The sequence below is a fragment of the Nocardia wallacei genome, from assembly GCF_029869545.1.
Classification (GTDB): domain Bacteria; phylum Actinomycetota; class Actinomycetes; order Mycobacteriales; family Mycobacteriaceae; genus Nocardia; species Nocardia wallacei_A.
Genome location: NZ_JARWQD010000073.1, coordinates 1 through 56,848, shown reverse-complemented (window position 1 = coordinate 56,848; position 56,848 = coordinate 1). Strand labels below are relative to the sequence as shown.

Annotated in this window: 51 protein-coding genes and 1 riboswitch (1 of these 52 cut by a window edge); of the genes, 28 read left to right on the top strand and 23 right to left on the bottom strand. The window is 69.7% G+C overall.

Annotation, left to right across the window (positions count from 1 at the left end):
* Positions 1–1,245: the 5' portion of a sensor histidine kinase gene (locus QH290_RS04745; RefSeq protein WP_280382064.1), read on the bottom strand. Its footprint begins 132 nt before the window's first position; only the first 1,245 of its 1,377 coding nucleotides appear in the window; it begins with the start codon at positions 1,243–1,245; its stop codon lies beyond the left edge, outside the window.
* Positions 1,246–1,429: 184 nt separating this feature from the next.
* Between QH290_RS04745 and QH290_RS04740 the strand changes: the two genes are divergently transcribed.
* Positions 1,430–1,747 (top strand): DUF4190 domain-containing protein, encoded by a 318-nt coding sequence (locus tag QH290_RS04740; protein ID WP_425301639.1) that lies wholly within the window; start codon positions 1,430–1,432, stop codon positions 1,745–1,747.
* Between the two features lie 250 nt (positions 1,748–1,997).
* The gene (locus tag QH290_RS04735) at positions 1,998–2,609 is read left to right on the top strand and encodes a TrmH family RNA methyltransferase (RefSeq protein WP_280382077.1); all 612 of its coding nucleotides are present in this window, start codon (positions 1,998–2,000) and stop codon (positions 2,607–2,609) included.
* Between the two features lie 3 nt (positions 2,610–2,612).
* Here QH290_RS04735 and QH290_RS04730 read toward each other — a convergent pair whose 3' ends face one another.
* Positions 2,613–3,638 (bottom strand): hypothetical protein, encoded by a 1,026-nt coding sequence (locus tag QH290_RS04730; protein ID WP_280382063.1) that lies wholly within the window; start codon positions 3,636–3,638, stop codon positions 2,613–2,615.
* Between the two features lie 290 nt (positions 3,639–3,928).
* On the opposite strand from QH290_RS04730, the gene QH290_RS04725 reads away from it, so the two are divergent.
* From QH290_RS04725 to QH290_RS04710, 4 genes are read left to right on the top strand one after another with little or no spacing between them, the layout of a single operon-like run.
* Positions 3,929–4,345 (top strand): helix-turn-helix domain-containing protein, encoded by a 417-nt coding sequence (locus tag QH290_RS04725; RefSeq protein WP_280265158.1) that lies wholly within the window; start codon positions 3,929–3,931, stop codon positions 4,343–4,345.
* The gene (locus QH290_RS04720; RefSeq protein ID WP_425303549.1) at positions 4,345–4,842 is read left to right on the top strand and encodes a hypothetical protein; all 498 of its coding nucleotides are present in this window, start codon (positions 4,345–4,347) and stop codon (positions 4,840–4,842) included. The genes QH290_RS04725 and QH290_RS04720 overlap by 1 nt, the downstream gene beginning before the upstream one ends.
* On the top strand, positions 4,839–6,056 hold the full coding sequence (locus QH290_RS04715; protein ID WP_280382062.1) for an MAB_1171c family putative transporter: 1,218 nt from the start codon (positions 4,839–4,841) through the stop codon (positions 6,054–6,056). Before QH290_RS04720 ends, QH290_RS04715 begins: the two co-directional genes overlap by 4 nt.
* A 14-nt stretch (positions 6,057–6,070) precedes the next feature.
* Complete coding sequence (locus QH290_RS04710) at positions 6,071–7,477, top strand: cytochrome P450 (RefSeq protein WP_280382061.1); 1,407 nt, start codon at positions 6,071–6,073, stop codon at positions 7,475–7,477.
* Between the two features lie 5 nt (positions 7,478–7,482).
* Here the strand turns inward: QH290_RS04710 and QH290_RS04705 are convergent, their stop codons facing one another.
* Positions 7,483–9,720 (bottom strand): ATP-binding cassette domain-containing protein, encoded by a 2,238-nt coding sequence (locus tag QH290_RS04705; RefSeq protein WP_280382060.1) that lies wholly within the window; start codon positions 9,718–9,720, stop codon positions 7,483–7,485.
* A 62-nt stretch (positions 9,721–9,782) separates the two neighbouring features.
* Here QH290_RS04705 and QH290_RS04700 point away from each other — a divergent pair, with 62 nt between their 5' ends.
* The 3 genes from QH290_RS04700 (at position 9,783) to QH290_RS04690 (ending at position 12,834) form a co-directional block, all read left to right on the top strand.
* Positions 9,783–10,772 carry a helix-turn-helix transcriptional regulator gene (locus tag QH290_RS04700; RefSeq protein WP_280382059.1) on the top strand — a complete coding sequence of 330 codons (990 nt, stop codon included), beginning with the start codon at positions 9,783–9,785 and terminating at the stop codon, positions 10,770–10,772.
* Positions 10,773–10,827: 55 nt separating this feature from the next.
* Entirely contained in the window at positions 10,828–11,505 is a 678-nt protein-coding gene (locus QH290_RS04695) for a TetR/AcrR family transcriptional regulator (RefSeq protein ID WP_280382058.1), read from the top strand.
* A 279-nt stretch (positions 11,506–11,784) separates the two neighbouring features.
* Complete coding sequence (locus QH290_RS04690; RefSeq protein ID WP_280382075.1) at positions 11,785–12,834, top strand: glycoside hydrolase family 76 protein; 1,050 nt, start codon at positions 11,785–11,787, stop codon at positions 12,832–12,834.
* Positions 12,835–12,890: 56 nt separating this feature from the next.
* Here QH290_RS04690 and QH290_RS04685 read toward each other — a convergent pair whose 3' ends face one another.
* Together QH290_RS04685 and QH290_RS04680 are read right to left on the bottom strand one after the other, a co-directional pair.
* Entirely contained in the window at positions 12,891–13,622 is a 732-nt protein-coding gene (locus QH290_RS04685) for a DedA family protein (protein ID WP_280265148.1), read from the bottom strand.
* A 3-nt stretch (positions 13,623–13,625) separates the two neighbouring features.
* Positions 13,626–14,285, bottom strand: a complete 660-nt coding sequence (locus QH290_RS04680; protein WP_280382074.1) for a VTT domain-containing protein — start codon at positions 14,283–14,285, stop codon at positions 13,626–13,628.
* Between the two features lie 186 nt (positions 14,286–14,471).
* On the opposite strand from QH290_RS04680, the gene fbaA reads away from it, so the two are divergent.
* Positions 14,472–15,506, top strand: a complete 1,035-nt coding sequence (gene fbaA / locus QH290_RS04675) for a class II fructose-bisphosphate aldolase (protein WP_280382057.1) — start codon at positions 14,472–14,474, stop codon at positions 15,504–15,506.
* 184 nt (positions 15,507–15,690) lie between these two features.
* Positions 15,691–16,809 carry a BTAD domain-containing putative transcriptional regulator gene (locus QH290_RS04670; RefSeq protein ID WP_280382056.1) on the top strand — a complete coding sequence of 373 codons (1,119 nt, stop codon included), beginning with the start codon at positions 15,691–15,693 and terminating at the stop codon, positions 16,807–16,809.
* Between the two features lie 26 nt (positions 16,810–16,835).
* Here the strand turns inward: QH290_RS04670 and QH290_RS04665 are convergent, their stop codons facing one another.
* Positions 16,836–17,222 (bottom strand): excalibur calcium-binding domain-containing protein, encoded by a 387-nt coding sequence (locus tag QH290_RS04665; RefSeq protein WP_280382055.1) that lies wholly within the window; start codon positions 17,220–17,222, stop codon positions 16,836–16,838.
* 229 nt (positions 17,223–17,451) lie between these two features.
* On the opposite strand from QH290_RS04665, the gene QH290_RS04660 reads away from it, so the two are divergent.
* Positions 17,452–18,930 (top strand): DUF4185 domain-containing protein, encoded by a 1,479-nt coding sequence (locus QH290_RS04660; protein WP_280382054.1) that lies wholly within the window; start codon positions 17,452–17,454, stop codon positions 18,928–18,930.
* Positions 18,931–18,941: 11 nt separating this feature from the next.
* On the opposite strand, the gene QH290_RS04655 is transcribed toward QH290_RS04660, so the two are convergent.
* Positions 18,942–19,985 (bottom strand): fused (3R)-hydroxyacyl-ACP dehydratase subunits HadA/HadB, encoded by a 1,044-nt coding sequence (locus QH290_RS04655; protein WP_280265153.1) that lies wholly within the window; start codon positions 19,983–19,985, stop codon positions 18,942–18,944.
* 189 nt (positions 19,986–20,174) lie between these two features.
* The gene (locus QH290_RS04650) at positions 20,175–22,331 is read right to left on the bottom strand and encodes an Rv0361 family membrane protein (protein WP_280382053.1); all 2,157 of its coding nucleotides are present in this window, start codon (positions 22,329–22,331) and stop codon (positions 20,175–20,177) included.
* Between the two features lie 125 nt (positions 22,332–22,456).
* Here QH290_RS04650 and QH290_RS04645 point away from each other — a divergent pair, with 125 nt between their 5' ends.
* Both QH290_RS04645 and QH290_RS04640 read left to right on the top strand, forming a co-directional pair.
* On the top strand, positions 22,457–22,918 hold the full coding sequence (locus QH290_RS04645) for a DUF3151 domain-containing protein (protein WP_280382052.1): 462 nt from the start codon (positions 22,457–22,459) through the stop codon (positions 22,916–22,918).
* Positions 22,919–22,935: 17 nt separating this feature from the next.
* Positions 22,936–24,087 (top strand): FUSC family protein, encoded by a 1,152-nt coding sequence (locus QH290_RS04640; protein WP_425303548.1) that lies wholly within the window; start codon positions 22,936–22,938, stop codon positions 24,085–24,087.
* Between the two features lie 391 nt (positions 24,088–24,478).
* Here QH290_RS04640 and QH290_RS04635 read toward each other — a convergent pair whose 3' ends face one another.
* Together QH290_RS04635 and QH290_RS04630 are read right to left on the bottom strand one after the other, a co-directional pair.
* The gene (locus QH290_RS04635) at positions 24,479–25,264 is read right to left on the bottom strand and encodes a site-2 protease family protein (RefSeq protein WP_280262636.1); all 786 of its coding nucleotides are present in this window, start codon (positions 25,262–25,264) and stop codon (positions 24,479–24,481) included.
* Positions 25,261–25,920 carry a hypothetical protein gene (locus tag QH290_RS04630; protein ID WP_280262638.1) on the bottom strand — a complete coding sequence of 220 codons (660 nt, stop codon included), beginning with the start codon at positions 25,918–25,920 and terminating at the stop codon, positions 25,261–25,263. Before QH290_RS04630 ends, QH290_RS04635 begins: the two co-directional genes overlap by 4 nt.
* 343 nt (positions 25,921–26,263) lie before the next feature.
* Here QH290_RS04630 and QH290_RS04625 point away from each other — a divergent pair, with 343 nt between their 5' ends.
* Positions 26,264–27,553 (top strand): adenylosuccinate synthase, encoded by a 1,290-nt coding sequence (locus QH290_RS04625; RefSeq protein WP_280262640.1) that lies wholly within the window; start codon positions 26,264–26,266, stop codon positions 27,551–27,553.
* 17 nt (positions 27,554–27,570) lie between these two features.
* Here QH290_RS04625 and yczR read toward each other — a convergent pair whose 3' ends face one another.
* A complete protein-coding gene (gene yczR, locus QH290_RS04620; protein WP_280262642.1) occupies positions 27,571–29,070 on the bottom strand; it encodes a MocR-like transcription factor YczR in 1,500 nt (499 codons plus the stop codon).
* Positions 29,071–29,132: 62 nt separating this feature from the next.
* Between yczR and QH290_RS04615 the strand changes: the two genes are divergently transcribed.
* From QH290_RS04615 to QH290_RS04605, 3 genes are read left to right on the top strand one after another with little or no spacing between them, the layout of a single operon-like run.
* On the top strand, positions 29,133–29,408 hold the full coding sequence (locus QH290_RS04615; RefSeq protein WP_280382051.1) for a hypothetical protein: 276 nt from the start codon (positions 29,133–29,135) through the stop codon (positions 29,406–29,408).
* A gap of 30 nt (positions 29,409–29,438) precedes the next feature.
* On the top strand, positions 29,439–29,681 hold the full coding sequence (locus QH290_RS04610; protein ID WP_280262645.1) for a hypothetical protein: 243 nt from the start codon (positions 29,439–29,441) through the stop codon (positions 29,679–29,681).
* 49 nt (positions 29,682–29,730) lie between these two features.
* Positions 29,731–30,282 carry a methylated-DNA--[protein]-cysteine S-methyltransferase gene (locus QH290_RS04605; RefSeq protein ID WP_280262646.1) on the top strand — a complete coding sequence of 184 codons (552 nt, stop codon included), beginning with the start codon at positions 29,731–29,733 and terminating at the stop codon, positions 30,280–30,282.
* An 18-nt stretch (positions 30,283–30,300) separates the two neighbouring features.
* On the opposite strand, the gene QH290_RS04600 is transcribed toward QH290_RS04605, so the two are convergent.
* The 3 genes from QH290_RS04600 to QH290_RS04590 all read right to left on the bottom strand — a co-directional run bounded on the left by QH290_RS04600 (position 30,301) and on the right by QH290_RS04590 (position 34,776).
* On the bottom strand, positions 30,301–30,804 hold the full coding sequence (locus QH290_RS04600) for a hypothetical protein (protein WP_280382050.1): 504 nt from the start codon (positions 30,802–30,804) through the stop codon (positions 30,301–30,303).
* Positions 30,805–30,859: 55 nt separating this feature from the next.
* Positions 30,860–33,475, bottom strand: a complete 2,616-nt coding sequence (locus tag QH290_RS04595; protein WP_280262648.1) for a helix-turn-helix transcriptional regulator — start codon at positions 33,473–33,475, stop codon at positions 30,860–30,862.
* 203 nt (positions 33,476–33,678) lie between these two features.
* Positions 33,679–34,776: a CaiB/BaiF CoA transferase family protein gene (locus QH290_RS04590; RefSeq protein ID WP_280262650.1), complete on the bottom strand. Its 1,098-nt coding sequence runs from the start codon at positions 34,774–34,776 to the stop codon at positions 33,679–33,681.
* A gap of 220 nt (positions 34,777–34,996) precedes the next feature.
* On the opposite strand from QH290_RS04590, the gene QH290_RS04585 reads away from it, so the two are divergent.
* On the top strand, positions 34,997–35,968 hold the full coding sequence (locus tag QH290_RS04585; protein WP_280382049.1) for a purine-nucleoside phosphorylase: 972 nt from the start codon (positions 34,997–34,999) through the stop codon (positions 35,966–35,968).
* A gap of 116 nt (positions 35,969–36,084) precedes the next feature.
* On the opposite strand, the gene QH290_RS04580 is transcribed toward QH290_RS04585, so the two are convergent.
* Positions 36,085–36,957 carry an amidohydrolase family protein gene (locus tag QH290_RS04580; protein ID WP_280262654.1) on the bottom strand — a complete coding sequence of 291 codons (873 nt, stop codon included), beginning with the start codon at positions 36,955–36,957 and terminating at the stop codon, positions 36,085–36,087.
* 76 nt (positions 36,958–37,033) lie between these two features.
* On the bottom strand, positions 37,034–38,419 hold the full coding sequence (locus QH290_RS04575) for an FAD-dependent oxidoreductase (RefSeq protein ID WP_280262656.1): 1,386 nt from the start codon (positions 38,417–38,419) through the stop codon (positions 37,034–37,036).
* A 286-nt stretch (positions 38,420–38,705) separates the two neighbouring features.
* Here QH290_RS04575 and QH290_RS04570 point away from each other — a divergent pair, with 286 nt between their 5' ends.
* From QH290_RS04570 to QH290_RS04555, 4 genes are all read left to right on the top strand, one after another.
* Positions 38,706–39,143 (top strand): Rv0361 family membrane protein, encoded by a 438-nt coding sequence (locus tag QH290_RS04570; RefSeq protein WP_280262657.1) that lies wholly within the window; start codon positions 38,706–38,708, stop codon positions 39,141–39,143.
* A gap of 73 nt (positions 39,144–39,216) precedes the next feature.
* A riboswitch (SAM riboswitch) is annotated at positions 39,217–39,336 on the top strand.
* Between the two features lie 14 nt (positions 39,337–39,350).
* Complete coding sequence (locus tag QH290_RS04565; protein ID WP_280262659.1) at positions 39,351–39,773, top strand: rhodanese-like domain-containing protein; 423 nt, start codon at positions 39,351–39,353, stop codon at positions 39,771–39,773.
* Between the two features lie 64 nt (positions 39,774–39,837).
* Positions 39,838–41,058 carry an O-succinylhomoserine sulfhydrylase gene (locus QH290_RS04560; protein ID WP_280262661.1) on the top strand — a complete coding sequence of 407 codons (1,221 nt, stop codon included), beginning with the start codon at positions 39,838–39,840 and terminating at the stop codon, positions 41,056–41,058.
* A gap of 62 nt (positions 41,059–41,120) precedes the next feature.
* Complete coding sequence (locus QH290_RS04555) at positions 41,121–42,431, top strand: glycoside hydrolase family 183 protein (RefSeq protein ID WP_280262663.1); 1,311 nt, start codon at positions 41,121–41,123, stop codon at positions 42,429–42,431.
* Between the two features lie 7 nt (positions 42,432–42,438).
* On the opposite strand, the gene QH290_RS04550 is transcribed toward QH290_RS04555, so the two are convergent.
* Together QH290_RS04550 and QH290_RS04545 are read right to left on the bottom strand one after the other, a co-directional pair.
* Positions 42,439–42,885 carry a MarR family winged helix-turn-helix transcriptional regulator gene (locus QH290_RS04550; protein WP_280382048.1) on the bottom strand — a complete coding sequence of 149 codons (447 nt, stop codon included), beginning with the start codon at positions 42,883–42,885 and terminating at the stop codon, positions 42,439–42,441.
* A gap of 28 nt (positions 42,886–42,913) precedes the next feature.
* Positions 42,914–43,555, bottom strand: a complete 642-nt coding sequence (locus tag QH290_RS04545) for a type 1 glutamine amidotransferase family protein (protein WP_280382072.1) — start codon at positions 43,553–43,555, stop codon at positions 42,914–42,916.
* A 204-nt stretch (positions 43,556–43,759) separates the two neighbouring features.
* Between QH290_RS04545 and nrdF the strand changes: the two genes are divergently transcribed.
* Positions 43,760–44,725 carry a class 1b ribonucleoside-diphosphate reductase subunit beta gene (nrdF, locus tag QH290_RS04540; protein WP_280262667.1) on the top strand — a complete coding sequence of 322 codons (966 nt, stop codon included), beginning with the start codon at positions 43,760–43,762 and terminating at the stop codon, positions 44,723–44,725.
* Positions 44,726–44,760: 35 nt separating this feature from the next.
* Here nrdF and QH290_RS04535 read toward each other — a convergent pair whose 3' ends face one another.
* Positions 44,761–45,519 carry an HAD-IIA family hydrolase gene (locus QH290_RS04535; RefSeq protein WP_425303550.1) on the bottom strand — a complete coding sequence of 253 codons (759 nt, stop codon included), beginning with the start codon at positions 45,517–45,519 and terminating at the stop codon, positions 44,761–44,763.
* A 266-nt stretch (positions 45,520–45,785) separates the two neighbouring features.
* On the opposite strand from QH290_RS04535, the gene fgd reads away from it, so the two are divergent.
* Positions 45,786–46,793, top strand: coding sequence for a glucose-6-phosphate dehydrogenase (coenzyme-F420) (gene fgd / locus QH290_RS04530; RefSeq protein ID WP_280262669.1), 1,008 nt, complete (start codon positions 45,786–45,788; stop codon positions 46,791–46,793).
* Between the two features lie 24 nt (positions 46,794–46,817).
* On the opposite strand, the gene QH290_RS04525 is transcribed toward fgd, so the two are convergent.
* Positions 46,818–47,327, bottom strand: coding sequence for a nitroreductase/quinone reductase family protein (locus QH290_RS04525; RefSeq protein WP_280382046.1), 510 nt, complete (start codon positions 47,325–47,327; stop codon positions 46,818–46,820).
* Positions 47,328–47,432: 105 nt separating this feature from the next.
* On the opposite strand from QH290_RS04525, the gene pta reads away from it, so the two are divergent.
* Both pta and QH290_RS04515 read left to right on the top strand, forming a co-directional pair.
* Positions 47,433–49,508: a phosphate acetyltransferase gene (pta, locus tag QH290_RS04520; protein ID WP_280262674.1), complete on the top strand. Its 2,076-nt coding sequence runs from the start codon at positions 47,433–47,435 to the stop codon at positions 49,506–49,508.
* A 64-nt stretch (positions 49,509–49,572) separates the two neighbouring features.
* Positions 49,573–50,769 (top strand): acetate kinase, encoded by a 1,197-nt coding sequence (locus tag QH290_RS04515; RefSeq protein ID WP_280382045.1) that lies wholly within the window; start codon positions 49,573–49,575, stop codon positions 50,767–50,769.
* A 9-nt stretch (positions 50,770–50,778) separates the two neighbouring features.
* On the opposite strand, the gene QH290_RS04510 is transcribed toward QH290_RS04515, so the two are convergent.
* The 3 genes from QH290_RS04510 to QH290_RS04500 all read right to left on the bottom strand — a co-directional run bounded on the left by QH290_RS04510 (position 50,779) and on the right by QH290_RS04500 (position 55,675).
* Positions 50,779–53,136, bottom strand: coding sequence for a serine/threonine-protein kinase (locus tag QH290_RS04510; protein WP_280382071.1), 2,358 nt, complete (start codon positions 53,134–53,136; stop codon positions 50,779–50,781).
* Positions 53,137–53,348: 212 nt separating this feature from the next.
* Positions 53,349–54,335 carry a transporter substrate-binding domain-containing protein gene (locus QH290_RS04505; protein ID WP_280382044.1) on the bottom strand — a complete coding sequence of 329 codons (987 nt, stop codon included), beginning with the start codon at positions 54,333–54,335 and terminating at the stop codon, positions 53,349–53,351.
* Entirely contained in the window at positions 54,332–55,675 is a 1,344-nt protein-coding gene (locus QH290_RS04500) for a hypothetical protein (protein ID WP_280382043.1), read from the bottom strand. The genes QH290_RS04505 and QH290_RS04500 overlap by 4 nt, the downstream gene beginning before the upstream one ends.
* A gap of 138 nt (positions 55,676–55,813) precedes the next feature.
* On the opposite strand from QH290_RS04500, the gene QH290_RS04495 reads away from it, so the two are divergent.
* The gene (locus QH290_RS04495) at positions 55,814–56,467 is read left to right on the top strand and encodes an NUDIX hydrolase (protein WP_280382042.1); all 654 of its coding nucleotides are present in this window, start codon (positions 55,814–55,816) and stop codon (positions 56,465–56,467) included.
* Positions 56,468–56,848 lie beyond the last annotated feature (381 nt).

The window sequence follows — 56,848 nt, the reverse complement described above, 5'->3', positions numbered from 1 at the left end:
TTCCCCGGTCGGCACGGCCGGCTGCCGGGCGCCGCCGTGTCCGTTGTCGCGCACGCTCACGGCGATGCTGTGCCCGCCGGAGGGCAGCACCGACACCCAGGCGGCGGTCGCGCCGGAATGCTTCACCACATTGGTGAGCAGTTCGGCGACCGAGAAGTACGCGATCGCCTCGATGGCCGGATTGGGCCGCTGCGGCAGGTGCACCCGCAGCTCCACCGGCACGGCGCAGCGGGCGGCCAGCGTCTCCAGCGCCGGCTCCAGGCCCAGTTCCAGGGCGGGCGGATGTATGCCGCGCACCAGTTCCCGCAGCTCGGCGAGGGCCTCCTTGGAGCTGGCGTGCGCGTCGGCGATCAGATCCCGGGCGTCGCCCCCGGCGGCGATGCGCTCCTCGGCGCGGCCGAGCGCCATGGCGATGGTGACCAGCCGGGCCTGGGTGCCGTCGTGCAGGTCCCGTTCCATGCGGCGCAGCGTGGCGGCCGAATCCTCCACGGCGACCTTGCGGCTCTCCTGCAGCTCCACCATCCGGCGATCGCGGGCGGTCGGCGTCAGCAGGGCCAGCGACAGCAGCCGGTGTAGCCAGGTCACGCCGCGCACCAGCCAGGGCAGCGCGAAGCAGAGCACGATACCGATCGCGGCCATGCCGAGCGCGCGCGGCCAGGTGTCGACGTAGAAGTCGCCGAATTGGAACAGCGAATGGTGTTCGCGCCCTTGGTCGTCGACGTTGATCGGATGGAAGATCGCCCACGGGATGGGCGAGATCGCGGTGAACACGGTCATCGCGATGACCACCAGCACGACGTATCCGGCGAACAGCCCCAGTGCGACCTCCGCGATCAGGAATGCCAGCGCCCGCCACGAGGTCCGGTCGGTGAAGGCGCTGCGCAGCCAGCCGAAGAAGCCGGGGCGCGGGTCGAAATCCGGCGGCGCGGGCATCGGCGTATCGAGCAGCGCCGCGCCGAGGGGCCGGTAGAGGCGTCCCCAGATCCGCCCGCCCAGCAGCACCAGTGCCAGCAGCGGAATGCCGATCAGGGCGATGGACAGGTACAGGGCGGCGCCGTAGGCGAAGAACAGGTACATGATCGCGACGCCGCCGAGCACGAAGGCCACGATCAGATAGGCCAGTTCCTTCCAGGTCCGGGCCTCGATCGGCGCGCGCAGAACGGCGCGGGCCACCCGGCCGGCGGTCAGCGGCGGCCGGTCGGGGCGCTCGAGCACGAGGGTCGGTTCGGCGAAGGTCTCGGTCATAGCTCCATGCTGGTCGCGGGCCCGGCCGGATTCGAGGGAGCGACCCACCGAATCGGTGGTGTGGCCAGCTACACCGGGCTGTCGCCATCGATCATCGCGCGGCGCGGTGATCGGGCGCCACGGGGGCGCTGCCCGGGATATCGATGGCGTCCGCCGACCCGGGCGCACGGTTACGATGACCCGGGTGAATTACCCGCCGCCGCAGTACGGCTACGGCTATGGGCCGTATCCGCCGCCGGAGCATCCCCAGGCCACCACCATCCTCATACTCGGGATCGTCAGCCTGCTGTGCGGTCTGGTGGGGCCGTTCGCCTGGGTGATGGGCCGCCGCGTACTCACCGAGATCGACAACTCCGGCGGTATGTACGGCGGGCGCTCCAACGCGCAGGTCGGCTACGTCCTCGGCATCATCACAACGGTCCTGACGCTGCTCGGCCTGCTCATGCTGGTCGGCTACGTCGTCTTCATCGCGGTTCTCATCGGAACCTCGACGACGACCTGACCACCACGAGGGCGGGCAGTGTGGTGAGCGCGTGATCGTGCGCCGCGACGGCGGGACTGTGCGCGGTGACGACGGGACCGTGCGGCACGATGACGGTGTGCAGTGGCGCGAAGATGGTGTCTCGGGGCGCGTAGGCGTCGGCCGAGGGCGTACGGACCGCGAGGACGAGGCGGGGCGGGAGAACGGGTCGGCCGATCCGGATGATCCGGTCCCCGCCGGTCCCACCGAATGGGGAGACCATCCACACGGCGTGGGCCCGTGGGCCGAGGAGTTCGGCACGCCACCGCCGGATGATCCGCGCCTGGATCCGGAACTGGTCGCGCACGGCGATCGCCGCAATGTCGTCGACGCGTACCGGTATTGGACGCGGGAGGCGATCGTCGCCGATATCGACCGGCGCCGGCACCCTTTTCATGTCGCCATCGAGAATTTCGGGCACGACGCCAATATCGGCACCGTGGTGCGCACCGCCAATGCCTTCGCCGCCGCGGCGGTGCACATCGTGGGCCGCCGTCGCTGGAATCGCCGCGGCGCCATGGTCACCGACCGCTATCAGCACATCGTCCACCACCCGGACGTCGCGACCCTGCTGGAATTCGCCGACCAGGAGGAATTGGCGGTCGTGGCCGTCGACAACGTTCCCGGCTCGATCCCCCTGGAGACCGCCCGCCTGCCCCGCAACTGCCTGCTGCTGTTCGGCCAGGAGGGGCCGGGCGTCACCGACCAGGCCAAACAGGCCGCGATCATGACCGTCTCCATCGCCCAGTTCGGCTCCACCCGCAGCATCAACGCGGGTGTCGCCGCGGGCATCGCCATGCACTCCTGGATCCGGCAGCACGCCGACCTCACCCGGGCCTGGTAGGCCTCACCGCGGGCACGTGTCGTAGGTGTCGCGCAGGTGCCGCTGCAGCGCGACGGCCTCGGCGGTGTAGTAATTCTCGGGCTCGCGCTCCCCGGCGGAACGGGCGCTGTACGAGCAGCCGCCGACGTGGACGCTGCCTTTGAACTTCAGCTCGCCGGAATTCGACGGGCGGGGCTGCTCCCATTCGACCAGCAGCGGATGGCCGGGAGCCGGTGCGACGAGGTCGATCAGCGCGGCCAGTGCGGTGCGGGCCTCGGCGGGGTCCGGGGTCGCGACCGTCATCCGCGCCAGGTGGCCCGCCGTGACGTCCACGCTGCGGACGGGCAGCGGCGACCGCGCGAGGATCGCGCGCACGCGGGCCTCGTCCTCGGCGCCGAACGGGAAATCGACCTTCCAGGCGATATCGGTGCGCATCGCGGGGAAGACCCGTACCGGCACCGGTTGCTCGCCGATGACGGATCGGACGACGCCCAGCGCCGAGTCGCCCGCGGTCTCGCGCAGCGTCAGTTCGGTTCCGAGATCGGTTCGCGCCCAATCGATCCGGCGCTCGGCGGCCGGGGGCGGCAGCGCGGATCCGAGCTGCCGCACCGCCCGCGCGTCCGCGGCGACCAGTGCCGGAGAGACGAAGGTGTGGCGGTCCGGCCGGTCGGTGCGATGCTCGACCGTGCCGCCGCCGACGTAGAAACTCGCCGACCGCTTGTACTCGTCGAAGTCCTGCCGGTGGCTGTCGGCGACCCGCGCCGCGACGGCTTCGATCTGGTCGATGGTGGCGTCGTGCATGTCCGCGGAGACGGAGGTGGCGACGCCCTGGGTGATGTCGTTGCTGTAGTTCACATAGGCGCTGGTCACCCCGGGCATCGCCCGCACGGCCGTTTCCAGCTCCCGCGCCTCGGCCTCCCGATTCGGCGCGCCGGTGCACGCGCCGAGCACCGCGGCCCCCACCGCGAGGGCGGCGGCGATCGCGAGTCGCAGCGGCGCCGCGATCGGGCGCTGCCGGGTGCCCGGGTCCGCATTCTGTCGATTCCGCATGCGTCGAGCATGCCGCGCCGATGCGCGAGGCGGATCGGGGGAATTACTCGAGCCGGTGCGCACTGACTCCCCCTTCGCGCCAGTGCACACCGGACGAGGCCTACGTGTACTTACGTAGACACAGACCGTCCCATGTACGTTGGTATATGTCAATGGGGCTGTGATGTACTGTGGTCGAAGCTGCCGCTACTCGGGACGGAGGGGCCGTGGAAGACGAGCAGGCACTCGCCGGCAGCCCCGCGGGGGCGCCGACCGAGCTGGCCGACAAGATCAATCGGCTGTTCGAGGTGATGCACAGGCCGTCGGAGCCGCCGTTGTCGAATGCCGCTGCGGCAGAGGCGATCACGAGCGCGACCGGGACATCGATCAGCCCGGCGTACCTGTGGCAGCTGCGCTCGGGATTGAAGACCAACCCCACCGTCGCGCACCTGCGGGCGATCGCCCGGTTCTTCGGCGTCCCCGCGTCCTACCTGCTCGACACCGCCACGGACGAGGCGCTCGACTCGCAGTTGAGCCTGCTTCAGGCTATGAAGGATGCGGGCGTGCGGAATCTGGCACTGCGCGCGTCGGGTCTGACCCCGCGCACGCTGTCCAGTATTGCCTCGATCGTCGACCGGGCCCGGGAGCTGGAGAACCTGCCCCCGGTCGACGCGCAGGGCCTCCGGCGCCGACCGGCAGACGAGGGACAGGCGCGGAACGGACCGTAATGGGAACATCGGCCAGGCGAATCAGGAAGGCGCTCGAGCAGTTGCCGATTCCGGATCCCTGGGACCGCGACCGGTTCGTCGAGCACGTTGCCGCGCTGCGCGGCCGCCCGATCACCCTGGTTCCGATCGATGTGCTCGGCGTGGTCGAGAGTCCCTGCGGCCTGTGGTTGCTGCGCGAACACGACGACATCATCGTCTACGAGGGCGGGACCTCGGAGTATCACATCGACCAGATCGTGTGCCACGAGGTGGGCCACATGGTGCTCGGTCACGACCGCGCCTATCCCGCCGCCGCGGACGGCCCACCCGGCGACGCGGCGCTGCGCAGCCTGCTGCCCGATATCGATCCCGCCGCCGTGCGCGCGGTGCTCGGCCGCTCGGGCTACGGGAACGGGATGGAGCGCGAGGCGGAACTGTTCGCCAGCATGGTCATGGTCTCCTCGGTCCCGGGCGCCCGGCGGCAGAACCTGCGCAACGTCCTGTTCAGGCAGCAGTGACGTCGTCGGTCTCGGCGGCGATCGCGTGGCCGCTCATCGGTGCGCTGGTATGCGTGGTGGCGGCCCGCTGGCGCTGGTTCAACGGCAGTGCCGCCGAGCAGTACCTCAACACCACGCTCACGGTCATCGCCGCGACCCAGCTGTTGCGCGAGGACGTGGTCCAAAAGGCCGTCGCCGCAACGCTTCCGGTGACGGTGACCGCCGTCCAGCAGCTGTCGCTGTGCACCATCGTGGGTTCGATCGGGCCGTTCCTGTGTGTGATCGACCTGCTCTCCGGGAAGAACCCGGTGATCGTGCGGCGCCGGCAGTTCGGCTACTACGCCATGGCCGGACTGCTGTCGGCGGCCATGCTGGTGGCGGGGTCGCGGGCGCGGCGGGAAGGGCTGCCCGTCGAGGTGTCCGGTGGCCTCGCGGAGGTGCTGGTCTGGGTGGCGTTCGCGGTGCTGCCGCTGTACCTCGCCGTCCGGATGATCCGGCGCTGCTGGGCGGAGTTCCGGCAGCCCGGCAGCACCGCGGGCGAGCGGGCGGTGCTGACCGGCATCGCGGTGGCGGGCGCCGCGATCGGGGTGACGACGGCTGTCGCGCTGATCCTCGCGGTGCTGCAGGAACTGGGCATCGCCGATTCCGTCGAGTATCGGCTGCAGACGAATTCGCGGAACTTCTTCTGGATCGCCACCATCATCGGGATCGTCGCCGCCGCCCCGCTGATCAAATCGCTCGGCGAGGTCCTCGGCGTGGATGCGACCAGCCGCCGGTGGCGCCGGCTGCAACCGCTGTGGCGGTCGATGACGGCGCTGTTCCCCGACAGCCGGCTGCCGCTCGACGACGGTGCGCCGACGCGCCGGGTCACCGTCCTGCGGCTGCATCGCACCACCGTCGAGATTCGCGACGCCATGCTGGAGCTGCGCCCGTATCTCCGCGAGACGGATCCGTCCGCACTCGCGAGATTCGTTGCCGTCGAACGTGTTCCGCGGACGGCGACGGATTCCGCGGGCCATGCGCTGCAGCTGGCCTACGCCGCGCGGCTGCGGGCCGGGCGCGCCGAATCGCCGGGTGACGTCACCGAGATGCCGCTCTCCTCCGCGCCTGCCACGCTGGGCGAGGAGGTCGCGGAACTGGTGCGGCTCGCCGCGTGGTGGCCCGCGGCCTGCCGGTTCGTCGCGAACCATCCGCCCGATACCGCCATCGACACCACGCCCGAACCGGCCCGGTGAACAGGGGAAACGCTATGACAGAGCTTTCGACGACAGTGCCGCGGTCGCTGCCGCATCCGCCCTACCGCCTGCCGCTGCTGGGGGATGTGCTGACGACCGACTTCGCCAAGCCCTGCCAGCGGCTCGCGCGGCAGGGGCGGGAGCTGGGGCCGGTCTTCGAGCAGAAGCTGTTCGGCTATCCCGCGACGATCGTCACCGGGGCGGGGGCGATCGAGGAGGTCAACAACGAGCAGCTGTGGGAGAAGCACATCGGCCACTCGCTGATGAAGTTGCGGCCGCTCACGGGCGACGGCCTGTTCACGGCGTTCAATCGAGAGCCGAACTGGGCCAAGGCACATCACATTCTGGCGCCGGCGTTCACCAAGGGCGCGATGGCCGACTATCACGCCACGATCGTCGGGGCCGTGCGGGAGCTGACCGACACCTGGGCTCGGACCTCGGACTGGATCGATATTCCGGACCGGGCGAACGCCCTCACCTTCGAGATCATGTCGCGGGCGGGATTCTCCCACTCGTTCGGTTCCCCGGCCGATGCGCAGCGAAATCCGTTCGTGGCGGCCATGGTTCGGGAGCTGACCTACGCCAACCGCCGCACCGATGTGCTGCCCTGGTTCGAGCGGATCTTCCGCCGGGCCGAGTATCGGCGGCATCGGGCGGACCTCGCGCAGGCACACGAGGTCGTCGACGCCATCATCGAGGCCCGGAAGGCGCAGCCGCACAGGGATACTCGCGACATCCTCGATCTCATGCTCGACGGCGTGGACCCGGAGACCGGGACGGGCCTGGACACCACCAACATCCGCAATCAGATCCTGACCTTCCTCATCGCGGGCAGCGAGACCTCCGCCAACACCATCGCCTTCGCGCTGCACTATCTGGCCGTCCACCCCCGTTTCGCCGACGGCATTCGCGCCGAACTCGACCAGCGGTGGCCCACAGCGAAATTCCCCGAGATCGGGTTCGAGGACATCGCCAAGCTGCGCTCCCTGCGGCGCGCCGTCGACGAGACACTGCGGCTGTGGCCCACCGCGCCCGGCTATTTCCGGCGCGCGAAACAGGACACCACGCTGTGCGACGGCCGGTACCGGTTCCGGCAGAAGGACTGGGTCCTGGTCCTCCTGCAGGCCGCGCACCGCGACCCGGCCTGGGGTGCCGACGCCGACGAGTTCAACCCCGACCGCTTCCTCCCCGACAACCTCCGCACCCTGCCCCCGCGCACCTACAAGCCCTTCGGCACCGGCCCGCGGGCCTGCATCGGCCGCCAGTTCGCCCACCACGAAATCGCCGTCACCCTGGCCACCATCCTCCACCGTTTCGACCTCGAGCCCGACCCGACCTACCACCTCGACGTCCGAGAAACCCTGACCCTCAAGCCAACCGGCCTCCGCCTGCGCTTCCACCCGCGAGCACGCCGGAGCTGATGCGGCTAGCTCACCGATACCCGCAGTGCCGCGGCCGTTTTGGACTCGGCGCAGCCCGTGATCCGGTTCGGCGTGCCCTCGCACAGCACCCGTCCACCGTGGCGGCCCGGGCCCGGGCCCAGGTCGATCACCCAGTCGGCGGCCCTGATCACGTCCACGTTGTGTTCGATCACGACCAGGGTATTTCCCTTGTCCACCAAGCGATTCAGCACCTCGAGCAGGGTGTCGATATCCGACAGGTGCAGGCCGGTGGTGGGCTCGTCGAGAACGTACAGGGTGTGCTGGTCGGGGCGGGCGAGTTCCCTGGCGATCTTCAGGCGCTGGCATTCGCCGCCGGACAGGGTGCTCAGCGACTGGCCGAGCCGCAGGTAGCCCAGGCCCACCTCGTCCAGGTGGCGCAGCGCGCGGTCGATCGCCGGTACCGGCAGCCGCCGGGTCGCCTCCGCGACGGTGAGATCGTCGATATCGGCGATGGACAGCCCGTCGACGGTGTAGCCGAGCACCTCGTCGGTGAACCTGCGGCCACCGCACGCCTCGCACACCACCTCCTGCCCGTCCATGAACGCCAGATCGGTGTAGATCACGCCCGCGCCCTTGCACACCGGGCACGCCCCGGCGGAATTGGCGCTGAACAGCCCCGCGCTCACACCGTTGCGCTGGGCGAACAGCTTGCGGATCGCCGGGGCGATACCGGTGTAGGTGAGCGTGGTCGAGCGCCGGTTCGTGGTGACCGGCCGCTGGTCCACCACGGTGGCCGGATGCTGCTCGATCAGCTCGGCGACCAGGCTCGACTTACCCGAACCCGCGACCCCGGTGAGGGCGGTGAGCACGCCGGTCGGAACGTCCACGGACACGTCCCGCAGGTTGTTGCGGGTGGCGTTCTCGATCCGCAGCTTGCCCGCGGGCACCCGCGGGGTGCGGGCGGTGCGCCGGGCCCGCAGCCCGAGCCCGGTCGGTGTATCGGCCGAGAGCAGGGCGTCGAAGGTCCCTTCGAACACCACCCGGCCGCCGTCGTCGCCCGCGGCCGGGCCGATCTCCACGATGTGGTCGGCCGCCCGCATCACATCCGGGTCGTGCTCGACCACCAGCACCGAATTTCCCTTGTCCCGCAACGATTTCAGCAGTGCGGTCATGGGTGCCACGTCGTGGGGGTGCAGGCCCACGGTCGGCTCGTCGAAGACGTAGAGCATCTCGGTCAGGCTGCTGCCGAGATGCCGGACCGTCTTGATGCGCTGGGATTCGCCGCCGGACAGCGTCGTCGTGGGCCGGGCCAGCGACAGATAGCCGAGGCCGATCGAATCGAGCGCCTCGAGCTTCTCGCGCAGGGCCGCGACCACCGGCGCCACGTTCGGGTCGCGGACGCCGGTGACGATCCCCGCCAGATCCTCGATCTCCATCCGGCTCATCTCGACGATGGTGTGGCCCAGCACCCGGGCGGTGCGCGCCGCCTCGTTCAGGCGCTCGCCGCGGCAGTCCGGGCACGGCGCCGAGTGGGTGAACCGCTCCACGACGGCTCGCTTGTGGTCCGACAGGGTGTCGGAGGTGTGCAGGTAGATCCGCTCGAACCGCTCGACGACGCCCTCGTAGTCCTGCGGCGGCCGGGTCCCCAGCCGCGCGGCCGCCTCGCCGCCGTACAGCAGCGCGTCCCGCTCCCGCTGCGACCAGTCCCGCAGCGGCGTGCGCGGATCGAACGATCCGATATCGGCGTACTGCCGGTACCAGTACTGCCCGTTGCCGAAGCCGGGCAGCAGGATCGCACCCTCCTCCAGCGACCTGTCCAGGTCGAGCAGCCGGTCCACCTCGGTGGCGAGGGTCTCGCCCAGGCCCGCGCAGGTGGGGCACATCCCGGCCGGGTCGTTGAACGAGAAGTGGTTCGACTCACCGACATACGGCTCGCTCACCCGCGAGAACAGCAGGCGCAGATAGGTATACGCGTCGGTGATGGTGCCGACGGTGGACCGGGCATTGCCGCCCAGCCGCTTCTGATCGATGACCACCACCGGCGACAACCCCTCGATCAGGTCCACCTCCGGGCGGCTCCAGCGCGGTAGCCGATTGCGCACGAACGGGGGATAGGTCTCGTTCACCTGGTACCCGGCCTCCGCGGCAATGGTGTCGAAGACCAGCGACGACTTACCGGAGCCCGAAACACCGGCGAACACCACCAGTTGCCCGCGGGGCACGTCGACATCGATGCGCCGCAGGTTGTTCGTCCGCGCGGCTCGAATACGAATATCAGCCATATACCCCAAGCTAGGGATAGATGTGGACAGATCATGACCGCATCTTGTGGATGATGGGGTACATGGGGACGACCGAGGGTGAACGGGCCGACGTCACGCGCCGCGCGCTCGAACTACTGGCGTACCTGCAGACCGGCCGCCGCTTCAGCGGTGCCGAGCTGGCCGAACGCCTGGGCATCAGCCCGCGCACGGTGCGCCGCGATGTGGAGCGCCTGCGCGAGTACGGCTACCCGGTCACCACGCAGCCCGGCCCGGGCGGGTTCTATCGCCTGACGGCGGGAACCACCTTGCCGCCCATGGTCTTCGACGACGAGGAGGCCGTGGCGACGGTCGTCGGCCTCGGCCTGCTGGCCGCGACCACCGGCGGCCCGGACGCCGGGGGCATCGGCTCGGCGGCCGACCGGGCCTACGGCAAGATCGACCAGTTCCTGCCCAAACGGCTGCGCTCCCGGGCCGTCGCCGTGCGCACCACGGTCGAGGCCGCGACCCAGATCGCGCCCGCCCTCGACGCCGACGTGCTGACCGGTCTCGCCGCGGCGGCCGCCCGGCACGTCCGGGTCGCGTTCACCTACGCCTCGCCCACGTCCACCTCGCACCGCCGGGTCGAACCGTATCGGCAGGTCCACCTGCATCTGCGCTGGTATCTGCTGGCGTGGGACCTCGACCGCGGCGACTGGCGCACCTTCCGCGTCGACCGGATCGGCGCACTCGAGGTCGGCACCACGCACTTCACCCCGCGCCCGCTGCCCGCCGAGTCGGCCACCGAATACCTGCGCGAGGCGCTCACGGCGGGGCGGCATCGCGCCGTGGTTCTCGTCGAAGCCCCCGCCGAGCGCGTCGCCGACCGGCTGAAGTGGCAGGACTGTACGATCGAGGCGGTGGCCGCCGACCGGTGCCGGGTCATCACCCGGATCGATTCGTTCGAATGGCTGGTGCTCAATCTGGCGTTTCTCGACGCCGATTTCGTCATCGAGGAGCCCGCGGAATTCCGGGAGCGCTCGCGGGCCATGGCCGCTCGACTACACGCCGCCGGATCCGAAAGACCTGAATAGTAAGGCCCTCGAGGACCGCCGAATCCATTGAACTTTGTGCAACTATCCTCGCGATATGTCTCGCGATTCGCTGACCCGGGAACAGATCGTCCGCACCGCCATCGAACTACTCGACGACGAGGGGCTGGACGGCCTGAACATGCGCAGCCTCGGCAAGCGCCTCGACGCGGCGGCCACCGCGATGTACTGGCACGTGAAGAACAAGGACAACCTCGTCCGGCTGGCCGGCGACGAGGTGTGGCGCGAGATCGAGCTGCCCGATCTGGACCGGCTGGGCTGGCGCGCGGCCGCCGAGGCCCTCGCCACCGGCATGCACTCGGTGCTGCAGCGGCATCCGTGGATGGTGCAGGCGATGGCGAGCTATCTCATGTACGGGCCCGGCAAGTCCCGCTTCGACGATCTGTCCCTCGCCGTGTACGAGCGCGCCGGATTCACCCCCGACGCGGCGGATCGGGCGCTGGCCGCGGTGTTCACCTACGTGCTGGGCAATGTGGTCGGCGCCGCCGCCACGATCTCGCTGAAACGGCGGCTGAGCCGCGACGGCGGCGATCCCGAACAGCGGCTGGGCGAGGCCATGGCCGCCGCGGCCGAGATCGCCGCCGACTTCCCGCATGTGCGCGCCCGCATCGAGCGGCCCGCGGACTACAACGAGGCGCCGGGCCGCAGCTTCGAGTACGGCCTGGCGTGCCTGCTCGACGGTTTCGCCGCGCGGCTCGAGGCCGCCGCGCGCTAGCGCACACACGGCTTTCGCGCAGCAGCCATTGTGACGATGCCACAGCAACGGGTAGGCACATCGCGGCAGTGAGTCGATTCCGTAACAAATCGGGCGCGAAATCGGGTGCCGAGCTGGCACCATTGACCCATGACTTCGCGGAGCGACGACGCGCCCGCGCCGCGGTCCGACCGCCGGCGCACCCACTCTCCGACCGAGCCCGCTGCCGAGCTCGGCGCCGCGCTGTGGGCGGAGCGTGCCGACCGGGCCGAATCCGCGATCGTGTCCCGGCATCTGCGCATGCTGTGGGTGGTTCCGGGGGCGGAGCTGGCGGTCGTGGGCTGGCCGGCGACGGCGGCGGAGCGCGCCTTCTTCACCTGGCACTACTGGTGGCAGGCGCATCTGATCGACGTCGCCGTCGACGCGGCCAACCGGGAGCCGACCCCGGTCCGCAAGCAGCGCATCGCCGCCATCGCGCGCGCCCATCGCCTTCGCAACCTCACCGGCTGGACCAACAACTACTACGACGATATGGCCTGGCTGGCAATCGCTTTGGAACGTGCCGAGCGCACCCAGGGCATCACCGAGGTTCGCGGCGGGCTCATCGCCCTGCAGAAGGATCTGTCGGCCGGATTTCAGCCGCAGATCGGCGCCGTGCCGTGGCGCAAGGGCTCCGACTTCTTCAACGCGCCCGCCAACGGACCGGCCGCGATCGCGCTGGCCCGCCTCGGCGAGCACGAGCGGGCCGCGGAGATCGCCGACTTCCTGGACAGGACGCTGCGCGACCCCGACACCGGACTGATCTTCGACGGTATCCACCTGCCGTCGGGGGAACTGGAGCGCCCGGTGTTCAGCTACTGCCAGGGCGTGGTGCTGGGCCTGGAGACCGAATTGGCCGTGCACACCGGCAAATTCGAGCATATCGAGCGGGTGCAGCGGCTGCTGCACGCCGTCGAGGAGCACCTCACCACCGGCGGCGTCGTCACCGGCGGGAGCGGCGGCGACGGCGGCCTGTTCAACGGGATCCTGATCCGCTACCTGGCGCACGTGGCGCTGATGCTGCCCGGGGACGGCACCGAACAGCGCACGGCCCGCCGCACCGCGGCCGCGATCGTCACCGCCTCGGCCCGCGCGGCCTGGGAGCACCGGCTGGAGGTCGAGGGCGACCCACTCTTCGGCCACGACTGGACCGAACCCGCGGAGCTGCCCACGGGCACCTCGGGCGCCTCCTACTTCACCTCGGGCGGCTCGGTGACCTCGTCCAAGACACCCGAGCGCGACCTGTCGGTGCAGCTGTCGGGCTGGCTGCTGATGGAGTCCGCGCACCTGGTGACGGCCGCGGGGCTCTGACCGGGCCTATCCGGAATGGTCCGGCCGCGGCTGACGACGGGACCGGCCCGCGGCTCCTATTCTCGTCGCTGCTCCTGCGGGACGCGTGCGGCGGAGACGGCGCAGTCGGCCTCCGGGTGGGGCGCGTCGAGGTCGAAGTCCTCGGCGGGGCGCGCCATCTCGATGCGGTACTGGCGGATGCCCAGCGCCGTGCCCGCGATCAGGGTGACGACCAGCGTGCCGATCACCAGCGGCATCAGCCACGACACCTGCTCCAGGAACCCGCCCGCGTAATAGCCCACCAGCAGCAGCACCGGCGCCCAGATCACCGCGCCGATCGAGCTGGCGATGGTGTAGCGGCGATGGTCCATCCCGGCGGCCCCCGCGACCAGCGGGCACAGCGTGCGCACCCACGGAATCCAGCGGGCCACCAGCACGGCCGCGAAGCCGTGCCGCTGCAACAGCTCCGACACCCGGGCCAGATTGCGGGCGTTGATGTAGCGCCCGTTCTTGCGGGCGACCAGATGGTGCCCGGTGCGATTGCCGATCACGTAGCCGACCTGATTACCGGCTATCGCGGCGATCATCGTGGCCACGGCCAGCCCCCACACCTGGGCGTGGCCGGTGGTGTGGGAGGCGAGCACGATTCCGGCCGTCAGCAGCATCGAATCGCCGGGCAGGAACAGGCCGATGATGAGAGCGCACTCGAGGAACACGAAGACGATGACAACGGTCCAGACGAGTGCCGGCCCGGCGGACTGCAGCGGATCGAATCCGCCCAGTGCGAGGGGTAGCGGCGTTGTCGACAAGGGTCAGCGCGTCGGTTCGTTCGTCGGTACAGGGAGCTCGGATTCGGCGGCGCTGTCGGCCAGGACCGGCTCGCGATTGAGCAGCTTGCGGCCCACCGAGATGATGCCCGGCAGAATCGAGAGGAAGACGATGATGAGGAAGATCGCCTCGACATGGTCGCGGATGAACGCGACATTGCCCAGGAAATAGCCGAGGACGGTGACGCCGCCGCCCCACAGGATGCCGCCGAGGATGTCGAACGTCACGAACTTGCGGTAGTCCATCTTCGACACGCCCGCGAGTACCGGCATGAAGGTGCGCACGATCGGCACGAAGCGGCCCAGGATGATCGTCTTCGGGCCGTGCTTCTCGAAGAACTCGTGGGTCTCGGTGACGTAGCGCTGCTTGAAGAAGCGCCCGTCCTGCTTGTGGAACAGCGCCGGGCCGATGGCGCGGCCGATCCAGTAACCGCTCTGGTCGCCGAGGATGGCGATCAGCGCGGTGGCGGGCACCAGTACCCAGATCGACACCGGCGGATTCGGCTGCGCCGCCAGCAGACCACCGGTGAACAGCAGCGAGTCGCCCGGCAGGATCGGGAACAGCAGGCCGGTTTCGATGAAGACGATGACCAGGATGGCCGGTAGCACCGCATTCTTCAGCCACGTCTCCGTGAGCAGGTGCATCGGGTCGAGCAGGGCCCCGATTCCGGAGCTACTCGCGAGGGTGTCGGATATGGCCAGCAAGGTCACGGCCCCCACAGTACCGGCACTGCCGCTATCGCACAGCCCGCCTTCCGCCCCGGGGGCCGCAGAACTTAGGGTATTCCTCAAAGAATCGTCGTTCGCAGCACACACACGGAGGTCCCTGCAGTGCCCATCGCGACTCCGGAGGTCTACGCCGAGATGCTCGGTCGGGCCAAAGAGAACTCCTTCGCCTTCCCCGCGATCAACTGCACGTCGTCGGAGACGATCAACGCGGCGATCCGCGGTTTCGCCGAGGCGGGCAGTGACGGCATCATCCAGTTCTCCACCGGCGGTGCCGAATTCGGCTCCGGCCAGGGGGTGAAGGATATGGTCGTCGGCGCGACCGCGCTGGCGGAGTTCGCGCACGTGGTCGCCGCGAAGTACGACGTGACCATCGCGCTGCACACCGACCACTGCCCCAAGGACAAGCTGGACACCTTCGTCCGGCCGCTGATCGCGATCTCCCAGGAGCGCGTCAAGGCCGGGCAGAACCCGCTGTTCCAGTCGCACATGTGGGACGGTTCGGCCATCCCGATCGACGAGAACCTCGAGATCGCGAAGGAACTGCTGAAGCAGACCGCGGCCGCGAACATCATCCTCGAGGTCGAGATCGGCGTCGTCGGCGGCGAGGAGGACGGCGTCGAGAACGCCATCAACGAGAAGCTCTACACCTCGCCGGAGGATTTCGAGAAGACCATCGCGGCGCTGGGCGCGGGGGAGAACGGCAAGTATCTGCTCGCCGCGACCTTCGGCAACGTGCACGGTGTGTACAAGCCGGGCAATGTGAAGTTGCGCCCCGAGGTGCTCGCGGAGGGCCAGCGCGTGGCCGCGGCCAAGCTGGGCCTGTCCGAGGGCTCCAAGCCGTTCGACTTCGTGTTCCACGGCGGTTCCGGATCGCTGAAGTCCGAGATCGAGGACTCGCTGAAGTACGGCGTGGTGAAGATGAACGTCGACACCGACACCCAGTACGCCTTCACCCGCCCGATCGCCGCGCACATGTTCACCAACTACGACGGCGTGCTGAAGATCGACGGCGAGGTCGGCAACAAGAAGACCTACGACCCCCGCAGCTACCTCAAGAAGGCCGAAACCTCCATGGCCGACCGCGTAGTCGAGGCCTGCACCGACCTGAAGTCCGCAGGCAAGTCCGTCAGCGCCTAGCGGACCCCGGCGTCGCCCGATCCCTTTTTCCGGCGTGCTTTTGGCCGGAATCCACCGACGATGCGGGGCCGTTCGGCAGGACGATGGGCGCTCGATACCGGATACTGGTGGGTTGCGCCCCGGGGGATCCCGGGAGCGGCCGAGCAAGTGTGCAATCAGTGCGGTTCGTGTTAGGTAGACACCCATGAGCTTGGATGTGCGGGTCCTGGGACCGGTGCGGTTGCTGGTCGGTGGTGTGCCCGTGCCGGTGGGCGGGCCGAAACCGCGGGCGCTGCTGGCCGCCCTCATCGTGAACCGCCGCCGCGCGGTGTCGTCCCAGGCGCTGGCCGACATGGTGTGGAACGAGGATCCGCCGGATTCCTATCAGGCCAGCCTGCAGGTCTTCGTCTCCAATATCCGTAAGGCGCTGCGTAATTCGGGGGTGGATCCGGGGGCGGTGCTGCGCACCGAATCCTCGGGCTACCGCTTCGAGGTAACCGACAGCGGTTGTGACCTGGGCCGGTTCGAGCTGGCCCGCCGCTCCGGCACCGAGGCCGCCGACGCGGGAAACCACGAGGCGGCCGCCCGCCGGTTCGCGGCGGCCCTGGCCGAGTGGAGCGGCAAGGCGCTCGACGATCTGGCCGGGCTGCAGTTCGCCGACAGCTTCGCCACCGCCATGGACGAGGAGCGGCTGCTGGTCGCCTCGGCGCGCATCGATGCCGAAATCGCCTGCGGGCGGGCGTCTTCGGTGGTCGGCGAGCTGGTGTCGATGACGAATGCGCACCCGCTGCGGGAGCCGCTGTGGGCGCAGCTGATCACCGCGCTGTACCTGTCCGGGCGACAGGCCGATGCGCTGGACGCGTGCCGCCGGGTGCGCACCGTGCTCGCCGACGAACTCGGCATCGATCCGGGCCCGGCGCTGGTCGAACTCGAGAAGCGGGTGCTGCGCCAGGAGCCGCTGAACACCCTGGCGATCGCGCAGGCCGAGCGGATGGCCGCCGCGATGACCGAAACCGTCACCGAGGCGCCGCACAGCGCGCGGGGCGGGCGCCTGCGACTGCCGGACGGCCGCGTGGTGCCGATCGCCAAGGGCGGCTTGAAGATCGGCCGGATGACCGACAACGACCTGGTGCTCGACGACCCCAAGGTGAGCCGCTACCACGCGCACATCCAGCCGAGCCGCGCCGGCCTGCTGATCAAGGACCTGCACTCCGCCAACGGCATCTTCATCAACGACCTGCCGATCGACAGCGGCGCCATGCTCACCGACGGCGACATCATCCGAATCGGCGCGACCACCCTGGTCTTCACCGCCGACGATTAGCAGGGGGAACCGGTTGTGCGCCAGGGTTATTGCGGTAGGTCGCAGGCGACTCCGTTGCCGTCGGTGTCCAGTCCGGCGCGGTAGCCGCGCTGGCCCGCGTAGAGCGGACCGCCGTGCTCGGCCCAGACCTGGGTGCAGGTGGCGTAGAAGGGATAGCCGGGTTGCGCGTCGCCGGAGGGTGGTAGCAGGACCGTCTCGTGCGGGCTGTCCGACCAGCCCGAGCCGCCCGCGCTCGGCGCGGCCCCGCTGGAGCCCGGGGGCACGGCGCCGTCCCGAGGCGCGGCCAGGGCGGGGGCGGCGCACAGGCCGAGCAGACCGGTCGCGGCGACGATCGTGAACAGGTGCCGGGCACCCCGTCGGTGCCTAGGGCCGTGCCGGATGGCTTCGGCCCGCAGCGGTTCATCCACGGACATGCGGTTCTCCGAGCGGGAATTCGAGGGTGGGATCCACTGTAGGCGCGTTTCCTGAGAGTCGTGCGCACCGTTGCCGCGCCGCGTTCGGGGCGGGAGAACTCGCGGGACACAACGCGATCGAATGCCGCGAGTTGCCCGGTTCGTCCGGGTAGTGTCTGGCGCGGGTGAGACCGCCGCGCCGCGGCGGAACGAAACGCGCAAATACACACGGTATTCGAGGGGTTGGACCATGGCCGTGCGGCTGCTGGCTGCCGTTGGGGCGATCGTCGTGGGTGCCGGGATGCTGGTGGGTACGCAGCATCCGGCGGCTGTCGCGGCGCCCGGCACCGAATCCGATTCCGCCGCACCGATTCCCGGAATCGGCCCGTGCGCGACCGATCCGGCCCCCAAGCACGAGTCCCTGGTGCCGAAGACCCTCGAGGTGCCGGTCCCGTACCCCGTGATCACGGCCGATCCGGGTGAACCGCCCGCCGGTCCGCCGGTCCGCACGCCGGTGGAGCTGCCGCCGGATCCGTGCACCAATCCGTGCCCGGACCTCACCGACGCCCCGGAGCCCCCGCCCGGTCTGCTCGGCCGCCTGGGCCTGCCCGAACTGCTGCTCAACCCCAAGCCGTTCTTCTTCGCGCTGCCGCCCGGGCCGTCGCCGGATCCCGTGCCGCCGCCCCCGCCGCGCGCCGATCCGCCGGTCGAGGCGGCGCCCCGCACCGCCGCCCCGGCCCGGCCGCAGGTGCGCGGCGTGCGCGAGGTCGCGAAGCTGACCGGGGCCCATTCGGTCAACCGCACCGACAAGCGGTGGCAGGTGTACGGCACCGATCTGGGCATCATGTGGGAGAGCGCCCCCGGCGAGATCGCCATGGCGTTCGGCGACACCGTCGGCGTCGGATTCCATCCACCCGGCGGCATGGGCGGCGACTGGCGCAGCAATCTGCTCGCGTTCAGCAGCAATCGGGATCTGGACCGCGGCATCGTGTTCGACCGCATGGTGACCGACGGCCGCTGCCACGCCGCGGAGGTGCTGCACAGCCGCAAGAAGGACAATATCGAGATCACCACGATCCCCACCTCGGGGTTCAGCATCGGCGAGCGGCAGTACCTGAGCTATATGTCGATTCGCACGTGGAACAGCATCCCGGGCACGTTCTTCACCAACTACGGCGGCATCGCCTACTCCGACGACCACGGCCAGACCTGGACCAAGGACCCGCACGCGCGCTGGGACAACATCTTCGGCCTGGCGAATTTCCAAGTGTCCGCGATGGTTCCGCAGGGCGACTACGTGTACATGTTCGGCACTCCCAACACCCGGCTCGGTTCGGTCGGGCTGGCCCGCGTGCCCAAAGACCAGGTGCTCAACACCACGGCCTACCAGTATTGGCGCGACGGGAACTGGACCCCGGTCGGCGGCGCCGGGACGGCCACGCCGGTCGTCGACGGCCCGGCCGGTGAGCTGTCCGTGCGCTACGACCCGGCGCGCGCGGTCTGGCAGATGAGCTACCTCGACACCGCCAAGGCCGCTATCGTTGTGCGCGAAGCGAATTCACCGCAGGGCATCTGGTCCGAGAGCGCCCCCACGGTCTCGGTGAGCCAGTACGCCGAACTCTACGGCGGCTTCATCCACCCCTGGTCCTCGGGCTCGGACCTGTATTTCACCATCAGCACCTGGAACGACTACAACGTCTACCTGATGCATGCCGACCTGGGCGAATAACTTCCCCGGGCTCAGCTCAGGCGGACCTCGGCGATGGCGCGGCCGAACAGCTTCTTGCCCTCCGAGGTTCCGCTCAGCAGGACCGTGGCGGTGCGGCGCTCGGGGTCCAAAGACTTGATCCTGCCGGTGAATTCGATGGTGGCGGGCGTCGTCGGCTCGACCGGAACGAAGCCCGCGAACCGCACGCTGTAGGACTCGATCGCGGTCGGATCCTCGAGCCAGGCCGTGAGGAAGTCCGCGCCCAGGCCCATGGTCAGCAGGCCGTGCGCGACCACCGTGGGCAGTCCCGCCAGCTCGGCGGCCCGGTCGCTGAAGTGGATCGGATTCGGGTCCCCGGAGACGCCGGCGTAGTTCACCAGATCGCCGCGGGTCAGCTGCACGGTGGTGGCGGGCAGCTGATCGCCGACGCGCAGGTCGTCGAAGCTGGGTGCCGTCTGAACCGTTGTGCCGCTGCGTGATTCGGCCAGTTCGGGAATCTTGGTGGCTTGTTCGGTGGCGATCGCGAGCAGCACCTCGGGGTCGGCGTGATCGACCGCGCGACGGTGCATCACCAGTCCCTCGACCAGCCGCACGATATCCGGATCGATCTCCTGGCCCAGGCGCGCCACGATCGTGGTCGTCCCCACCAGCACGACCTGGCCCAGCTCGTCGGTCATCGTGGCCCGGACGGCGATGAAGTCGTTGCCGCGCATCCGGCGGATCGATTCGATCGCCGCCTCGCTGTGGAGCCGGTCCCCGGCCACGATCGGGCGGTGCATCTCGAAGACCTGGTCGGTCTGCAGCACCTGGGACAGGTCGTACTCCGACAGCACCGTGTCCAGCAGGGCCTGGGTGGTGGTCATGCCGATCACCGACGCGAAGGTGGGCGGGGCGATGACGCCGTCGAAGCCGAGCTTGCCGGCGTCGGCCTCGTACCGGTGTGCCGGATGGTTGTTCTGTACCGCCCGGGCGAACTCCCGGATCTTCTCCCGGCCGACGTCGTAGTGGTCCCGGATCCGGAAATGCCGACCCGCCACGGATGCGGACGCCGGCGCTTCGGGTGCCAGCTCCGGCATGTCCCTTGCTCCCTGCTCGAACTCTTACTGCGTAAATCCCGGTAGGGCCGAAACCCCCTCGGCCCGGACAATCCGGATCATGCTACCGGCGTGTCGGACCAGTGACCAGGAATCTGTGATGTTCATCGCCGACGGGCGGCCCGGCGTCACAGGCCGCGACGGATATCACAACGCAGCGGGATGCCGGGGTCAGCCGGCGGCGGCGTTCGGGGGATCGCACACCTTCCATCCGTCCGGCGTCTGCTGCAGATCGAAGGTGCGCGCGATGCGCTTGTCCGGGTCGGCCTCGGTGTAGACGCTGGCCTGCGCCACCGCCTTGTCGCCGGTGATCTGGACGGAATCGACGCTGTCGACCTTCGGCACCTTCTTCTGATCCACCGACAGGCGGTACACACCCGCGAACTGGTCGGGCGCGATGTTCTTGTAGAACTCGTGCAGCGGACCGCAGGTGGCCGCGCGCAGCTCCTCGAGGTCCCCGCTGTCGAGGGCGCCGGCGTAGTCGTTGACCGCCGCGGTCACCCGCCCCTCCGGCGAATTGTCCTCGCCGCCGCCGACGATGCCCACCACGGCCGCGATCAGCGCGATCACGACCACGACCGCCGCACCGGCCACGATCAGCCAGCGCTTGTTGCGGCCGCCCGCGGGCGTAGCGGGGGCATTCGGGGCTGCGGGCGGCACGTGCTGCGGTGGTGCGACCTGGCGCGGCTGCGGCGGCCGCGGCGACAGCGGTTGCGCGGGGACGGTCGGCTGGGCGTCGGCCGGTGAGGGCGCGCTCGCGGCCTGCCGCGGTTTCGCGGGCGGACGGGCCATCCCGGACCGCGCCTGGTCGGCGGGTGGCCCGGCCTGCGCCGGTCCCGAGGGGCCCTGCGGCACCGAGTTCTTCGGCCCGGCGCCCGGACGCGGGGTGGCGGGCGGTCGGGTCACCGGCGGCGGACCGGCGGTCGGGGGTACGACCCGGTCGCCCTGCTGCGTGCCGCCGGGACGCGGCTGATCGCGATCGCTGGGCTGCTGCACCGGCAGCACGGCGGTGGCGGCATCGGACGGATTCGAGATCGCCGGGATCGCGGCGGTCTTCGCGTCGTCGTCGTCTTGCTTCGATGTATCCGATTGCCCTGCGCCGGAAGGATTTCCGGGCTTCTGAGCGGCACTCTTGGGGATGGCCTCGGTCTGCGCCTCACCGGAAGCCGCCGCGGCCTCGGCCCGCTTGATCGAATCGACGGTCGGAGACGGGTTACCGGATCCGCTCGCGGGAGTCTGCGCGTCGCCGGGCTTGTCGGCGGCGGTGGGCTCCGCCGGGCCGGACGCACGAGGGATATTCGAGTCGTCTTGCGCCGGAGTGGATCCGGGCCGTTCCGGGCTGCCGGGACGGTTCGCTGCCGACCCCTGCTGCGCGGGCACCGGTGCGGTCGGAGCCTGCGATCCGGTGCCCTCTCGGTCGGCGGCGGCATCCGGCTTCCCGGAACCGGACGGTGCCGCCGGAGAATCCGCCGCCCGGTCCGCCGCGGCCTGCGGCACCGGCCGAGTGGGCGCCGACGCGGTATCCGATCCCCCCTCCGCCCCGCCCGACAACCGCTGTGGCGCAGGCGAACTCGAGGCACCCGGCCGCGCGGGCGCGATGCGATCGCCGGGTGCGGAGGTATCGCCCGGGCTCTGCCCGGGACGTGCGGGTTCATCGGCGGCGTCGCGCCGCGCGGAGGACCCACCCGAGCTCTGGCCCGGATACGAAGACGTGGCCGCGTCGCGTGGTGCGGGGTGATCGGCCGGGTTCTGGCCTGGCCGCGCGGTTGGTGCGGCCGCGTCGCGCGGTGCGGGCTGGTCGGCCGGGTTCTGGCCCGAGCGTGCCGGTGGGGTGGCGGTGTCGCGCGATGCGGGGTTCTGGCCCGGCCGTGCCGGTGGGGTGGCCGTGTCGCGCGATGCGGGGTGGTCGGCCGGGGTTCGGCCGGGATGTGAGGCAGGAGTGGTGGCGTCGCGCGGTGCGGGGTTCTGGCCTGGGCGCACGGGTGGGGTGTCGGTGGGGCGTGTGGGTGTGGCGCCCGGGCGGGGCGGGGTGGGTGGTTGGGGGGATGGTGATACGCCCGGCTGGCCGGTGGCCGGTTCCACGCGGATGGCTCGGGTTTGGGCGGAGGGCGAGACGATCGGCTCGGTCGGGCCCGCGGGCTCGCGGTGGATTCGATCGGTGGACAGCTGATCGCGGGATATGCGCTGAGTCTTGCCCGCGTCGGATCCGCCCGCGGTCGATCCGGCCGGGCCGGGCGGCGGCGCGTCGGGCGCAGGGCGCTGCTCGGCACCGGCGGACCCGGGCTGTGCCTGCCGTTCGGGCTTCTGATCGTCGTTCGGGTCGGACACGCGCTACCCCTCGCTCAATGTCAACAGTGAACTCGACGGTCAGCCTAACGAGCATTCCGGGCGGCGGTGCACATTGCGCCGTCCCGATGAGCGTTCCGGGGCGTCCGGCGTAGATAATGAACCGCATGACCTCCTTCGGCGATCTGCTCGGACCGCAGCCGGTACTACTACCCGAGAACTCCGACGCGGAACAGGCCCTGCTCGACAACGAGGATCCCGTGCAGGTGGCCGCCGCCCACCCGACCGCCTCGATCGCCTGGGCCCAGCTCGCCGAGAACGCGCTGGCCCGCGCGCAGGCCGACGGCGCCGAGGTCGAGGGCGCGGGCCAGGTGAGCCCCGACGTGATCGCCGCCTACGCCTTCGCGCGCACCGGCTACCACCGCGGCCTGGACCTGTTGCGCCGCAACGGCTGGAAGGGTTTCGGCCCGGTCCCGTGGAGCCACGAGGCCAACCGCGGCTTCCTGCGCTGCGTCGGCGCGCTGGCGCGGGCCGCCCGCGTGATCGGCGAGACCGACGAGTACGCGCGCTGCCTGGACCTGCTCGAGGATTGCGATCCGCGGGCCGCGTCCGAACTCGGCCTGGACTGAGCGGGCCGCACACCGCATTGGCCAACGCCACCTCGCTCAACCTCGACACCGTCCGCGACAGCGGTAGGCAGCGCCTGCGCAACGGCGGGCAGCGGCTGCGCAGGTCCGCACTGCCGATCGTCCAATGCGCGGTCGGCGCCGCGCTCGCCTGGTTCCTCGCCCATCGCGTCGTCGGCCACCCGCAGCCGTTCTTCGCGCCGATGGCGGCCGTCATCTCGATCGGCGTGTCCTTCGGCGCGCGGCTGCGGCGCTCGGTCGAACTGGTCGCGGGGGTCGCGGTCGGCATCGGCATCGGCGACTTCTTCATCGCCCGCGTCGGCACCGGGCCGTGGCAGATCGCGCTGGTGGTGGCGATCGCCATGGCGATCGCGGTATTCCTCGACGGCGGCGCGATCATCCCCATGCAGGCGGCCAGCTCCGCGGTGCTGGTCGCGACGCTGATGCCACCGCACACCGGCGGCGGCACCAACCGGATGGTCGACGCCCTGATCGGCGGCTTGGTCGGCATCGTGGTCGTGGCGGCCATTCCCCTGCACCCCGTCCGGCGCGCCCGTCAGCAGGCCGCCGACATTCTCGCGGTGATGGGCAGGGCGCTCACCGACTGCGCCGACGGACTGCACGAGCAGGACTCCGAAAAGGTCAGGCTCGCACTGCAATCCGCCCGCGGCACCCAGTCGCAGATCGACGCGCTGCGCAGCGCCCTGGAGGGCGGCCGCGAGGTCAGCCGCATCTCACCGCTGTACTGGAATTCGCGACGGCGGCTGGAAACCATCCGCACCGCCGCCGACCCGCTCGACAACGCGGTCCGCAACACCCGCGTGCTGCTGCGCCGCGCGCTGACCCTGGTGCGCGACGACGAGATCCTCGATCCCCGCATGGTCGACGAGGTGGAGGACCTCGGCAAGGCGGTGGATGTGGTGCGGCGGTACATGATCGCCGATCCCGGGGACCAGCCCGATGCCGCCGAGGCGACGCGGGTGCTGCGCCGGGTGGCCAAGGGGGCCACCAAGGATCTGGTCGAGGGCGCGGGGCTGTCGGCGCACGTGGTCTTCGCCCAACTGCGGTCCATCGTGGTCGATTTGATGCAGGTGTGCGGGGTGCGGCGGCTGTCGGCAATCGCGTTGTTGCCGCCGACTGTCGAGCATCCCTATGTGAAACCGGAGGAGTAGGGGCGTCCGGACCGGAAACGATCGCCACCGAGCTGGGGCTCGAGCGGGCCGGGGCCGGATGTGAGTGCCGGTGCGGCCGACTGCGAAGTGTCCGATTCGGCCTGTGGGGGAGGCGGTTCGATCTTCGGGTAGTGCACTACTCATGTGCGGGATGTGGTCTGCCCGTAGCGTTTTCACTGACCGCGCGACGAGGGGTGGCGCGGTTGGAACTTCGCAGAGGCGGCGGACGCCCGAGGCCATATGGTGTGGTGGCCTACTGGGCGGGCGGTCGCGCCCGAGCGAAGTGGGCCGCTCGATTCCATGAGGTCGAATCGGGCGGCCCTACCGGGAGGGGAAAGTTGGGGGGAAGGTCCGGGCGGTGGTGGCGGTCAGGCGGTCGAACCGGTTGTGGTCACATCCAGAACCAGGTGAGGCTGCTGCCGTATCGCCACCACCGCCACGGAACCCCGGACAGCTCGAACAGGCCGTCCACGAGGCTGTAGAAGGCGTCCCGCAGCGGCGGCACACCCCACAGCACGGCGAACAGCAGCAGGAAGCCCCACGGCTTCACCTGATCCAGCGACCGCCGCGTCTGATAACTCAGCGACGGCTCCAGCAGCCCGTAGCCGTCGGTGCCCGGCACCGGAATCAGATTCAGCACCGTCGCGATGATCTGCAGGTAGGCAAGGAAACTCAGCCCGAACCAGAACGCCGGATGCGCGGTCGCCGACCCGAACAGCCGCACGATCACCAGCAGCACCACCGCGCACGCGGCGTTCACCGCCGGACCGGCGCCGCTGATGACGCGCTGGGTGCGCGCGGAGAAGCCGCCCGACTGCAGGTAGACCGCCCCGCCGGGCAGCGCGATCCCGCCCACCGCGATGAAGATGATCGGCAACACGATCGACAGCACCGGATGGCTGTACTTGAGCGGATTCAACGTCAGATATCCGCGCAGCTCCACCTCGCGATCACCGGCCCGCCACGCGGTGAAGGCATGCCCGAACTCGTGCAGGCACAGGCTGACGATCCAGCCGAACACCACCATCACGAACACGCCGAACTTCGCCCGGGTCGACGACACGTCGGCATCCCACGCGAGGGCGCCCCCGGCCACCGCGACCACCACGATCAGCAGGAACACCGGACTCGGGCGCACGGCCCCCGACATGCGCCGCGCGCTGAACGGCCGGCTCATCGGACCAGCAGCCAGGGCTCGTGATGGCGATAGAAGCTCGACCGCGGCACCGTCCGGTCGCCGCTGATGCCGTCGCGGGTCACCTGCGCGCCCGGCGAACCCAGCTGGACCGCGCGACCGGCCACCCAGCGGCGCTTGCGCAAGCCCCGCACCACCGTGGCCCGCACGCCCGGCATCTCCAGAGTCGGTGAAATATGCAGCGCCCCAACCTTCCCCGTGAACAGCCGGACGTCGTCGACGTAGGCCTCCCCCTCCAGTTTCCCGCCGTTCGGGCCGGTGACGGTGGCACGGCCGACCAGCACCTTGCCGGTGTCGTCGCGAATCAGCGGGGTCGGCGTGGGCTTGCCCTCCAGGGCGCGCTTGGCCGCCGAGGAACCCGTGCCGGTCTGATAGGCGCGCGAGCCATAGGTGCGATCCACTGGGACGTAACCGATCTCGACACCCAGCCGCTCGGTGCGCAGCAGATGGGTGAGCACCGTGGCCAACCCGGCATCCTCACCGAGCACGATCAGCCGCGGCAGGCTGTCCGCGGCCAGCACCGGCAGCAGCTCGTCCAATTCGGCGGCGTCGGGCAGCGCCGCGGTCTGCGTGGTCGGCAGCGATGCGAGTGCGATCGGCACCGGAGCGCCGTTGCAGCGGAGAACATGAGTACTCAACTGCGGAACACCCTCCTCGGACCTGACAACTCCATCGTCCTCGCTGCATTCGGCGGGCCTTTCTGGTCCGCCTTCCCCGAGCCACCATAGCTGTGCTCGTTGGCCTGCGCCTCCGGCTGGCTGGGTTCGATCGCCGGTGTACGTCACGGTGGGTGCAGGCTGTGTTTTCGGCCTCCGCCTTGCCGCGCCGAAAAACTCCGGTGTGCTGCGGGCCACAAGTGTCCGGTCGGGTCACCGGGGGTGGGGGCGGCATCCATTAGACTGTGCCCCCGGCCACCGCCTCGGAAACGGCAGGTAGCTGCAGCGTCGGGGATGCTGCGCGTCGAACCGTAGGAGACTCCACATGCCGGCAATCGTCCTGATCGGCGCCCAATGGGGCGACGAAGGTAAGGGCAAAGCTACCGATCTGCTCGGCGGTCGAGTCCAATGGGTGGTCCGCTATCAGGGCGGCAACAACGCCGGGCACACCGTGGTGCTGCCCAACGGCGACAACTTCGCCCTGCACCTGATCCCGTCGGGCATCCTGAGCCCCGGCGTGACCAATGTCATCGGCAACGGCGTGGTCGTCGATCCGGGCGTGCTGCTCGATGAACTGGCGGGGCTCGAGGAGCGCGGGGTGGACACCTCGCGGCTGCTGCTGTCCGCCGACGCGCACCTGATCATGCCGTACCACGTGGCCATCGATAAGGTCACCGAACGATTCCTGGGCAACAAGAAGATCGGCACCACCGGTCGCGGCATCGGCCCCTGCTATCAGGACAAGGTCGCGCGCGTCGGCGTCCGGATCGCCGACCTGCTGGACGAGAAGATCCTCACCCAGAAGGTCGAGGCCGCGCTGGAATTCAAGAACCAGGTGCTGGTGAAGATCTACAACCGCCGCGCGCTGGACGCGCAGCAGGTGGTCGACGAGGTGCTCACCCAGGCCGAGGGATTCAAGCACCGCATCAGCGACACCCGGCTGCTGCTCAACCAGGCGCTGGAGGGCGGCGAGACCGTGCTGCTGGAGGGTTCGCAGGGCACGCTGCTCGACGTCGATCACGGCACCTATCCCTACGTGACCTCGTCCAACCCGACTTCCGGTGGCGCCGCGGTGGGTTCGGGCATCGGGCCGAACCGGATCGGCGCCGTGCTGGGCATCCTCAAGGCGTACACCACCCGCGTCGGCTCCGGCCCGTTCCCGACCGAACTGTTCGACCAGTCCGGCGAATACCTGGCCAAGACCGGCGGCGAGGTCGGCGTGACCACCGGGCGCTCCCGCCGCACCGGCTGGTTCGACGCGGTCATCGCCCGCTACGCCACCCGCGTCAACGGCATCACCGACTACTTCCTCACCAAGCTGGACGTGCTGTCGAGCCTGGACCGGGTGCCGATCTGCGTCGCCTACGAGATCGACGGCGAGCGGGTCGAGCAGATGCCGACCACCCAGACCGAATTCCACCACGCCAAGCCCATCTACGAGGAGATGCCCGGCTGGTGGGAGGACATCTCCGGCGCCCGCACCTTCGAGGACCTCCCCGCCAACGCCCGGGCCTACGTCCTGCGTCTCGAGGAACTGTCCGGCTCCCGCATCTCCTGCATCGGCGTCGGCCCCGGCCGCGACGAAACCATCGTCCGCCACGACGTACTGGGGTAGGACCGCGCCGCCCGCGGTCAGTAGCAGGTGAAGGGGGTCAGGGGGTCGGCGGAATGGGGGGTGAGGGCGGCGTAGGTGCTGGCGATGGCCTTGGCGCCCAGGCGCAGATCGGATTCCTCCTGGGTGAACGGGAGGCGGATGAACCGCTCGAATGCGCCCTGGACGCCGAAACGCGGTCCGGCGGCGAGTAATACGCCGTGGTTGGGGGCCGTGGCGGCGAGCGCGGTCGAGACCGGGGCGGGCAACTGGACCCACAGCGACATGCCACCCGCGCCGGTGACCGCCTGCCAGCCGGGCAGCTCCTCGGCCAGGGCGTCCAGCAGCGCCGCACGCCGCACGCGCAACTGGTCGCGGCGACGGTCCAGGATCGTGCCCGCGTGTTCGAGCAGGTACGTGGTGGCCAGCTGATCCATCACCGGAGTGCCCAGGTCGACCGTCGAACGGGTGCCGAGCAGCTTCGCGATCAGGGATTGATTCGCCCGCACCCAGCCCACGCGCAGGCCGCCCCAGAACGACTTCGAGGCCGAGCCGATCGTCACGATCTCCGGACCGCGCGCGAAAGCCGCTGCCGGAGGCGGGGTTTCGCCGTCCAGCTGCAGATCGGCCATGGACTCGTCGACGATCACCGTCATCCGGGTCTCGCGGGCGATGGCGGCGAGCTCGGCCCGGCCCGCCGCGGTCATCAGCAGGCCGGTCGGGTTGTTGAAGTCGGGCACCAGGTAAGCGGTGCTGGCCGCGGTCTGCCTTGCGGCACTGCGGATTCCGTCGAGATCCCAGCCCTCGCCGGGCTGTTCCGGGCGCAGCGGAACCGGCACCGGCCGGGCGCCGACATCGCGGATCGCCTCGATCGCGTTCGGGTAGCTGGGGTGGTCGATCAGCACCCGCTCGGCCGGGGCGGTGAGGACGTTGAGCAGCAGCCGCAGTCCGTGCTGCGCGCCGAGGGTGACCAGGATCTGGTCCGGCTCGGTCGGCAGCCCGCGCTCGGTGTAGCGGCGCGCGATCGCCTCGCGCAGCGGCAGCACGCCGACCGGGTCCATGCCGTGTGTGCCGAGATAGATCGGAAGACCCTGCAGCGCAACCGAATACGCCTCGCTCATCTCCGGGGGTGCGGACATCGCGGCGTAGGTCATATCGATGGTCGGCACCTCGGCGGGTGGCATCATCGCGAGGATGCTGCGCGCCGGTTTGGTGCCGTCGTGCTTGACGGTGGCGGGCAGCGCGACCGTGCTGCGGGAGCCCTGGCGGCTGATCAGGTATCCGTTCTCGCGCAGCAGCGAGTAGGCGGAGGTCACGGTGGTGCGGCTGACGCCGAGGGTGGTGGCCAGGTCGCGCTCGCTCGGGAGCGCGACACCCAGCGGGGCGCGGCCGTCGTGGATCAGCAGCCGGATGCTCTCCGCCAGCGCGAGATAGGCCGGGCGCGACGTCCGCCGCGGGGCGCCGTCGGTCTCGGGGTCGTCGTGCCGCCACCGGCCCAGATCGCGGGTCAGGGTGGCCGCGCTGATCACGCGTGTCGCCATAGGGGCCAGTATTGCGACGCTGGCTATGTATTTCAAGTCCAGCTGCGGTGCACACTGCACGCATGACTGCACTGTTCCTGCTCGGCGTGGTCGTCGTGGTGACGGCCGCAACCCTTCGTCACTACGCGCCGCGGTCGGGTGAGCGCGCGGCATTCCGGCAGGCGGTGCTGCGGGCGCGACACTCGCTGACCGACTGGGGAGCGGCGCGCCCGATCGAGCGGCGGGAGATGCCAGTCGGTGAAATTGGCCCTCGATTCGTGGCCAGGCCCGGCCGCTACTGCACCAGGGCGCTGAATCTCCGGCGATCAAAGGCCAGTTATGGGCGTGTGGATATTTAATTCCGGGCCAGATGCTCGCAGGCTGATTCCATGGTGTCCTTCATCGCTGCCCTGGCCGTCGTCGTGATCTTCGCGGCGATCGTGTATCGCTACGCACCCACGCGCGGTCAACGCGCCGCCGAGCTGTTCGAGCGATACCGCCCGCACGCGCCGATGGCCGACTGGTCCCTGTCCTATTACGACGATCGGCGCCAGTATTCGGAGCTGATCGCGATCAGGACGAACCGGGAATCGGAGGCGGCCGCGGGCGCGGTGCGGTCCAGTTCTGAATAACTGGACCGGGCCGTCCGGATCTGTCGGTCTCGCGGTGCACACTGGCTTCATGCAAGAAACGGACCGGCTCGCCGCGGCGACGCTGTTCGACACCGCGATCGGCACCTGCGCGATCGTGTGGACCGATATCGGCGTCCAGCGCTTCCTGCTGCCGGAGCCCACCGTGGCGGCCACCCGCTCGCGGCTGCTGCGCCGGAATTCCGGAGTGCGCGAAGCGGAACCGACGCCATCGATCGCCGAGGCCATCGACGGCGTCCGCGCGCACCTGTCCGGCGCCTTGGACGACCTGCGGTGGATCGTGCTGGACCAGAACGGAAGCCCGGAGTTCCATCGCGCGGTCTACGAGGTGACCAGGGCCATCGACCCGGGCCACACGCTCAGCTACGGCGAGGTGGCCGAGCGGATCGGGGCGCCCGGCGCGGCCCAGGCGGTCGGTCAGGCGTTGGGCCGCAACCCGATTCCGCTCATCGTGCCGTGCCACCGGGTCCTGGCCGCCGACCACGCCCTGCACGGCTTCTCCGCCCCCGGCGGCATCACCACCAAGGAGCGCCTGCTCGAGATCGAGCGCACCCCAGGCTTCGGCGAGCCAATGCTGTTCTGACGCGTTCCGCGGGGCGGGTCACGGCTGCTGCGGCGCGGGGCCGGGCACGAGGGCGTTCTGGATGCCCTCGGTGGTGCGGTTGACGCCGTCGACCACCTCGTTCGGCACGCCCTCCGGGACCGGGGCGCTGAATTCGCCGAGCCGGACGGTGCGCGGCGCCGGGGCCTCGGGCTCCGCGGGCTTGTCCGGCTTCGGCGGTGCGGGCTTCGGCGCGGATCGCGGTGCGGGAGCGCTGTTCTGGGGTGCCGCGGCGCGCAGATCGGCCTGCGGCTCCGCCTCCGGTTCGGCGGGCTGATTCGGCATGACCACGCCCGGCTGCACCGGTCCCGGGGCGGCGGATGCCACGGCGGCGCAGCTCAACCCGACCACCAGCGGCAGCACCGCCAGCGCGACCCGAATCCCCGCCCGCACGTTCCGATTACGACGATTCACGCCGAGCACCACCCTCACCGATCCGATGACAACCCGGGCGACGAGCTGTCGCCCGACCAGATCGTAGCGGGCATGTTCCCACCGATCCACCGCTTCAAACCTCGAATTCGCGACCACCCCGGCCCTCCCGGGCCGTAGCCGAGGATCAGTTGCGTTGTCTGCCCTTGGGCGGCTCGCCGCGCATGAGTTCGGCGAGTGCCTCGCGGTCGGTGACGTCGAGCTTGATGCAGGCCCGGTAGAGGTGCCCCTCGACCGTCCGCACCGACACGGTGAGCCGGTCGGCGATCTGCCGATTCGTCAGCCCGGCCGCGACCAGATTGGCGATCTCGCGTTCGCGCGCGGTCAGCGGGAGCGGCTGCGCGGACTGGCGCAGGGCCGGTGTGCTGGCCCCGCCGCAGGCCGCGGCCAGCCGGTTCGCCGTCGCGGCCGACTCCAGCAACCGGCGCCGATCCCCGGAGCGCTCGTGCGCCGAGGCGGCCTGGGCGGCGGCGTCGGCGGCCGACAGCAGCGCGCCGAGCTGTTCGAATTCCGCTGCGGCGGTGTCCAATCCGGGCCCGTCGTTGGAGGCGACGGCGACCGCGTGGCGGGCCTGGGCCTGTACCAGGCGACCGTCGATCCGGGCGGCGATGTCGGCCAGCCGCCCGGCGACGGCGTGGTCGCCGAAGCGGGCGGCGGTGTGCAGCGCCATCGCCTCGATGGCGTGCTGGTTGGAGCGCGCCGCGGCATCGGCGGCGGCGATGGCGAGCCGGACGGCGGGGGTGACGGTGCCCTCGGCCGCGGCCTGCCAGGCCCGGGCGATATCGAGCTGCGGCTCGTACACCGCGGAGTGGCGGCCGCCGCGGCGATCGGCCTCGGCGATGACCTCCTTGGCCTCGGCGGCGCGGCCCAGCGCCGAATATGCCTCGGCCAGGCGGACTCTCGCCGGGAACATCCACGCCGCGGCGCCCTCGGCGGTGAGCGCGGCCAGCGCCTGTTCCAGGTTCTCCACGCCGTCCGGGAAGCGGCCCTGGGCCACGTCGACGGTGCCCTGCAGGATCTTCGACAGCCCCCACGCCAGGTACTGCCCCGGCGACGAGTAGCCGAAATACGCCGAGGCGCCGCGCCGCGCGGCCTCCAGGTCGCCGGTGAAGGTGAGTGCCAGCACCTCGGCGTGCGCGGACATGAAGCGGTTCAGGCCGTCGATGGCGGATTCGACCTCGTGCCCTCGCGCGGCGTACGTCCGGGCGGCCTCCCCGCGGCCCATCAGCGCCAGCGCCAGCCCGCCGCCGAACGAGGCCCACCACACCGCCCACGGCGGCGATTCGGAATCCGACATCACCTGTTCGGCGTCGAGAAACGCGTCCTCCAAACGGTTTTCGTTGACCGCGCACGCGGAGGCCAAGCCCTGCAGCGTCAGTCGCAGCTTGGGGTGGGAGACCTTGCCGCGCACCAGGGCCAGCACCTCGTCGGCGCGATCGGCATCGCCCATGGACCACAGCAGATTCGACACCCGGGTGCTGCCCCAGCGGACCAGCTGCAACTCGTCGAGCTGGTCCGGGTCGAAGCTGGCCAGGGTGCGCTCGGCCTCGATGCGGTGCCCCTGATAGAGCAGGGCGCGGGCGAGCAGGTCGGCCGATTCGACACCGCCGCGGCGCTCCACCGCCGCCCGCGCGAAGCGTTCGCCGAGCGGAATATTGGCCAGCCCGATCGCGTCGGCGGCGGCCGCCTCGAACAGCTCCAGATCCGCGGATTTATCGCTGTCCAAGGCCAATTCGGCCAAGCGGATGCGGTCGGAGGCGGACTTGATGGGCCGCTCCCGCAGCGACGAGTACAACCGCCCGCGCAACCGCCGCGCCGACGCGATGCCCAGCCGCCGCCGGATCACCTCGCCGAACAGCGGATGGTTGTAGCGGACCAGCAGCTGGTGCGTATTCTCGACAATCCTTATGACGCCCCGGGATTCGGCCGCCTCCACCGACTCCTCCCCGGCGAGCTCGGCCAGCACGTCGAGATCGATCGGTTCGCAGAAGGTGAGCAGCTCCAGCACCCGCAGCACGTCCTCGGGCAGCTGCTCCACCCGATCCTCCAGCAGCGCAGCCAGTTCCGAGGTGACCGCGGCCCGGCCGCGCAGCTGCCACACCCCGTTGACCTGCCGCAGCGTCCCCGCCTCCAGCGCTCCTTCCACCAAATGCCGCAGGAACAGGGCGTTTCCGCCCGAGGACTCCCACATCAGGTTGGCGGTGAAGCCCTCCAGCTGACCGCCGAGCATGTTCTCCACGAGCTCGACGCTCTGGCGTTCGGTGAAGGGGGACAGGTCGATTCGCAGCAGGTGCCCGTCTTTCCACAGCGAGGTCACCGCGTCGGGGACCTGGACCCCGCTGCGCACGGTGCACACGATATGGGCCGCCTTGTCGATGGCCAGCTGCAGCAGCAGCGTCGCCGACAGCTGGTCCAGCAGGTGTGCGTCGTCGACGCCGATGATGGTGTGCCCGTCGGCCAGCAGCGCCTCGCGGGCGGCGGCCATGAATGTCACCGGATCGTGCGCGGTGTAGACGCCCACCATGTGGGCGAAGACACCGAGCGGAATGCTGCGGGCGGATTCGGTCCCGGCCACCCAGCGGATATTGCCGCCGACCGCGGCCGTCGCCTGCCGTGCGAGCGTCGTCTTGCCGACGCCGGCGTCGCCGGTGAGCACGGCGCCGACGAATCCGGTACCGGTGAGTGCCGCGCGGATCGACTCGAGTTCATTCCCGCGTTCGATCATCGGCCAGTTCCGAGCCATGCAAATTACTTTAGTGCCTCAGCGAATGTACGCGGAGCGAACGAAGGCCGAACGGCAGCAGGCAGATCCAGCACAGATGCCGATGTGCTATCGACAACCGGCGCCGCCGTGCGCGTGCATCTGTACACACGTTCAGGTCGGCGGTGGTTCGGTGCGCCCGATCCGTGCCGCCGACCTCGGCGTGAAGGCCCGCGAATGCGGATTCAGTCGGCCCAGACCCGCTCGATCGGCGTCGCCTCCGACGGCGGCGGTGTGGGTGTCGCGTTCGGCGTGCGGGAGAAGCGCGGGGCGGGGGCGTGCTGCACGACGCCGTCGATCTCCACCAGCGCCTCGCGGGCGGCGATGTGCCCGTTCTCGGTGGCCTCGGTGAGGGTCAGGACGGGGGTGACGCAGGCGTCGGTGCCCTCGAATATCGCCGACCATTCGTCTCGGGTCTTGGTCTTGATCCGGTCCGCGAACAGCTTTTTCAGCTGATCCTGGGCGTTCGGATCGATCTGGTGCGGCAGGCCCTCCGGATCGATCTCCAAACCCTTCAGGAATTCGGCGTAGAACTGCGGTTCGATGCAGCCGACCGCCAGGTACTTGCCGTCGGAGGTCTCGTAGGTGTCGTAGAACGCCATCCCGGTGTCGAGCAGATTGGTGCCGCGCTCGTCGGACCACAGGCCCATTCCGCGCATGCCCCAGATCATGTGCGACAGCGCCAGCGCGCCGTCGATCATCGCGGCATCGATGACCTGGCCCTTACCGGAGTTCTGCCGCTCCACCAGCGCCGCCAGAATGCCGAACACCAGGAACATGGACCCGCCGCCGAAGTCGCCGACCATGTTCAGCGGCGGCACCGGCCGCTCGCCCTTGTGCCCGATGGCGTTGAGCACGCCGGTGAGCGAGATGTAGTTGATGTCGTGACCGGCGCGATCGGCGAGCGGGCCGTGTTGACCCCAGCCGGTCATGCGCCCGTACACCAGCCGGGGATTGCGCTCGAGCGCGACATCCGGGCCCAGGCCCATGCGCTCGGTGACGCCCGGCCGGAAACCCTCGATGAGCACGTCGGACTTCTCGACCAGGCCCAGCACCTTCTCGATATCGGCGGGATCCTTCAGATTGGCCTCGACGATGGTGCGGCCACGCCACTGCGGGCGCTCCATGAACCCCGGCAGCTGTCCGGGCCGCTGCACCCGCACCACGTCCGCGCCGAGGTCCGCGAGCAGCAGCGCCGCGTGCGGACCGGGGCCGATACCGGCCAGTTCAACAACTCGGATGCCCGCCAGGGGGCCCTGCCGGGTGGTCGATGGAGTGCTCACGCGCTACCTCGGTTCGTCGTCGATCCTCGTACCGGAGCCCGGTACGTCTCGAGCCCGGCCCCGTATTGTCAGTATGACAATAACGGCGCCCGCCTCGTCAATGGCGGGGTCCACTCGCGGCCGCCGGGCCGATACCGCTCGGCAATACCCGGTTACGTCCAGGCAATGCGGTATGCCTACCGTCTGAGCAGCATCGTTGGACGACGACGGGAGATGACAGGTGTTCACCAGGGCTATCGGCCTGCTGGCGACGGCGTGCGCGGTGGCGGTCGCCGCCACCGGCTGCGGCAGCGGCGACTCCGGCGATGACAAGGTCGACGTGAAGGCGCTGATCATCACGATGTTCGACCCGGAGGCCGAGCCGTGGGTGGACAAGCAGCGGTGGACGCACGAGATTCCCGTCGAGGGCGTGCGAACACCGGTGCGCTGCAACGACTCCGGGCTGTGCATGATGGTGACGGATATGGGCAAGGTGAACGCCTCGCTGTCCACCGCCGCCGTCCTGGGCAGCCCGCGTTTGAATTTCGACGACGCGTACTTCATCACCGCGGGAATCGCCGGAACCCCGCCCGACGCCGGGACGCTCGGCTTCGCCGCCTGGGCGCGCTGGGTGGTCGACGTGGATCTCGGGCACCACGTGCTGCCGCAGGACGATCCGAACGTCGCCAACGGCTATGTGCCGCACTCGAAGCCGAGCACCCAGGTCTACGAGCTGGACGGCAGGCTCGTGGATGCGGTGTACCGCAACACCAAAGGCGTCGAGCTGGCCGACAGTCCCGATGCCGCGCAGGCGCGGGCCGCCTACCCGCAGCAGCAGGGAGACCCGAAACCCACTGTCGTGCAGTGCGATACGGCCACCGGGGACAATTTCTTCAACGGCCCCGCCGCCTCGGCCCGCGCGGCCCACATCGTCGGCCTGTACTCGGGCGGCCAGGGCCGCTACTGCACGACGCAGATGGAGGACAACGGCACCGCGGCGGCGCTGCAGCGCGCCGGGAAGCTCGACCGCTACGTCAGCCTTCGCACCGCCAGCAATTTCGACCAGCCGCATCCGGGCCAGACCGTCGGCCAGGCCCTGGACGCGGTCGAAAACGGCGGCTACTCACCGGGTTTCCCGCTCTCGATCGAAAACGCCTACCGCGTCGGCCTGGCCGCCGCCGACTACCTGATGCAGCACCCGAACCTCGACTAGGGCGGATTCCGGCGAAGAGCATGCCGGAAATAAGGGATGCGCCTGGTGCATGCCGGGATGAGGGACGCGCGTGGTGCATGCCGGAATGACGAGGCAGCTCGCGATTGGTTGCCGGGCTACTCGATGATCGGGAGCGGGATCGTATCGCCCGGGGCGAGTTTCGGTAGTTCGTCGCGGTGCAGGCGGAGGGTGGGCGGCTCGCCGGTCCGGATCGGGCGCGTGGCGGGCTGGTCCTCGTGGGCCGGGCGCACCTTCACCGGCAGCCGGTAGAACGAGCGCGCGTTGTCCTCGAGGACCTTGTACATGTCCGTGCCGATGACGTCGGCGATCAGCTCGACATCCGAATTCCGGAACGGGCGGCCCGCACGGGTGCCGGGCAGATCCGACCCGAACATCAGCGCATCGGGGTTGACGGTGTGGATGCGCCGCAGCGCCGAGGCCACGTTCATCGACACGCGGCCGAAGCCGGACGCCTTCACCCGGGCGCCCCGGTCGACCAGGTTCAGCAGGTACGGCAGGCATTCGTCGGACATGCCCATGTGGTCGATCGACAGCGCGGGCAGCTTCGAGATCACCGGTTCCAGCGAGCCGAGCATGGACCCGTCGATATACAGCTCGACGTGCCACCCGGCGATATCGTGCGCGCGCAGGGCCTGCATGGTCAGCGCCACGATATCCCCGGCCGCGCGCTTGAGGTTGAACCGCAGCGCGCGCACGCCCGCGCGGTCCAGGTCCGCGATCTCCTCGTCACCCGCGTCCGGGTCCAGATTGATCACGCCCACCCAGTTCGGGCCGAGTTCGGCCAGCGACGCGCGCAGGAAGCCGGTGTCGGTCCCCTGGAACGAGGCGCTGACCACCGCACCACCGTCGATATCGAAGCGGGACATGCGCTTTCGATAGTCGGCGATGGTGTAGGGCGGCGGCAGGTAGCCCTCGTTCTCGATCAGCGGGAACCGCGGATCGATGATGTGGACATGGGAATCGAACACGTGATCAGCATGCCTCACAACAGTGACAAATATGTAAGAGAATGTGTCCTCCCGGCACCGGCGGCCGGGAGCCGCGCTAAGCCTTGTGCGGTTCGCTGGCGGCGAGCATCTCGTGCCGCTCGACGACCTTGACGCGCTCGCGGCCCTGCGGCTCGCCCAGGGAGCGCTCGTGGGCGTCGAGGCGGTACCACCCGGCCCAGGTGGTGAACGGAATCCCCTTGCCCTCCAGGAACTTCGTCACCGCCTCCGGCTCGCGCTCGGCGGCCGGGGCGAAGTTCGCGGCGTCGTCGAGCAGGCAGGCGATGGTCTCGTTGGCATCGCCCTTGGTGTGGCCGATCAGGCCCACCGGACCGCGCTTGATCCAGCCGGTGACGTAGGTGGCCGGGACGAAGCGGTCCGCACCGTCGGCGTCCTCGTCGGCCAGCACGCGCCCGGCCTCGTTCGGCACGGTGCCCGCCTGCTCGTCGAACGGCAGCTGGGGAATGTTCTGCGACAGGTAGCCGACGGCGCGGTAGACCGCCTGCACGTCCCAGTCCCGGTAGACGCCGGTGCCCTTGACGTTGCCGGTGCCGTCGAGCTGGGTGCGCTCGGTGCGCAGCCCGGTCACGCTGCCGTCCTCGCCGACGATCTCGTGCGGCGACTCGAAGAAGTGCAGGAACAGCTTGTGCGGGCGGTTGCCGACGTCGCGAATCGCCCACTGCTCCAACGTGTTGCAGACCATGTCGACCTGCTTGGAGTGGCGGCGCGCCGCCTCGGAGCCCTCGTCGTAGTCGATGTCCTCGGGATCGACGATGACCTCGATATTCGGCGAGTGGTCCAGTTCGCGCAGCTCGAGCGGGGTGAACTTGGCCTGCGCCGGACCGCGGCGGCCGAATACGTGCACCTCGACCGCCTTGTTGGCCTTGAGCCCCTCGTAGACGTTCGGCGGGATCTCGGTCGGCAGCAGCTCGTCGCCGGTCTTGGCCAGCACGCGGGCCACGTCCAGTGCGACATTGCCGACGCCGAGCACCGCGACCTTCTCCGCGTCCAGCGGCCAGCTGCGCGGCACGTCCGGGTGGCCGTCGTACCAGGACACGAAGTCCGCGGCGCCGTGCGAGCCGTCCAGGTCGATGCCGGGGACCGGCAGCGCGCGGTCGGCGTTGGCGCCGGTGGAGAAGATCACCGCGTCGTAGAACCGGCGCAGCTCCTCGAGGGTGATGTCGGTGCCGTAGTCGATATTGCCGAGCAGGCGCACCTGCGGCTTGTCGAGCACCTTGTGCAGCGCGGTGATGATGCCCTTGATGCGCGGGTGGTCGGGCGCGACGCCGTAGCGGATCAGGCCGAACGGCGCGGGCATCCGCTCGTACAGGTCGATGCTCACCTCGGCATCGGACTTCATCAGGGCGTCGGCGGCGTAGATTCCGGCCGGTCCGGCGCCCACGATCGCAATGCGCAGTGGGTTGGTCGCACTGTATTCCGTCATTCTTACGCGCACCCTCTGGTCGAGAACTCTGTCGTCATGTACTCAGCCGTGTATTCAGCCGTCTTTCTTAGCTTAGGCTAAGTTGACGTGTGGTCCGGGCTGCACCCGGCCGATCCGTCATCCCATCGATGCTGCCTCGTTGCTGCGCGGGGACGCCGTCCGTACCGGCCGGGGCCGGGGGTTCCGGTGATTCTATCGGTGGCTGCTATCGCAGTTATTCCCGGGATCCGGCGGGAAATCCGGATGTGATCTCCGACACCCGCGGCGACCAGGGATGATCGGATGCATGGACGACACCCCCGAGGACGCCTCCGCGATCGATCAGCGCGAGACCACGCGGTCGGTGATCCCGTTCGTCGCCGCCGCGGTGGTGGCGGTGCTGGTGATCGCCGCGATCGTGGCTCTCGCGGTGGCGCGCCCGGCTGAGAAGAATGTCACAGATTCCGATCGGATCGCGGTCGCCGTGCGCAATTTCGCCACCGCCCAGGCGGATTCGGATGCCGCGCGGCGGGCGACCACGGCCTGCCCCGGATTCGACGAGCGCCACTCACCCCTGGGCCCGGAGGCGCTCGGCAAGCAGGTCGAGATCGGGAAGGTCGCCGACACCCGCATCGACGGCGACCGTGCCACCGCCGCCGTGACGAGCACGATCGACGGCCGCGAATCGACCGCAACCTGGAATCTGGCGCGGACCGACGGCACCTGGCTGGTGTGCGGTGCCTGAGGATTCGCTCCGGCGGCGGCGCGCGAATTTGTCGTTTGACATGCGACCTTGTGACCGGGCACTCTCAATCGGAGGTCATGAGCGCCAGCGCCAAGCCCCGGCTCGCTGGCCGGCAACCCTCCTCCGCGGTGGGGTGCTCCGGGTGACGACCTGGCCACGCATCGACGTATCCACGGTGCGGCAAGTGCGGATTCGCAGGAGGTAGAAGTGAGTTACGCTGGCGACATCACTCCCCGGCAGGCGTGGGATCTGTTGCGCGACAATCCCGATGCGGTGCTCATCGACGTGCGCACCGAGGCCGAGTGGCGCTTCGTCGGGGTCCCCGACACCAGTTCGATCGAGCGGCCGACCGCGCTGATCGAATGGGTCGACGGCACCGGCGCGCCGAATGCGCAGTTCGTGGACCAGCTGAAGCAGGTGCTCGCGGACCGCGCCCCCGACGCCGACGCCCCGGTGATCTTCCTGTGCCGGTCCGGGCAGCGGTCCATCGGCGCCGCGACGGCCGCCACGGCCGCCGGATACGAGCCGTCCTACAACGTGCTCGAGGGTTTCGAGGGCCCGCTGGACGCCGACGGGCATCGCGGCGGTGCGGGCTGGCGCGCGTTGGGCCTCCCGTGGAGGCAGTCGTGAACGCATCATCGGCGCGGAGCGGGGATCCGACCGGGTGCTGTCCGGCCGCCGATCGGAGGCACGCATGATCACCGGAGGCGCGTTCGACAAGCCGCTGCCCGAGGGCGTGGGCCCGGCGACCCTGGGGGTGCGCGGTGGCCTGCGGCGCTCCGGGTTCGAGGAGACGTCCGAGGCGCTGTACCTGTCGTCCGGATTCGTCTACGAGAGCGCCGAGGCGGCCGAGGCGGCATTCACCGGTGACGTCGAACATTTCGTGTACTCGCGCTACGGCAATCCGACGGTCGCGATGTTCGAGGAGCGGATGCGCCTGCTCGAGGGCGCCGAGGCGTGCTTCGCGACGGCCAGTGGCATGTCGGCCGTATTCACCTCGCTCGCAGCGCTTCTGGGGAACGGCGACCGGCTCGTGGCCGCGCGCAGCCTGTTCGGGTCCTGCTTCGTGGTCTGCAACGAGATCCTGCCGCGCTGGGGCGTGGAGACCGTCTTCGTCGACGGCGAGGACCTCGGCCAGTGGGAGGCGGCGCTGTCGCAGCCGACCGGGGCGGTGTTCTTCGAGACCCCGTCGAACCCGATGCAGACCCTGGTGGATGTGCGGCGGGTCTCCGATCTGGCGCATGCCGCGGGCGCGAAGGTGGTGCTGGACAACGTCTTCGCCACCCCGCTGCTGCAGCGCAGCCTCGACCTCGGTGCCGACGTGGTGGTGTATTCGGGCACCAAGCACATCGACGGCCAGGGCCGGGTGCTCGGCGGCGCGATCCTGGGCCCGCAGGACTACATCGACGGCCCGGTGAAGACCCTGATGCGGCACACCGGCCCGGCGCTGAGCCCGTTCAACGCCTGGACGCTGCTCAAGGGTCTGGAGACCATGCCGCTGCGGGTGCGCCAATCCGCGCAGTCGGCCCTGCGGATCGCCGAGTTCCTGGAGCGGCATCCCGCCGTCTCCTGGACGAAATACCCCTTCCTGCAGTCACATCCGCAGTACGAGCTGGCCACGCGGCAGATGTCGGCGGGCGGCACGGTCGTCACCTTCGAGCTGGCGGCCGGTGGCGATCCGGACGCGGCGAAGAAGCGGGCGTTCGAGGTGCTCAACCGGCTCCGCATCATCGACATCTCCAACAACCTCGGCGACGCCAAGACGTTGATCACGCATCCGGCCACCACCACGCACCGCGCGATGGGACCGGAAGGCCGTGCGGCCGTGGGCATCACCGACGGCGTGGTCCGGATCTCGGTCGGCCTCGAGGACATCGAGGACCTACTCGGCGACCTGGACCAGGCCCTGGGCTGAGGGGCGCATCGGCGGTACGTTACTTGTGATCGACAGCACTGCTTTCCCGAAAGATGTCCGTCATGGTGCGCGCGTGGGACGAGTTGTGGCACAAGGTCATCGACAAGGCGATTCCCGCGGTCCACGACCTGGCGGCCGTTTTCAAGAGTGAGTACGACGACGTGGCGTACACGCTGCGAGGAACCGCAGGCTCGCTGTCGGACGCGGATCTGGATGGTGGGCGGATCGTCTCCGGTGCCGCGCGACGAGCGCCCGGGTCGGAGGCGACCGGACCGCGATTGCGGGTGATATCCAGTGCGCCCCACCACGATCTGAATACGCTCTTGTCCAAGTACGCCTACACGGACGACGGTGGCTGGACCGGTGGCGACAGCACCTACCTGAGACGACTGCCGGATGGCCGCCACGTGATCATGTTCTCCGATACGTTCCTGGGCCGCCTGGATGCCAGGGGATCACGGACACCCGAGACTCCTTTCGTCAGTAACAGTTTCGTCGTGGTCGAACGCGACGGATCGATGCGCACCGTGCTGAGCACAACTCCGGACGGCCGCACCAGGGCCGTGCTGCCACCGCAGAACGACAGATTTCACTGGCTCGGCGGCTCCCACGTCACCAGCCGGGACACGCTGGATGTGATGTACCTGAAATTCACGGGCGACTCGCGCGTGGTCGATACCGGCGGTGACTTCGACGCCGAGCGTCTTCGAGCGGCACTGGTCCCGGGAGGTGGAGGCGAACTGGAGATGCACGGGAACCTGTTGGCCCGCTTCGACACTCGCGACGACCTCAGGCTGCTCGATGTCACGCCGATGCCTTCCGAGACGGGGGTGCACTGGGCGTCGTGGGTGGAGCACGACGCCGCAACCGATCACACCTATGTGTACGGGGTCCACGACGAGGGAGCCGACAAACTCATGCACATCGCCCGAGTGCAGGGCGATGATCTGCGGCAGCCGTGGGAGTTCTTCGACGGGCAGGGAGGCTGGTCTCCCCGGGAGACCGATTCGGCACCGGTGATGTCCGGTGTGGCCAACGAGTACAGCATGACGCGCCTGAACGATCAGCACTTCCTCCTTGTCACACAGGACACGACAAGCCCGTACAGCCCGAACATTCTGGGCTATCTCTCGGAGTCGCCGACGGGGCCCTTCACGTCACCGACGCTGCTACACACGGCAACGGAATCCGGTCCCTTCGGCTTCTACGGCGATGCGGAGACGGTCGTCTACAACGCCCACGAGCAGCCCGACCTGCGGCGCGGAAACGAGTTGACGCTCACCTACAACCTCAACAGCAGCGTTCAGGGCGTCCTCGACGACAGCTCGAAGTACCGACCGAACGCGGTCAAGGTCAGATTCGACGTGGTGTGACGAGTGTTCAGGTCTGATCGATTCTGGTCAGTGCGGCCGACAGTTTCGTCAGGCCGTCGGCGATCGCCGCCAGTTGCTCGGTGCCCAGTTCGGCCGCAAGGCGTTTCGCCATTTCCGCGTGTTGTGGATTGATGCGGCGCACGGCGTTGTGACCGGCTTCGGTGACCGCTACCAGCTTTGCTCGCTTGTGTGCCGGGTTGGGGCGGTATTCGGCTAAGCCCTTGTCCACCAGCAGGTCCGCGATGCGTTGGACGCCCTGTCGGGTGATGCCCATCTCCCGGGCGATGCCCGCCACCGGCAGCGGTTCGCGCAGGATCGCGCCCAGCACTTGCCACCAGGCGGCGGTGAGACCGGCCGGGCGCGCCAATTCCTCTGCGATGGCGAGGAATTGGCCGTTCAGCTTGAACGATGTCACCGCGGCGGTCGCGAACAAGTCCTGTTCGGTACGCGTCATCTCGCCTCCTGTGCGCCTGCCCACTTCCTCACGGCGCCACCGACTCCGGCGCGCGCCCGCTCTCGTACTCGGCGAGCGCGTAGAAGCCCTCCGCCTCGTTGCGTCCGTACAGGGCGTACCACGCGTCGAGCACGTGCGGCTCGTAGACTCCCAGGCGGGCGAGCACCGCCCGGGCGAAGTCGACCGGTTTGGTGCCGGTGGCCGTGATCAGATCCCCGTCGGTCACGGCCGACTCCGGAACATACTGTTCGGCGCCCGAATATCCGCTCATCGCAAGGTAATTCGGGTCGTTGCTGGTGTGCGGGCGGTCGTCGAGCAATCCCTCCGCCGCCAGCCCGAAGGTGGCGCCGCAGATCGCGGCCACCGGTACGCCCGCCGCCAGAAACTCCCGGGCCTTGCGCCCGAAGCCCGCCAGGGCGCCGGTCTCCCACGTGTCCGCCCCCGGCAGCAGCAGCATCGCGCTCTCGCCCGGGGCCAGCCGGTCGAGTGAGAGGTCGGGGACGACCCGCACCCCGCCCGCCGACACGACCGGGTCGCTCGTCGGGCCGACCGTCCTGACCTGCCATGTTCCCGGCTCGCGCTGCCACATGGCCCGATTGATATGCGCCGTGGCGTGCCCCAGCTCCCAGTCGGAGAAGGTGTCGTAAACGGCCATGTGCACTGTCTTCATCATGACAACATGCTGTCATATTTGACAGCATGTTGTCAAGTGTGGACGGGGCCAACGGATGGGGGCAGGCTGGTAGACGTCCGCACAACACGCGCATCCGCGGTAGTTCGGAGATGCGAAATAAAATGTTAGCTTGGCCGAATTGCCGAGATCATGGGCCGCTCACGACCGTCGGCCCGCCCGTTCCACCGATCGGAGAGCCGCATGAACACACTGGTCGACCGCGTGCACGCGATCAATTGGAACCGCCTGCCGGATCCGAAGGACGCCGAGGTCTGGGACCGGCTCACCGGAAACTTCTGGCTGCCCGAGCGCGTGCCGCTCTCGAACGACCTGCACACCTGGGAGCAGCTCGGTCCCGGCGAACAACAGCTGACCACCAGGGTCTTCACCGGCCTGACCCTGCTGGACACCGCCCAGGCCACCGTCGGCGCGGTGGCGATGATCGCCGACGCGATCACTCCGCACGAGGAGGCCGTGCTCACCAACATCGCCTTCATGGAGTCGGTGCACGCCAAGAGTTACAGCTCGATCTTCTCCACGCTGTGCTCGACCCGGCAGATCGATGAGGCATTCGACTGGTCCGAACGCAATCCGCACCTGCAGAACAAGGCGCAGATCATCGTCGACTACTACCGCGGCGACGACGCACTGAAGCGCAAGGCCGCCTCGGTGATGCTGGAGTCGTTCCTGTTCTACTCCGGCTTCTTCCTGCCGATGCGCTGGTCCGCGCGCGGAAAGCTCACCAACACAGCCGATCTCATCCGCCTCATCATCAGAGACGAAGCGGTGCACGGCTTCTACATCGGCTACAAGTGCCGGCGCGGGCTGGCGGAGCTGACCGAGGCCGAGCGCGGGGACCACCGGGATTACACCTACGAACTTCTGAATGCGCTGTACACCAACGAGATCGACTACGCCCGCGATCTCTACGACGAGGTCGGCTGGACCGACGACGTGCTCCCGTTCATGCGGTACAACGCCAACCGCGCGCTGGCCAACCTGGGCTACGAGCCGTTCTTCGATCCCGAGCAGTGCCGCGTGGACCCGTCCATCCTCGCCGCCCTCGACCCGGGCGCGGGCGAGAACCACGACTTCTTCTCCGGCTCCGGCAGTTCCTACGTCATCGGCAAACAGCAGCAGACCGAGGACGCCGACTGGGACTTCTGAGGACTCCCGGCCCGGGCACGCCGTCGAGGATGTCGTTATGTGCCGAACGGGTTCGAGGTGCGGCCCACCAGGTCCGCTACGGACTCGAGCACCGCCGTCGGCCGGTAGGGGTAGTGCTCCACCGAGGCGCGGGTGGAGATGCCGGAGGTGACGAGGATGGTCCGCATCCCGGCCTCCAGGCCGGAGATCACGTCGGTGTCCATCCGGTCGCCGATCATCACGGTGGACTGCGAGTGCGCGCCGATGCGGCGCAGCGCCGAGCGCATCATCAGCGGGTTGGGCTTGCCGACGTAATACGGGTCGCGGCCGGTGGCCCGGGTGATCAGGGCGGCGACGGAACCGGTCGCGGGGAGCACGCCCTCGCGGGAGGGGCCGGTCGCGTCGGGATTGGTGGCGATGAAGCGGGCGCCGCGCTCCACCAGCCGGATCGCGGTGGTGATGGCCTCGAACGAATAGGTGCGCGTCTCGCCGAGCACCACATAGTCCGGGTCGCTGTCGGTGAGCACGTAGCCGATGTCGTGCAGCGCGGTGGTCAGGCCCGATTCGCCGACCACATAGGCCGTGCCGCCCGGCCGCTGCTCGTCCAGGAATGTCGCCGTGGCCAGCGCGGAGGTCCAGATCGCCTCCGGTGGAATGTCGAGCCCGGTGTGCCGCAGCCGCGCCTGCAGATCGCGCGGGGTGCGGATGGAGTTGTTGGTGAGCACCAGGAACGGGATGTCTTTGGCCTGCAGTTCCGACAGGAACTTGTCGGCGCCGGGCACCAGATGGTCCTCGTGCACCAGCACCCCGTCCATATCGGTCAGGTAGGACAGGATCGGTTCGTTGTCGGCAGTCACGGGTCAATTCTGAGCTATCGGATATTCGGATGTGGACAACTCGGGAAGTTGCGACCATTCACACACCGGCCACGGCCGCTGACTATGTTCGAAGCAGACCCCGGCACGGGCGGCCGCGTCGCGAGGCGACAGTGTCGAAATACGGCGCCGCCGCCCAGCGCTGCACACGGTCGACGGGGTATACGCCCCGCAGCAGGTAAGCGACAGCGAACAGGAGTGGCGCAGTGAGTGGACTCAAGCTCGGGTACAAGGCGTCGGCGGAACAGTTCGGACCCCGGGAGCTGGTGGAGCTCGGGGTTCTCGTCGAGGAGCACGGACTCGACAGCGCCACGGTCAGCGACCATTTCCAGCCGTGGCGGCACGAGGGCGGCCACGCGCCGTTCTCGCTGGCGTGGATGACCGCGGTCGGCGAGCGCACCGAGCGCATCCAGCTCGGCACCTCCGTGCTGACCCCGACCTTCCGCTACAACCCGGCCGTGATCGCCCAGGCCTTCGCGACCATGGGCTGTCTGTACCCCGACCGCATCATGCTCGGCGTCGGGACCGGCGAGGCGCTCAACGAGATCGCCACCGGATACAAGGGCGAGTGGCCGGAGTTCAAGGAGCGGTTCGCGCGGCTGCGCGAGTCCGTCGACCTCATGCGAGCGCTGTGGACCGGCGACCGGGTGACGTTCGAGGGCCAGTACTACCAGACCGTCGGCGCGTCCATCTACGACGTGCCCAAGGGCGGCATCCCGATCTACGTCGCCGCGGGCGGCCCGCTGGTGGCGCGGTACGCGGGGCGCGCCGGGGATGGCTTCATCTGCACCTCCGGCAAGGGCATGGACCTCTACACCGAGAAGCTGATGCCCGCCGTCGACGAGGGCACCGCCAAGGTCGGGCGCACGCGCGACGACATCGATCGGATGATCGAGATCAAGATCTCCTACGACACCGATCCCGAACTGGCGCTGGAGAATACGCGTTTCTGGGCGCCGCTGTCGCTGACCGCGGAGCAGAAGCACAGCATCACCGACCCGATCGAGATGGAGAAGGCCGCCGACGCCCTGCCGATCGAGCAGATCGCCAAGCGCTGGATCGTCGCCAGCGACCCGGACGAGGCCGTCGCCCAGATCAAGCCGTACGTGGACGCGGGCCTGAACCACCTGGTCTTCCACGCCCCCGGCCACGACCAGCGCCGCTTCCTGGACCTGTTCCAGCGCGACCTGGCGCCCCGCCTGCGGGCGTTGTAGTCGCTCGCTGGGGCGTGCGGCGGCTCAGGCGCGGGTGAGGGCGAAGATTCTCAGGTCGCGGGTGGTGCGGTTGCGGTAGGCGGCGTAGGCCTCGGTGGTCTCGACGAACCGGTCGAAGATCTCGTCCTGCTTCGCCGCATCCTCGATCAGGCTCGCGCGCACCGGGATTCGCTCACCACTGATGGTGACGATGCCGGTCGGGTCGGCGAGCAGGTTGGCCGTCCACGCCGGGTGGTGGGCCTGGCCGAAGTTGCTGCCGATCACATACAGCACCTCGCCGCCGTGGACGTACAGCAGCGGCGAGGTGCGCGGCCGCCCGGACTTGCGGCCCGTTGTGGTCAGCAGGATGACCGGGATGCCGATCGGGCCGAGCACCGTGTATCGGCCCGCGGTGCGCTCGAGCACCTGCCGGTCCAGCGGGGTGAGCTTGCGGATGATCGTCGATCCGATCTTGGACGCCGCGAACGGACTCGCCATGCGGCCGAGCAGACCCGTGCGCGATCCCCACTGCCGGTCCGGAAACTGTGCTGCCATGGGGAGAATCGTAGAAGGACCCGCCGCGCGGGGCAGGGTGTGATTTTCCGAGTATTTGCTACTGGCCGGTCATATCGGACACCGTCGATCACTAAGCTCTCGGATATGGCCGATACCGCTCCGTCCACCGTGTACATCGCCTCGCTCGAGGGTGACACCGGCAAATCGACGGTGGCCCTGGGCGCGCTACAGATGCTGTCCGCGACCACGCCCCGGGTCGGCGTGTTCCGGCCCATCATGCGCTCGGCGACCGAACCGGACTACATCCTGGAGCTGCTGCTCGAGCACTCCACCGCCGATATCGACTACGACCAGGCCTGCGGCGTCACCTACGAGCAGGTGCACGAGGATCCCGACGCGGCGATCGGCGAGATCGTCATGCGCTTCCACGACGTCGCCAAGCTGTGCGACGCGGTGGTCATCGTCGGCAGCGACTACACCGATGTGGCCAGCCCCAGCGAGCTGCGCTTCAACGCGCGCATCGCCGTGAACCTGGGGGCGCCGGTGCTGCTGGTGCTGCGCGGTTCCGGGCGGACGCCCGAGCAGATCGTGCAGGTAGCCGAGCTGTGCGAGGGCGAACTCGCCGCCGAGCACGCGCAGCTGACGGCCATCGTGGTCAACCGCTGCGATCCGGACCACCTGGACGAGGTCGCCGCCGCCGTGCGCGGCATCTGCCCGACATCGTGGACGCTGCCCGAGGTGCCGCTGCTGACCGCGCCGACCATGTCCGAGCTGTGCGCGGCCATCGGCGGCGAGATGTACTCCGGGGATCCGGAGCTGATGCAGCGCGAGGCGCTGTCGGTGATGGTCGGCGGCATGACGGCCGAGCACATCCTGGAGCGGCTCAGCGACAGCGTCGCCGTGATCGTTCCGGCCGATCGCTCCGACGCGCTGCTGGCCCTGGTGAATGCCCATGAGGCGGAAGGGTTTCCGTCGCTGTCGGGCATCGTCATGAACGGCGGCATGCTGCCGCATCCGGCCGTCGCCCGGCTGATCGAGGGCCTGAAGCCGAAGCTGCCGATCCTCACCACCCCGCTGGGCACCTTCGATACCGCGGGCGCCGTCTCGCGCACCCGCGGCCGGGTGTCGCTGTCCAGTGTCCGCAAGGTCGACACCGCCCTCGCGCTGATGGAGCAGCGGGTGGACGGGCGCAGGCTGGCCGAACTCATCGCGGTACCGGCGCCGTCGGTCGTGACGCCGCAGATGTTCGAATATCAGCTGGTGGAGCGGGCCCGGTCGGATCGCCGCCGGATCGTGCTGCCGGAGGGCAACGACGACCGCATCCTGCGCGCCGCCGGTCGGGTGCTGCAGCGCAAGATCGCCGATCTGACCATCCTCGGCGACGAGGCGGCCGTGCGCGGCCGCGCCGCCGAACTCGGCGTCGACATCGACGCGGCGCAGGTGCTGAATCCGAAGACCAGCGAACTACGCCAGCAGTTCGCGCAGACGTACGCGAAGCTGCGCGCCCACAAGGGCATGACCGTGGAGCGGGCGCGCGAAATGATCTCCGACATCTCCTATTTCGGCACCATGATGGTGTACGAGGGGGTCGCCGACGGCATGGTGTCCGGCGCGGCGCACACCACCGCGCACACCATCCGGCCCTCGTTCGAGATCATCAAGACCGAGCCGGGAGTCTCCACGGTCTCGAGCGTATTCCTGATGTGCCTGGCCGATCGGGTGCTCGCCTACGGCGACTGCGCGGTGGTGCCGGATCCCACCTCGGAACAGCTGGCCGATATCGCGATCTCCTCCGCGCGCACCGCCGCCCAGTTCGGGATCGACCCGCGGGTGGCGATGCTGTCGTACTCGACCGGCGAATCCGGCAGCGGCGCCGATGTGGACAAGGTGCGCACCGCCACCAAGCTGGTGCACGAGCGCGCCCCGCAACTGCTGGTGGAGGGGCCGATCCAGTACGACGCGGCGATCGAGCCCACGGTGGCCAGCGCCAAGCTGCCGAACTCCGAAGTTGCCGGGCGCGCAACGGTTTTCGTCTTCCCTGACCTGAACACGGGCAACAACACGTACAAGGCGGTGCAGCGCAGCGCCGGGGCGGTGGCGATCGGCCCGGTGCTGCAGGGCCTGCGCAAACCGGTCAACGACCTGTCGCGCGGTGCGCTGGTCGCCGACATCGTCAACACGGTCGCCATCACCGCCATCCAGGCGCAGTCGCAGACCTAGGCCGCCCCGGAATGCGCGGCAGACCCTCGGCGTTGCCCGGACAGGAACAGACAGGAGGCGCACGATGCAGGTCCTGGTGATCAACTCCGGATCGTCGTCGATCAAATATCAACTGCTGGACCCGGATTCGGGCGCGGTGGTGGCCTCCGGCCAGGTGTCGAGGATCGGCGAGCCGGTCGCCCCCGGCACCGCGACCGTCGAGTACCGCGGCGACGGCCGCACCCTCGAGCACGACGGCGCCGTCCCCGATCACGCCACCGGCCTGCGGATCGTATTCGAGCTGTTCGCCCGCGGCGGCCACGACCTGACCGCGGCCGGTCTGACCGCGGTCGGGCACCGGGTGGTGCACGGCGGCGAGGTGTTCTACCGGCCCACGCTGATCGACGACGCGGTGGTGCGGTCGATCGATGAGCTGTCTTCGCTTGCGCCGCTGCACAATCCGGCCAATGTGACGGGAATCGAATCGGCGCGCGAGCTGCTGCCGGACGTGCCGCAGGTCGCGGTGTTCGATACGGCGTTCTTCCACGGCCTGCCCGATGCGGCCAAGACCTACGCGATCGATGCGAAAGTCGCTGCCGCGCACGGTATTCGACGCTACGGCTTCCACGGCACGTCGCACGAGTACGTCTCCGGCCGGGCCGCCGAGCTGCTGGACCGCGATCCGGCGGAGCTGAATCAGATCGTGTTCCATCTGGGCAACGGCGCGTCGGCGTCGGCGATCCGGGGCGGCCGCGCGGTCGACACCACGATGGGCCTCACCCCGCTGGAGGGGCTGGTGATGGGCACCCGCTCCGGCGACCTCGATCCGGGGATCATCCCGCACCTGGCCCGCACCGCGGATATGGACATCGATGCGATCGACAACCTGCTCAACCGCGATTCGGGCATCAAGGGCCTGTCGGGGGTGAACGACTTCCGGGAGCTGTTCCGGCTCATCGAGACCGGGGATGACGCGGCCCGGCTCGCCTACGACGTCTACGTGCACCGGCTGCGCCGCTACCTCGGCGCCTATCTGGTGGAGTTGGGGCGGGTGGATGCGATCGTCTTCACCGCCGGTGTCGGGGAGAACAACGCGCGCGTGCGCGCCGATGCGCTGGCCGGGCTGGAACGCTTCGGCATCGCCGTGGACCCCGGCCGCAACGAGGCGAAAGACCGTGGGGCCCGGTATATTTCACCGCCGGGCACGGAGGTGTCGGTGCTGGTCGTGCCCACCAACGAGGAGCTGGCGATCGCCCGCGCGGCCGCCGGGCTGGTGGGCTGAGGGCGCCGCTCAGACCCAGGTCTTGGCGCGGATCGCGTTCGCGAGGTCGATCAGCGCGTAGCGGTGGGTGCGCCCGGGCGCGGTGCGCGCCAGCCCGCGCAGGCCCGTCTCGGTGCCCTGCCGCAGCTCGCGCTCGGTGAACGGCTCGCCGAACAGCGTGGCGTCGGGCTGTTTCGGGACATTACCGGCCCGCAGCCAGGCCAGTGCCGACCCGAGCATCAGCACCCGCATCTGCGGGGCGCGATGCTCGCTGGGCGGCAGCGCCTGCACCCGGGCCGCGGCGATGTGCAGCGTCGATTCCTCGAGGTCGGCCACCGGCGCGGCGGTGAGCAGCATCAGCACCGCGGTGGTGCGCGCCTCGCCGTAGTGCCGCGAGGCCGCCGGGACCTCGTCCAGCGCCCGCACCGCCTCGACGACGCGACCGGTCGCGCTCAGCTGCCGGGCCAGGCCGAACGCCGCGCTCACCACGCCGCGGTCGGTGCGCCACACGCTGGCGTAGAACTTCTCCGCGTACCTGCGCCACTGCCCGGGATCAGGCGAATCCCAGTGCTGCAGTATCAGTTCCGCGGTCGCCGCCAGCGCCAGCTTGGGCGCCACCTCGCCGGGCAGCGCCCGCAGCACCGCGTCGAAGCGGTCGAACGCGCGCTCGTAGTCGAGCTCGAGCAGCGCGGCCAGGCCGTGATACCAGTCGACGCGCCACCCGTCGTGCTCGATCCGGCGCAGCACCTCGCGGGCCGCGGCGGGCTGCCCCAGATCCAGGTGGATGCGGGCCTCGGCGAACGTGGACTCGACCTCGAAGGTTTCCGGCGCTCCCTCCGGATCGGCCGCGGCCCGCTGGCGGGCGGTGCGCACCGCGTCGAGCGCATGCCGCGGCTCCGGGTGCACGGTCCCGGCCAGCAGCGCGGCCGCCGGATCGGACGGGTCGAGCACCGGAACCGGAAGTGCCGCAGCGACATCGCGGGCCCGCAGATGCTTGCTGCGCTCGGCGCCGTCGACGTAGGAGTCGGTCTGGGCCACCAGTTCCTCGGTGCCGAAGCTGGTGCGCGGCGGGCTGAACATCGTCGACAGCTGCGGCTGTTCGGTGCCGGTCTCGGCGGCCAGAATTTCCCGCAGCACGCCCGTCAGCTGCGTCGTCATCAGCCGCGCCGACGGGAAGCGGCGCGCCGGATCCGGATCGGTGGCGCGCAGCAGCAGCCGATGGAAGAACTCGTAGCGGGCCAGCACCGGTTCGGCGTCCGGCTCCGGGAGGCCGTCGAGATAGCGGCCCTGCTCCGTCGGCATGTTCAGCGTCAGCACCGCCAGCGTCCGGCCGACCGTGTAGATGTCCGAGGCCGCGGTCGGCCCGGTCTTCGCGATCTCCGGGGCCTGAAAACCCCTGGTGCCGTACAGATTTCCGTAGGATTCGAATCCGGCCACCGCGCCCAGGTCGATCAGCTTCACCTGATCCTCGGTGACCATGATGTTGTCGGGCTTGAGGTCGTTGTAGGCCAGCTCCAGCGAATGCAGGTACTCCAGCGCCGGGAGGATCTCGAGCACGTAGGCGATGGCCTCGGTGACCGGCATGCGGTCCGGGCGCTCGTACGCGTCGAGCATATTTCGCAGCGAGCGTCCGCCGACGTACTCCATGACGATGTAGCCGACGGGCACGCCCTCGGGGCTGGGGTGCTCGACGAAGTTGTGGATCTTGACGATGCTGGGATGCGCCAGCTCCGCCAGGTATTGGCGTTCGGCGACGGCCACCGCCTGAGCCTCCGCGTCGCCGCCGTGCAGCAGGCCCTTGAGCACCACCCAGCGGTCGCTGACGTTGCGGTCGACGGCCAGGAAGATCCACCCCAGCCCGCCGTGTGCGATGCAGCCCTGGACCTCGTACTGCCCGGCTACCGTATCGCCCGCGCGCAGAAAGGGTCGGAAATCGTAAGGGGCGCCGCAGGTTTCGCAGACCCCGGCGCTGGTCGCCGGGCGCGTGGGGGTGGCCCGCCCCACCGGTTTCCCGCACCGCCAGCAGAACCGGCGCGCCTCGGCGACGACGGGATCGGCCAGCACCACCGTGCGCGGATCCACCGGCGTCACAGCGGGAATCGGCACCAGCCCGGCCCCCAGCCGCCGCACCGACGGACGGGTGCGCACCGTACGCCCACTACGCCCCGACGGCCGAGTATCGGCCCGCGTGGGCTCGGGCCCAGCCACGGTCCCGGGCCCCACCGCCGCGGTTCCCGCTGCTGCCGCCGCGGTTTCGGGTGCTGCTGCAGCCTGCTGTGAAACTGTTTCGGTCTCAGGTGAGTCGGCTGCCGTCTTGTGGGGAGCCGCCGTGGTGCCCGGTGAAACCGCTGCCGTTCCGGGGGTGGCCGTTTCGGTTTCCGGGGAAATCGCTGTGGGCTCACGGGGACCCGCCGTCGACTCGACGGAACCCGTAGGCGTGCTGGGGGTTTCGGGCGCGTTGTGGTCGAGTTCGGGGGCTTCTGATCGCGTCGTCGGAGGGTCGTGGCGCTCGGCAGTCGTCGGCTCCGGGTCCGGTCGCGGCGGGCCGGGCACGGATTCGGTGGAATCGGAAGCGGATTCGCCAGGATCGGGCATCGGGGTCAATCCTGATACCGGGGCTGCGGCGGGCCGGGGGACGGGCCGAGGACCGACAGCCAGCTCTGGTAGATGCGATTCCAGGTGCCGTCGGAACGCAGCCGTTCCAGCGTGTTGTTGACGAAGCGCACCATATCGTCGTTGCCCTTGGGAATACCTACGCCGTAGGGCTCGTCGCTGAGGTTGCCGCCCACCACCTCCGCGTACGGATCCTGCCCGGCCAGTCCGGCCAGCAGGGCGTCGTCGGTGCTGACCGCGTCGACCTGGCGCTGCTGCAGCACGACGAGGCAGTCGGCCCAGGCGGGCACGGTCAGGATCGACGCGGCGGGCTGGTTGCGGCGGATCAGGTCCAGCGACGTCGTGCCGGTGACCACGCACACCCGCTTGCCCGCCAGGTCCTCCAGCCCCCGGATACCGGAGTCCTTGACCACCAGCACCCGCTGGTGCGACATCAGGTAGGTGGTCGAGAACGTCACGCGGGCCCGCCGCTCACAGGTCATCGTCATGGTCTTGACCACCACGTCGACGGTGTGTTCCTGCAGGGCGCGCTCGCGATCGGCGGAGCCGAGAATGCGGTACTCGACCCGCTCCGGATCGCCGAACAGATCGCGCGCGATCTCCTTGGCGATATCGACGTCGAACCCGGCGAGCGTGCCACTGATCGGATCGCGGAAGCTGAACAGATTGCTCCCCGGGTCCAGACCCACCAGCAACCGCCCGCGGGCGCGAATGGCGTCGACGGTCGGACCGCCCGCGGCGCTCGGCCGCAGGCTGGCCGTGGCATCGCAGCTCTTGTCGGGCTCCGGCGGCAGCGGCGTCTGCGTCTGCGCCGGAACGGCTTTCGCGGGATACGGCGGTTCGGAGTAGCTGACGGTGCTGTCGGTCGGCGGCGGCGCCGCGGACCGGTCGTGACACCCCGCGGCCAGCACGGCAACGGCGATCAGCGACAGCGCCTGCATTCGCCGCAGCGCTCGCCTCGATGCGGCCCTCATCGGTACTCCCGCAGCCGGGGCCACAGTCCCGCCACCACCAGGACGGCGGCCAGGATGGACAGCACCAGCGCGCCCGGCGCCAGCAGATCCAGCGAGCGGGCCGCGTCGGAAACCTCGTTGCGCAACGTGTTTCGCGTATCGGACAGCCCGCCGCGCAGCGCGTTGTCGAGCGCCTCCACATCGGCCGTGGCGCCGTCCGCGCCGGGCCCGATCGCCACGGCGCTCGCGCCCGGGAAGTCGCCGCGTCCCAGCGCGTCGTTCATGCGCTGATGCGCCTGGCGCCAGCGGTCCAGCGCCCCGCGGGCGGTGGTGACGTCATCGGAACCCGGTGCGCCGTGCGGATATCGGGTGAGCAGCATGGTCAGATCCGAGATGGCCTTGTCGTAGATGCGGTCGTAGTCGCCGCTGGCGTCGCGGCGAACCAGTTTCAGGGTCTCGGCGGCGCGGGCCTGCTGGGTGAGGATGCGGCTCTCGGTGAGCTCCGAGGTCGGCACCGCCCCGTCGTCGCGGCCCTGCGTGGTGGCCACCGCCGAGAACGACCCGGCGATCACGGTCCAGGCCAGCACGACCACCAGTGTGCCGGAGGCGAGCAGCAGGCCCGGATTCAGCACGCGATGCCAGCGGCGCGCCAGATACCACTGCGCGGCGACCAGCGCGCCCAGGGTCAGGATCGGCAGCATGATCGCCGCCCAGGGCGGCTGCACATGATGGCGCTGCGTATCGGTGATCGCGACCGAGCGGTGCTCCTGTAGTTCGCGGGCCATCGGCAGCATGGTCGTCTGCATGAGGTTCGACGCCTCGCTGAGATACGCGGCGCCGAGCGGATGACCCTCGCGGTTGTTGGCCCGGGCGGTCTCGATGAGGCCGGTGTAGACGGGCAGCTGGGTGGCGATTCCGGCCCGCAGGCGGCCGTCGGCGTCGGTGCCCGCCCCGTCGCGCCCGGCATTGGACTGCGCGACCAGTTCCGCCGAGGCCTGTCCGACGGCCTGGCTGTACCGGTCGCGGACCGGCTTCGGCTCCAGGCCGCCGGAGATGAACGCCGTGCCCGCGGCCGCATCGGCCACCGACAGCGAGGCGTACAGGCGCTGAGCGGAATACGCGTCCGGCTCGGCCTCGTCGAGCAGGTGGTCCAGCGCCTGCTGGCGGTTGTCGACGGTCGAGGCGGCCACCGCCCCGGCGAGCAGGCACATCCCCAGCAGCACCAGACCGATCGTGATCAGCTTGGCGGGCGAGGAGTGTACGAAGGCCCGCAGGTCGGAGGCGTCCAGGCGGCGTCGTACGGCGGCCGCCGCGGCGCGTGGCGACAGCTCGTCGAGCCGCGGTGGCAGGCTGCGAGTCATGGTCACCTCCGATCGCCGTCCGGCCCGTGCCGGGCGGGACTGAGCTTATTGTGGTCGTACCGGCGCCGTCTCGGGTGTGTCGCCCCGGCACCCGTGGCATTGGTGCGGCAGTGGTGGCGAGATTGGGACGAGACGAGCATGCGTGGTGACGGAGACGGTTTTGTGGACTCCCCCGACGGAACGCGGCAGTGGGGCCTGTTCGGGGCGGCGGGGCTGCTGCTGCGGGCGCCGCGGACCGGCGGCGGGGCCATGGTGTTGCTGCAGCACCGGGCACCGTGGAGTCATCAGGGCGGCACCTGGGCGCTGCCGGGCGGTGCCCGCGACAGCCACGAGACCAGCGTGCACGCCGCCGTGCGGGAGGCCCAGGAGGAGGCCGGGATCGTCCCGGAGGCCGTGCGCGTGCGCGGCGAGCGGGTGACGGCGACGGCACCCAGCGGATGGACCTACACCACGGTCGTCGCCGATGTCGCGGAACCGCTGGCCACCACGGCCAACCGGGAGAGCGCCGAGCTGGCGTGGGTGCCCGAGGAAGAGGTGGACGCGCGCCCACTGCACCCGGGCTTCGCGGCGGCCTGGCCCGACCTGCGGGCCGCCTCGGCGCGCATCAGCCTCGACGGGATCCCCGACGCCGCAACCGTGGCCGCGGCGCTGCCGCGCACGGTCGACCTGGCCGAATACGGCTTCGTCTGGCTGCATTCGAACGGTGGGGGCGGACGCCCGGCGCGCATCGGCACCGCCGCAGATCTGGCCGGAAATGTGCTGTTCCTCACACTGGATCAGGTGCTCTCCTGAGCAATGACAACACGCAAGGCGCCGACACACAGCCGAATCTGTGAACCACTCCGCGGAGCGTGTTCCGGCCGTGCTCCCGCCCCTGCAACCCCGGCGCGCGCACCCGACTCCACTTCCTGGCACGCACCTCGCCATTTCCGGCACGCACCCGGCTCCATTTCCCGGCGTGCACCTGGCTCCACTTCCCGGCGTGCACCTGGCTCCACTTCCCGGCGTGCGCCTGGCTCTGTTTTCTGGGGTGCGCCTGGCTCCACTTCCCGGCGTGCGCCTGGCTCTGTTTTCTGGGGTGCGCCTGGCTCTGTTTTCTGGGGTGCGCCTGGCTCTGTTTTCTGGGGTGCGCCTGGCTCTGTTTTCTGGGGTGCGCCTGGCTCTGTTTCCCGG

Excerpts from the sequence above, each read along its gene's own strand:
- QH290_RS04725 (WP_280265158.1), top strand. The coding sequence starts at position 3,929 with ATGCACAGGCCGTCGGAGCCGCCGTTGTCGAATGCCGCTGCGGCAGAG.
- QH290_RS04635 (WP_280262636.1), bottom strand. The coding sequence starts at position 25,264 with ATGAGCCGGCCGTTCAGCGCGCGGCGCATGTCGGGGGCCGTGCGCCCG.
- QH290_RS04555 (WP_280262663.1), top strand. The coding sequence starts at position 41,121 with ATGGTGCGCGCGTGGGACGAGTTGTGGCACAAGGTCATCGACAAGGCG.
- pta (WP_280262674.1), top strand. The coding sequence starts at position 47,433 with ATGGCCGATACCGCTCCGTCCACCGTGTACATCGCCTCGCTCGAGGGT.
- QH290_RS04655 (WP_280265153.1), bottom strand. The coding sequence starts at position 19,985 with ATGCCGGAGCTGGCACCCGAAGCGCCGGCGTCCGCATCCGTGGCGGGT.
- QH290_RS04730 (WP_280382063.1), bottom strand. The coding sequence starts at position 3,638 with ATGCGGAATCGACAGAATGCGGACCCGGGCACCCGGCAGCGCCCGATC.
- QH290_RS04705 (WP_280382060.1), bottom strand. The coding sequence starts at position 9,720 with ATGGCTGATATTCGTATTCGAGCCGCGCGGACGAACAACCTGCGGCGC.
- QH290_RS04545 (WP_280382072.1), bottom strand. The coding sequence starts at position 43,555 with ATGAAGACAGTGCACATGGCCGTTTACGACACCTTCTCCGACTGGGAG.
- QH290_RS04550 (WP_280382048.1), bottom strand. The coding sequence starts at position 42,885 with ATGACGCGTACCGAACAGGACTTGTTCGCGACCGCCGCGGTGACATCG.
- QH290_RS04525 (WP_280382046.1), bottom strand. The coding sequence starts at position 47,327 with ATGGCAGCACAGTTTCCGGACCGGCAGTGGGGATCGCGCACGGGTCTG.
- yczR (WP_280262642.1), bottom strand. The coding sequence starts at position 29,070 with ATGGCGACACGCGTGATCAGCGCGGCCACCCTGACCCGCGATCTGGGC.
- QH290_RS04710 (WP_280382061.1), top strand. The coding sequence starts at position 6,071 with ATGACAGAGCTTTCGACGACAGTGCCGCGGTCGCTGCCGCATCCGCCC.
- QH290_RS04595 (WP_280262648.1), bottom strand. The coding sequence starts at position 33,475 with ATGGCTCGGAACTGGCCGATGATCGAACGCGGGAATGAACTCGAGTCG.
- QH290_RS04560 (WP_280262661.1), top strand. The coding sequence starts at position 39,838 with ATGATCACCGGAGGCGCGTTCGACAAGCCGCTGCCCGAGGGCGTGGGC.
- nrdF (WP_280262667.1), top strand. The coding sequence starts at position 43,760 with ATGAACACACTGGTCGACCGCGTGCACGCGATCAATTGGAACCGCCTG.
- QH290_RS04625 (WP_280262640.1), top strand. The coding sequence starts at position 26,264 with ATGCCGGCAATCGTCCTGATCGGCGCCCAATGGGGCGACGAAGGTAAG.
- QH290_RS04575 (WP_280262656.1), bottom strand. The coding sequence starts at position 38,419 with ATGACGGAATACAGTGCGACCAACCCACTGCGCATTGCGATCGTGGGC.
- QH290_RS04535 (WP_425303550.1), bottom strand. The coding sequence starts at position 45,519 with ATGGACGGGGTGCTGGTGCACGAGGACCATCTGGTGCCCGGCGCCGAC.
- QH290_RS04515 (WP_280382045.1), top strand. The coding sequence starts at position 49,573 with ATGCAGGTCCTGGTGATCAACTCCGGATCGTCGTCGATCAAATATCAA.
- QH290_RS04690 (WP_280382075.1), top strand. The coding sequence starts at position 11,785 with ATGCTGTGGGTGGTTCCGGGGGCGGAGCTGGCGGTCGTGGGCTGGCCG.
- QH290_RS04500 (WP_280382043.1), bottom strand. The coding sequence starts at position 55,675 with ATGACTCGCAGCCTGCCACCGCGGCTCGACGAGCTGTCGCCACGCGCC.
- QH290_RS04645 (WP_280382052.1), top strand. The coding sequence starts at position 22,457 with ATGACCTCCTTCGGCGATCTGCTCGGACCGCAGCCGGTACTACTACCC.
- QH290_RS04610 (WP_280262645.1), top strand. The coding sequence starts at position 29,439 with ATGGTGTCCTTCATCGCTGCCCTGGCCGTCGTCGTGATCTTCGCGGCG.
- QH290_RS04665 (WP_280382055.1), bottom strand. The coding sequence starts at position 17,222 with ATGTCCGTGGATGAACCGCTGCGGGCCGAAGCCATCCGGCACGGCCCT.
- QH290_RS04695 (WP_280382058.1), top strand. The coding sequence starts at position 10,828 with ATGTCTCGCGATTCGCTGACCCGGGAACAGATCGTCCGCACCGCCATC.
- QH290_RS04570 (WP_280262657.1), top strand. The coding sequence starts at position 38,706 with ATGGACGACACCCCCGAGGACGCCTCCGCGATCGATCAGCGCGAGACC.
- QH290_RS04605 (WP_280262646.1), top strand. The coding sequence starts at position 29,731 with ATGCAAGAAACGGACCGGCTCGCCGCGGCGACGCTGTTCGACACCGCG.
- QH290_RS04680 (WP_280382074.1), bottom strand. The coding sequence starts at position 14,285 with ATGCACCTGCTCACGGAGACGTGGCTGAAGAATGCGGTGCTACCGGCC.
- QH290_RS04505 (WP_280382044.1), bottom strand. The coding sequence starts at position 54,335 with ATGAGGGCCGCATCGAGGCGAGCGCTGCGGCGAATGCAGGCGCTGTCG.
- QH290_RS04720 (WP_425303549.1), top strand. The coding sequence starts at position 4,345 with ATGGGAACATCGGCCAGGCGAATCAGGAAGGCGCTCGAGCAGTTGCCG.
- QH290_RS04700 (WP_280382059.1), top strand. The coding sequence starts at position 9,783 with ATGGGGACGACCGAGGGTGAACGGGCCGACGTCACGCGCCGCGCGCTC.
- QH290_RS04615 (WP_280382051.1), top strand. The coding sequence starts at position 29,133 with ATGACTGCACTGTTCCTGCTCGGCGTGGTCGTCGTGGTGACGGCCGCA.
- QH290_RS04495 (WP_280382042.1), top strand. The coding sequence starts at position 55,814 with ATGCGTGGTGACGGAGACGGTTTTGTGGACTCCCCCGACGGAACGCGG.
- QH290_RS04670 (WP_280382056.1), top strand. The coding sequence starts at position 15,691 with ATGAGCTTGGATGTGCGGGTCCTGGGACCGGTGCGGTTGCTGGTCGGT.
- QH290_RS04660 (WP_280382054.1), top strand. The coding sequence starts at position 17,452 with ATGGCCGTGCGGCTGCTGGCTGCCGTTGGGGCGATCGTCGTGGGTGCC.